The sequence below is a fragment of the Pseudomonas sp. G.S.17 genome, from assembly GCF_038096165.1.
GTDB lineage: Bacteria > Pseudomonadota > Gammaproteobacteria > Pseudomonadales > Pseudomonadaceae > Aquipseudomonas.
The window spans coordinates 1-56,245 of the sequence record NZ_CP151076.1 but is presented as its reverse complement, the minus strand read 5'-3'; the positions used below and the strand labels follow the sequence as shown (position 1 = coordinate 56,245).

The following is a 56,245-nucleotide window of genomic DNA, read 5'->3' as shown; positions in this document are numbered from 1 at the left end:
CTGCAGCATCACCGCTTTTGGGTTGAAGAAGAGAAACGTTTTGTTCGTCTGCGCGTATCTGCTAAAGGCATGCGTATCATCGACAAGCGTGGCATCACTGTCGTGCTTGCTGAACTCCGTCGCGACGGCAAAATTTAAGGGAGAAAGTCATGCGTGAATTGATCCGTTTGGTGTCGAGCGCTGGTACAGGCCATTTCTACACCACCGATAAGAACAAGCGCACCACTCCGGACAAAATCGAAATCAAAAAATTCGATCCGCGGGTTCGCAAGCACGTGATCTACAAAGAAGCCAAAATCAAGTAATTGATTTTTCTTCTACAAAAAAGGCCTACATCTCACGATGCGGGCCTTTTTTGTGGGCGCTGCTAAAACTTCAACCGATGAGAAAGTCGATAATCATGCCGTGCTCATCCGTATCGATGGTGATGCGCTCGGGATCGTATTCAAAGCTCTCCGATGAGTAGTCGAAGGCGGGAACGAACAGGATACTGTCCGGACCGACAACGCTGGTCCTGCCGGTCAGACAACTGATATAGCCTTTGACGCAAGGGTGGTACGGGTTGCCGATCATGTGTTTGATTCGCTCGTAAGCGGCTTCGTTGGTCACGCAGATCTTCCTTGTATGCCGGGGGTTTCCTTGAGTGGAAACACTATTCTCAACCCCGACAAACGACGCCGCGCGGTACAAACCTATATTTTTTGCTCGAACACCACGTAGATCTTGCGGCACGGCTCCAACACTTCCCAGGTGCCTTTGAAACCTGCCGGGATCACGAAGCGGTCACCGGCGCGCAGGGTTTTCGAGCTGCCCGCTTCGTCGCGCAGCACTGACACGCCCTGGACGATTTCGCAGTATTCATGCTCGGTGTAATTCACCAGCCATTGCCCGACCTGGCCTTCCCAGACGCCCGCACTCATCTGTCCACACGGGCTGTTGTAGTGGTTGTAGAGCGTCTGTTCAGGATCGCCCTTGAAAATTCTTTCCGGGGCGGGGCGGTAGTGCTCGGCGGCTGTGCCGGCTTCGCTGAAATCCACAATGCTGTCGATGGTCATTTTTCATTCTCGCGGTAGAGGCATTTGCTGGTTTGACGAAGCGTCGGGGCAATAGTGCCCGGCCGCTCTGCGCCATGTTGAATAAAACGAACATCGGCGGGCCGTTCAGGCCATTTATGTCAAATATATTGGAAATCGCCCAGTCACTGGTTTAGGGTGGCGAATACCGTTATTTGATCTCATCGTATTCTCAAAGCGTGCGTTTCGGGCCTTGTTTGCCGATTCGAGCACGCTTCAACCTATCAAGCGGAGGACATTCGTATGACCACCCTGACTCATGCTGACTGGGAAAAACGTGCCCAGGATCTGAAGATCGAAGGCCGTGCCTTCATCAATGGCGAATACACCCACGCCGCGTCCGGCGATACGTTCGAATGCCTCAGCCCGGTTGATGGCCGCCTGCTCGCCAAAGTCGCCAGCTGTGACGTTGCCGATGCCCAGCGTGCCGTGGAAAGCGCCCGCTCCACGTTCAATTCCGGGGCCTGGTCGCGCCTGGCACCGGTCAAGCGCAAGGCTGCGATGATTCGCTTTGCCGCGCTGCTCAACAAAAACGTCGAAGAACTCGCCCTGCTGGAAACGCTGGACATGGGCAAGCCGATCAGCGACTCGTTCGGTATTGATATTCCTGGCGCCGCCCAAGCCTTGAGCTGGAGCGGCGAGGCTATCGACAAGCTGTATGACGAAGTCGCCGCCACTGCGCACGACCAGCTTGGCCTGGTGACACGTGAGCCGATTGGCGTAGTCGCGGCTATCGTGCCGTGGAACTTCCCGCTGCTGATGGCCTGCTGGAAGCTCGGTCCGGCGCTGTCCACGGGTAACTCGGTGGTACTCAAGCCGTCGGAAAAATCGCCACTGACCGCCATTCGCGTTGCCCAACTGGCAATCGAGGCGGGCATTCCGGCTGGCGTGCTCAACGTGGTGCCAGGTTACGGCCACACCGTGGGCAAGGCGCTGGCCTTGCACATGGACGTCGACACCGTGGTGTTCACCGGCTCGACCAAAATCGCCAAGCAGTTGCTGGTGTATTCGGGCGAATCGAACATGAAGCGCGTCTGGCTCGAAGCTGGCGGCAAAAGCCCGAACATCGTGTTTGCCGATGCGCCGGACCTGCAAGCCGCAGCCGAGTCCGCCGCCAGCGCCATCGCCTTCAACCAGGGCGAAGTCTGCACCGCCGGCTCGCGCCTGTTGGTGGAGCGCTCCATCAAGGACACCTTCCTGCCGCTGGTTATCGAAGCGCTGAAAGCCTGGAAGCCGGGCAATCCGCTGGATCCGGCGACTACGGTCGGCGCGCTGGTGGATACCCAGCAGATGAACACCGTGCTGTCGTACATCGAGTCCGGTCACAGCGACGGCGCCAAACTGGTCGCGGGCGGCAAGCGCATCCTGCAGGAAACCGGCGGCACCTACGTTGAGCCAACGATTTTCGACGGCGTGACCAATGCCATGAAGATCGCCCAGGAAGAGATCTTCGGCCCGGTTCTTTCGGTATTGACCTTTGATACCGCCGAAGAAGCGATCCAGATCGCCAACGACACGCCGTACGGCCTCGCTGCTGCGGTGTGGACGGCCAACCTGTCCAAGGCGCACCTGACCGCCAAAGCGTTGCGTGCCGGCAGCGTGTGGGTCAATCAGTACGACGGCGGCGACATGACCGCGCCGTTCGGTGGCTTCAAGCAATCGGGCAACGGCCGCGACAAGTCGCTGCATGCGTTCGACAAATACACCGAGCTGAAGGCGACGTGGATTAAGTTGTAACAGTACGGCAAATCCTGCCGATCAATCCTTGACCGGTGGGAGCAAGCTTGCTTGCGAAGACAATGTGTAAGGCTCCAGACAATCTGCTGGATGTACCCGCTTTTTCGCGAGCAAGCTCGCTCCCACAGTAATCGCTACGGCCGGGCTCCTTCGCAGGAATCCGGCTGTGTTGTTTCAGCCCTTTGACCCACAGGAGCGTGGCAATGCGTTGGGGGACTTATTTTGCGGTGCTGGCTTCGGTACTGAGCGTCGGGCTCGCACTGGGCGTCAGCATGCCGCTGGTGTCACTGCGTCTGGAAAGCTGGGGCTACGGCTCGTTCGCGATCGGCGTGATGGCGGCGATGCCCGCCATTGGCGTATTGCTGGGCGCGAGTCTGGCCAGTCAGCTTGCCGCACGTTTCGGCACGGCGGCGCTGATGCGCCTGTGTCTGTGGGCGGGCGCGCTGTCAGTGGGTTTGCTCGCGCTGCTGCCGTATTACTCGGTCTGGCTGGTGCTGCGCCTGATGCTCGGCGTGATCCTGACCATCGTGTTCATTCTTGGCGAAAGCTGGATCAACCAACTCGTGGTCGAGCGTTTGCGCGGCCGCCTGGTTGCGCTATACGGCAGCACCTACGCGCTCTGCCAACTGGCCGGGCCGTTGCTGCTCGGCGCGCTGGGTACCGAAGACGATTACGGCTTCTGGGTCGGCGTGGCCTTGCTGGTCAGCTCGCCACTGCTGTTGCTCGGCCGTAGCGGGGCGCCCAGCGCTGATTCCTGCAGCGTGACCTTTATCGACTTGTTCGGCTTCTGCCGCTCCATGCCCGCCATTGCCTGGGCCGTGGCGCTGTTCGCGGCCTTCGAAGCCTTGATCCTGACGTTGCTGCCGATCTATTGCCTGCGCCAGGGTTTCACTGCGGAAATCGCCCTGGCGATGGTCAGCACCGTGGTGGTCGGCGATGCGTTGCTGCAACTGCCGATTGGCGCGCTGGCCGACCGCATCTCCCGACGTACGCTGTTTTCCGCTTGCGCGCTGGCGCTGATGATTTCCAGCCTGCTGGTGCCGTTGATGGTCGATACAGTATTGATCTGGCCGCTGTGGGTGCTGTTCGGCGCCAGCGCAGGTGGCTTGTTCACCTTATCGCTGATCCTGATCGGCGAGCGTTTCCGCGACGACTCGCTGGTCCGCGCCAACGCCCATGTTGCGCAACTTTGGGGGGTGGGTTGTCTGATCGGACCATTGGCGGCCGGAGCGGGCAGCCAATGGGTCAGCGGGCAGGCACTGCCGCTGTTGATGGCAGCGGGCGCATTCGGGTTAGTGCTGTTGTCGCAGCGGCGCGGCGCTTTTGGCGTGCAGCCGGTGGCGGCCTAGAGCATTTTCTCCAGGCCGACGGCGCTGCTTAACCACGCATTGAAGCGGCGCCATGCGTCACCCGGTTCCTTGTGCAAGGTGTGGATCTTGCCGTCGTCCTCGGTTTCCCACACCACTTTGCCGTCTTCCAGCTTCGCCTGATAACTCAAGGCCGGCGCCATGCCTTGCAGGGTCAGTTCGCGCAAGTATTCAGTGAGCTGCGGGCTGTCGACCAACACGCCGACTTCGGTATTCCACAGCACCGAACGCGGATCGAAATTGAACGAACCGACAAAGATTTTCTGCCGATCGAAAATCATCGCCTTGCTGTGCAGGCTAGAGTCCGAACCGCTGTTGAGGAACGCGGCTTTCTTGAACAGATGCGGGCCGCTGCCGCCGCTGGTTCCGGTATCGCCCGGTTGGCGACGCATTTCGAACAGCTTCACGCCATGCTCAAGCAACGCCTTGCGATAGGGCGCGTAACCGCCGTGTACAGCCGGAACATCGGTGGCTTCCAGAGAGTTGGTCAGCAAACTCACCGCGACCCCCGCATCGGCGCGCCCAGTGAGGTAAGTGAGGCCTTCTCTGCCGGGTACGAAGTAAGCGGAAATCAGCACCAACTCGTCCTTAACGTTGAGCAGTTCCGGCGCCAACTGCGTGGCGAGCAGTAGATGCGGGTCCGGTTCGCCGCGGGCCAGCACCTTGGTGGGCGCATCCCACAGCGCCTGGTTATGCGCCCAGATCAACTCGTTGAGCCAGGTTTTCATGCGCGGCTGGGTTTTGTAGGCCATCAAGCGGTCGTACAACGCACGATGTTGCTGATGCGACTTCTCCAGCGAGTCTTCGAGCTGCACCCGCGCCTTGGCGAGATCGCGCACGGTCGGCAGGAAATACATGAATTCGGCAATGGGTTTGCTGAGCGCGCTGTTCCAGTATTGGTCGAAGCTGTACTCCAATTGCTGCGCCACCGGCCCGACGCTGAGCATATCGATATCGGTGAAGTTGAGGTTTTCCTTGGCATCGAAATACTCGTCGCCCAGATTGCGCCCACCGACAATCGCCACGCTGCTGTCGGCCAACCACAGCTTGTTGTGCATGCGTCGATGTTGGCGGGACAGGTTAAACAGCCGTCCCATGTTGCGCGTCACGCCGGTTTCACGGCCCAGCTCTTGTGGGTTGAACAGCCGGATCTGAATGTTCGGATGCGCGGCGAGGGTGGCGATGGCCTGATCAAGGCCGTCGCTGGTGGTGTCGTCCAGCAGGATTCGCACCCGCACCCCGCGATCTGCAGCCTTGAGCAGTTCGTCGATGAGGGCGCGCGTGCTCAGGCCGTCGTGAACGATGTAGTACTGCAAGTCCAGGCTGGTGCGCGCATTGCGGATCAACTCGGCCCGGGCCATGAAGGCTTCGGTGCTGTTGGGCAGCAGGCGAAATCCCGAACGGCCTTCATGGGGCATGGCCATGGACTGAATAGAGCGGCCGAACGCCGAGTCGGTCGGCGGCAACGCCTGACTCGGCTCTTTGGGAATGCTGACATGGGCGCAGCCACTGACGCACAACGCAAATAGCAGACAAAGGGACGACGCCCACGCTTTCTTCAAACTCACCACCCGCACACTTCAATATGGCGATATGACCCTCGAAACCCGATAAAAGTTACGGCAGGCGTGTTACTGCTGGGCGATCAGTTGCGAAATGGTCTCACCCACCTTGCGCACGGCAGCCTCGACATCGGCTGTAGGCTTGGCGGCGTAGTTCATTCGCAGGCAGTTGCGGTATTTGCCGGATGCGGAAAAAATGCTGCCCACCGCGATCTGTACGCCTTGCGGCAATAGCGCACGATTCAGGCGTTGGGTATCGAAATCCTCGGCGAGCTCGACCCACAACATGAAGCTGCCCTGCGGCCGACTGACCCGCGTGCCCGCCGGGAAGTAACGCGCCACCCAGTCGATCATCAAGTCACGGCTGCGCTGATACTGGCTGCGCATTCGCCGCAGATGCGGTTCGTAATGCCCGCCCTGCAGAAATTCGGCAATCGCCAGTTGCGGTTGCGGCGCAGTGGAACCGGTGCTGATGTATTTCATGTGCAGCACCCGCTCAAGGTAGCGCCCCGGTGCAACCCAACCAATACGCAGCCCTGGCGCCAGCGTCTTGGAAAACGAACTGCAGAGCAGCACCCGGCCATCTTCGTCGAAGGACTTGATGGTCCGTGGTCGCGGGTAGGTGTAGGACAGATCGCCATACACATCGTCTTCGATGATCGCCACGTCAAAGCGCTGGGCCAGGGTCAACAACGCCCGCTTGCGTGCTTCGGGCATGACGTAGCCCAACGGGTTGTTGCAGCTGGGCGTCAACTGTATGGCCTTGATCGGCCACTGCTCCAATGCCAGCTCCAACGCGTCAAGGCTGATGCCGGTCAGCGGATCGGTGGGGATTTCCAGGGCTTTCATGCCCAAGCCCTTGAGGGTTTGCATGGCGCCGAAAAAGCTCGGCGAGTCCACCGCCACGATATCGCCGGGATCACAGATGGCGCGGATGCTGGACGACAGCGCTTCATGGCAGCCGGTGGTAATCACCAGGTCATTGGCGGTGAGGTTGCAACCCGAATCCAGCAGCAGACGCGCGACTTGCTCGCGAAGTGTCTGGGTGCCGTAGATATTGTCGTAATACAGACCGGGCATGTCCTGCTTCCGGCTGATTCTCGCCATGGCGCGCAGCAGTGGCCGCAGCGTCGGACTGGTCACGTCCGGCATGCCGCGTCCAAGCTGCTGGAGTTTGGGATCGGTCTTGGCGCGAATCAGCTCCAGCACCTGATCCCACTGGGAAATATCCACCGGACGCTGCGCCGGACGACCGATCACCGGCAGCGCCGGAACCGTACGGCTGGCGGGCACGAAATACCCGGACTTGGGCTTCGGCGCCGCGAGGCCGTTGTCTTCCAGCAGCCGATACGCCTGCTGCACCGTGCTCAGGCTGACGCCATGTTCGACACTCAAGGCGCGAACTGAAGGCAGCCGGTCGCCAGGACGATAAAAACCGTTTTCAATCCGCGAGCCGAGTAACTCGGCGAGGTTGACGTAGAGGGTCATGGCGTATTCCCGGCTGCTATAGAGATAAAAACCATACAGATGCGTGAAAAATACAGCATTCAGGGCAAGTTTCAAATCATCTGTATGCAAATTAATAGATTTGTTTGGATCTGTAACGGTTTCCCCGGCGCCGCCATCATGTAGCCACAGACAACGTGATGAGGGTTTGAACAATGAACGGGTTCAGTGATGTGCGGTTGGCGCTTTACAGCCAGGAACTGAGTGAAGGGCAAGCCGTTGTCGTCAAGACAGCCTGCGCACCCAAGCTGAGTCGCTGGGCACTGTATGGCCATCGCTGGACGTCACGCAAAGTGCTGCTGAACCTGACCCGGGATGAATTGCAGGATATTGGCATCACGCCGGGGCAGGCCAGGACGGAAGGGTTGAAGCCGTTCTGGAGAGAGTGACAGCTGGCCCTACAACCACAGAAACATGAAAACCCGTAGGACTGGCTTTAGCCGGGAGGGCATTCTCCCGGCTGAAGCCGGTCCTACGGGATGAATTCCAATTCATGGAATTTCAGCGCAACTCCATCAACCGATGCCACAACATTCCCAGCGCCAGCAGCGGCGAGCGCAGGTGTTTGCCGCCGGGGAAGGTCATGTGCGGGACTTTGGCGAACAAATCGAAGCCATCGCTGTGCTGTCCGGCGATGGCCTCGGCCAGTAACCTGCCGGCCAGATGCGTGGCGTTCAGGCCATGTCCGGCGTACGCCTGGGCGTAATACACGTTGGGCTGGTCCGCCAGCTTGCCAATTTGCGGCAGGCGGTTGGCGCCGATGCCGATCATGCCGCCCCATTGGTAATCGATTTTCACCCCGGCCAACTGCGGGAACACCTGGAGCATCTTGGGCTGCATATAAGCCGCGATGTCCTGAGGATCACGCCCGGAATAATGACAGGCACCGCCGAACAGCAAACGGCGATCCGCCGAGAGCCGGAAATAATCCACCGTGACGCGCTGGTCGCAAACCGCCATGTTTTGCGGCAATAGCTCATGAGCCTGAGCTTCGCTCAAGGGTTCGGTGGCGATGATGTAGCTACCGGCGGGCAGGATCTTGCCGCTCAATTGCGGATTGAGGTCGTTCAGGTAAGCATTGCAGGCCAGCACCAGGGTTTTGGCCGCGACCGAACCTTGGACGGTATGCACTTTGAGCTGCGGGCCGTACTCAATACGGGTGACCGCTGAGTGTTCGAACAGCCGAACGCCCAATGCCTGCGCTGCAGCCGCTTCACCCAGCGCCAGGTTCAACGGATGCAAATGCCCGGAGCCCATGTCGATCATGCCCCCGACGTACCGGTCAGAACCCACCACGCTGTGCATTTCGCTGGCTTGCAGCAATTGCAGATGATGGCGATAACCTAGGCTGCGCAGTTCTTCGGCGTCTTCGGCCAGACTGACCAGATCGCGCGGTTTGTTGGCAAGATCGCAGTAACCCCAGGTCAAATCGCAGTCGATGGCGTAACGCTCTACGCGCTGGCGCACGATCTCCACGGCTTCCAGCCCCAACAGTTTCAACTGGCGCACGCCGTCGTTGCCGATCACATTGGCGAACTGCTCAAGGCCATGGCCGACGCCACGAATCAGCTGACCACCATTACGTCCGCTTGCACCCCAGCCGATCTTGCGCGCTTCGAGCAGCACGACGCTCAGGCCGCGCTCGGCCAGTTCGATGGCGGTGTTGAGCCCGGAAAACCCGCCGCCCACCACGCACACATCCGCCTGCAGCTCGCCCTGCAACGGCGGATGATCCGCTTGCGGATGGCTGCTGGCGGCGTAATAAGAAGCGGCGTGTTCGCGGGTCGCAGCAGAGGTTTGGGCGCGGGCGTCCATGGCGTGGGTTCCGTTGGCGGTGTTTGAAAAACTTCACGGAGGATAAGCCGCAGGTTCCGACGCGGGCAAGGATCGGTCCGACGGCGCTGTCCTGAGTTGGGCAACTGAGGCAGAATCGCGCCCATTCACACGGGGTAATCGATCCAATGAGCTGCAACAGTCAGAAAATTCGCTCGCTGCGCCAGCAGATTCCGTCTTTCGAGTGCGTTCCTGGCTGCCACGACTGCTGCGGGCCGGTGACGACGTCGCCGGAAGAAATGTCCCGCTTGCCGCGCAAGACGGCAGCCGAGCAGGAAGCGGCCATGGATGAACTCGACTGCGTGCATCTAGGCCCCAACGGCTGCACTGTGTACGAGGAACGCCCGTTGATCTGTCGCCTGTTCGGCACCACCCCGACGCTGCCATGCCCCAACGGCCGCGGCCCCGTGGAGCTGATCCATCCACGGGTCGAGAAGCAGATTCACGCGTATATGGCGTCGACGCGGCAGGTGTTGGTGTAATCGAACACCGTAGGAATGCATTCCAAGTCTGCTGTTCTCACTCCGCAATCGGCAAATTCAAACTCTCCTTCACCTCTTCCATCACGATGTAGCTCTTGGATTCGCGCACATGCGGGAGTTTGAGGAGGATGTCGCCGAGCAGTTTGCGATAGGACGCCATCTCCGAAATGCGCGCCTTGACCAGATAATCGAAGTCGCCTGACACCAGATGGCATTCCAGCACATGGGGAAGTTTCAGCACGGCGCGGCGGAATTCTTCGAAGGTGTCGCCGGATTTGTAATCCAGGCTGATCTCGACGAAAACCAGCAGGCTGGCTTTGAGCGCCTGCGGGTTGAGCCGGGCGTTGTAGCCCATGATGATGCCTTCACGTTCCAGCCTGCGGACCCGCTCCGTGCACGGCGTGGTGGACAACCCGACGCGCTCGCCCAGCTCGGTGAACGAAATTCGGCCGTCGGCTTGAAGGATGCGCAGAATGTTGCGATCGATCTTGTCCAGCTCACGTTTTGACTGATGTTCTGTACGCAAGGGAAACCCCCTCTATCAAAGCGTTCTTTACCGAGAATTTCCGCCGAATATAGGCGTTTATATGGTGAAAAGCACTGCCAGATGCTGCATATACTGCACACATCCTTGCTTAAAACTTCAAAACGTCAGCGGATATCCGCGATGAGGTCATCGACATGCGCGTTCTGGTCCTTGGTAGTGGTGTGATCGGTACGACAAGTGCCTATTATCTGGCGCGTGCAGGTTTCGAGGTTACGGTTGTCGACCGTCAGCCTGCTGCAGCCATGGAAACCAGTTTCGCCAACGCCGGCCAGGTTTCGCCGGGGTATGCGTCGCCATGGGCAGCGCCTGGCGTGCCGCTCAAGGCCATCAAATGGCTGCTGGAACGCCACGCGCCTTTGGCGATCAAGGCCACGGCCAACATCGATCAGTACCTGTGGATGGCGCAAATGCTGCGCAATTGCACAGCCAGTCGTTATGCGATCAATAAAGAGCGCATGGTTCGCCTGTCCGAATACAGCCGCGATTGCCTTGATGAGCTGCGCGCCGAAACCGGCATCGCCTACGAAGGCCGCACGCTGGGCACCACCCAGTTGTTCCGCACCCAGGCGCAACTGGATAACGCCGCCAAGGACATTGCCGTACTCGAACAGTCCGGCGTGCCGTACGAGCTGCTCGACCGAGCCGGCATCGCCCGGGTTGAACCGGCATTGGCCAGCGTCACCGATATTCTCGCCGGCGCGTTGCGTCTGCCTAACGACCAGACCGGCGACTGCCAGCTGTTCACCACGCGTCTCGCCGAGATGGCGGTGAACCTGGGCGTCGAATTCCGCTTCAATCAATCCATCGAACGCATCGATTTTGCCGGTAGCCGCGTCAATGGCGTGTGGATCGACGGCAAACTGGAAACCGCTGATCGCTACGTGCTGGCGCTGGGCAGTTACTCGCCGCAGTTGCTCAAGCCGTTGGGCATCAAGGCGCCGGTTTACCCGCTCAAGGGTTACTCGCTGACCGTGCCGATCACCAATCCGGCCATGGCCCCGACTTCGACGATTCTCGACGAGACCTACAAGGTCGCGATCACCCGCTTCGACAACCGCATCCGCGTCGGCGGCATGGCGGAAATCGCCGGTTTCGATCTGTCGCTCAATCCTCGTCGGCGCGAAACGCTGGAGATGATCGTTGGCGACCTCTATCCTCAGGGCGGTGATCTGACCCAGGCCAGTTTCTGGACGGGCTTGCGTCCAACCACGCCAGACGGCACGCCGATTGTCGGCGCCACGCCGTTCAGCAACCTGTTTCTCAATACCGGCCACGGCACGCTGGGCTGGACGATGGCCTGCGGTTCGGGCCGTTTGCTGGCCGATCTGATTTCGCGCAAAACGCCGCAGATCAGCGCCGAAGGCCTGAATATCTATCGCTATGGCAGTACCAAGGAGATCGCCCAACATGTCAATCCAGCGCCAGCTCACTAACGAGCGCATGAGCCAGGTCGTGGTCAACAACGGCACCGTGTATCTGTCCGGTCAAGTGGGCGACGACCTGACTGCCGGGATCGAGCAGCAGACCCGCGAGACGCTCAACAGCATCGAACGCTTGCTGGATCTGGCCGGCACCGACAAAAGCCGCATCCTGTCGGTGACGATTTACCTGAAAGACATCGACGCCCACTTCGCAGGCATGAACAGCGTCTGGGACACCTGGCTGCCAAAAGGCGTCGCGCCAGCACGTGCCACGGTTGAAGCCAAACTCTGCGAGCCGGAAATTCTCGTGGAGTTGTCCGTGATTGCCGCGTTGCCGTAACCGTAAGCAACAAATCCCGTTGGAGCGAGGCTTGCCCGCGAAGGCATAGGGTCAGCGACACGTTCATTGCCTGACCTGACGCGTTCGCGGGCAAGCCTCGCTCCAACAGTCTTAACCTACTATCAGATCCCCATCATGCGTCCAGCTCGCGCCTTAATTGATCTTCAAGCCCTGCGTCACAACTACAAGCTCGCCCGCCAGGCCACGGGAGCCAAGGCGCTCGCGGTGATCAAGGCCGATGCTTATGGTCATGGCGCCGTACAAGTCGCCCTGGCCCTGGAAGCCGAAGCCAACGGTTTCGCCGTGGCCTGTATCGAAGAAGCGCTGGAATTGCGTGAAGCGGGGATTCGTGCGCCGATCCTGCTGCTGGAAGGCTTTTTCGAAGCCGATGAACTGGCGCTGATCGTCGAGCATGATTTCTGGTGTGTGGTGCATTCGTTGTGGCAGCTGGAAGCCATCGAACAGGCCAACTTGCGCAAGCCGATCATCGTCTGGCTCAAGCTGGATTCGGGCATGCACCGCGTTGGCCTGCACCCCAAGGACTTCCGGGCCGGTTATCAGCGCCTGCTGGCCAGCGGCAAAGTGGCAAAGATCGTCCTGATGAGTCACTTCGCCCGCGCCGACGAACTGGACAATCCGTGCAGTCAGGACCAGTTGGCGGTGTTCGACGCCGCACGCCAGGGTTTGGCAGCCGAGATCAGCCTGCGCAATTCACCGGCCGTGCTTGGCTGGCCGAATATGCCCAGCGACTGGATTCGCCCCGGCATCATGCTCTACGGCGCGACGCCCTTCGATCAGCCGCAGGTGCTGGCCGATCAGTTGCAGCCGGTCATGACCCTGGAATCGAAAGTGATCTGCGTGCGTGAGTTGCCTGCCGGTGAACCGGTCGGTTACGGCGCGGCGTTTGTTACCGAGCGCGCCAGTCGGGTCGGCGTGGTCGCCATGGGTTATGCCGACGGCTATCCACGCGAGGCACCCACCGGTACGCCGGTCTGGATTGACGGCCAGCCGAGCCAGCTGTTGGGTCGGGTGTCCATGGACATGTTGTGCGTCGATCTGACCCATTTGCCGCAAGCCGGGCTGGGCAGTCGCGTCGAGCTGTGGGGCAAGAACGTTTTGGCCAGTGATGTCGCGGCCCGCGCCGGAACCATCCCCTATCGAATTTTCTGCAACTTGCGCAGGGTGCCACGGCTCTATTCCGGGGCCTGACAGCCTTTCGCCAGCATTCACCTGCCCCTTCAAGCGCGGCCCTTGCTGGCCGCTAGTCTCCTCAGTCAGTCCCTTGCCGGTCGAAGTGTTGTAAATACTGAACGCTGTTGCCATCATGGCGTTCATCTCGACCTAACCAGACTGAATCAGGAGGACTGCCGCATTGGACGTCGGTGAACGACTGCAATCCATTCGTAAACTCAAGGGCCTGTCCCAGCGCGAACTCGCCAAGCGAGCCGGCGTGACCAACAGCACTATTTCCATGATCGAAAAAAACAGCGTAAGCCCATCGATCAGCTCCCTGCGAAAAGTGCTCGGCGGTATTCCGATGTCCATGGTGGAGTTCTTCTCTGAAGAGCTTGAGCAAGAAAATCCGACGCAAGTGGTTTACAAGGCCAGCGAGCTGATCGATATCTCGGACGGCGCAGTCACCATGAAACTGGTGGGCAAGGCGCATCCGAGCCGCTCAATCGCGTTTCTGAACGAGATTTATCCGCCGGGTGCAGATACCGGCATCGAGATGCTGGTTCATGAAGGTGAAGAAACCGGCATCCTCGTCGAAGGACGACTGGAACTGGTGGTCGGCCTGGATACGTATATTCTCGAAGCAGGCGACAGCTATTATTTCGAGAGCACCAAGCCGCATCGTTTCCGCAACCCGTTTGATGTTCCGGCGCGACTAATCAGCGCAGCTACACCGGCCAATTTCTAATATGAGCGCGCGGACAGCCCCGTAGTTACGGGACAGCGACAAATGCGCCGGAAACGCTAGACTGTCAGGGAATAACCCTTCTTGTTATAAGGGTGTTTCGGACTGACAGGCTAAACGCTATACTTGCGCCCGCCTGCTAAACCGTGGCTGCGGGCGTGAATAGTCACCATGAGGGTGTAAGCGTGAACCTAACTAATAAGATTCTGGCAGTTGCTGCTACGTTGACTTTTTGGGCGTTCACCGCTCAGGCAGCAACCAATGACGAAATCGCTAAACGGCTGGAGCCGGTGGGCCAGGTTTGCGTTCAGGGCAAGGAATGCGCAGGGATGGAAGTCGTTGCGGCGGCGGGTGGCGCCGGTGGTGCCAAGTCGCCGGATGACGTTATCGCCAAGCACTGCAATGCATGTCACGGCACCGGCCTGCTGAACTCTCCGAAAATCGGTGATGCTGACGCCTGGGGAACCCGTGCAAAAGAGCAAGGCGGTTTGGACGGCCTGCTGGCCAAGGCCATCACCGGCATCGGTGCCATGCCGCCGAAAGGCACCTGTGCCGACTGCTCGGACGCCGAACTAAAAGGCGCCATCCAGAAGATGTCCGGGCTGAAATAAGCTGGCACGTGGGAGCAAGCTTGCTTGCGAAGGCAGTATTTCAGCCAACGAAAATGTTGGCAGAATGGGCTTCGCGAGCAAGCTCGCTCCCACAATAATTCGCTCCCACAAGCCGTCAGTCAGTCCGGGATAGCCCGCGAAGTGCTGTCTTGCGCTCCGCCATCGGCAATCCCCCCAACCGCTCCACCGCTGCGTAAAACGCCGCCCAATCCCCATCGACCTGTTTGAACAGCGCTGCAAACGCCGGCACCCATTGGTCGTAGAGTCCGAAGGGCAGCAGTTTGGCGTTGTTCAGCGGTGCGTTGATCCACGCGTCATAGCGCTTGTCGCCAGCCCACTGGGTATCGCGCGATGCGCGGTAGTTGTTGCGCAGCGTCTCGAATTCCGCCGCTTTGCCTTCGCGCATCCGCTCAGCATTCAAGGGTTGGCTGTAGAGCCGCTTGAGGCGTTCCCGCGTGTCGAGCACCAACCGCGTGAATTGATCGCGCTGCTTGGATTGCGACAGACGCTCGGCGGGCAAGCCTCGTGCGGCGCGCCATTGGCGAGTGCCTTCCTGCTCGACAAAGCTGGCGAAAGACTCATTGAACTCGCTGTCGTCCTTCACGTAGAACTGCTGGTGCGCCAGCTCGTGGAAGATCAAGGTCGCCAGACGCTCATCGCCCCAGCCCAGCATTGAGCTGAGGATCGGATCGTCAAACCAGCCCAGGGTCGAGTAAGCCTCGACACCGCTGACATACACATCCTGCCCGGCCTGGCGCTGCAACGCCGCCGCGCCTCGGGCGCCGCCGACGCTGTAATAGCCGCGATACGCCACACATCCGGCAATCGGGAAACAGTGGGTGATCGGTTCCAGCGAGAACTCACCCGTGGCGAACACATTCCAGACCACATACGGGCGGCCCAGATCGGCATAGAGGCGATAGCTGCGATTATCCGGCAGGTGCAACTGACGGCTGGCGAAGGTCCGGGCTTCCTGCGAATGCTCCAGCATCTGGCGCAGGCGCGGGCTGCGCGTCGGGTCGGCGATGACTTCGGTCACCGGCTGCCTGGCGCGCAAGAGCTGCAACTGACCGCTCACCAGCTGGTCGTAATAGTTGACGCTGGAACAGCCGCCGAGCAACACAAGCGCCACTAATGGCAAGCTGCGCCCCAGGCGGGGAAGGGTAATACTTGGCATGGACCGCCTCAACATTCGAAACATCACGCGTTATGCCGGACAGCACTGCCGTGCGCAACTACCATCGCTGTCCGTCCATACGGAGCCAACCATGCGCAACCTTTCGCTCATCCTCGCCCTGACCGCCTTGACCGGCTGCGCCGGACCATTGCCAGCGGTAAACCCGCAACAAGCCTGGGTCGATATGCGCACCATCACCGGCAAGATGGTGATGGCCGATAAAGTCGACGGCGTGACCACTTACGACGGTCGCTACTTTCAGGTCCCGCCCGGCAGCCACGAGCTTCAGGTGCGCTACGACTACGAAATCAACTACGGCGGTTTCAGCGCGATGAGCGACGATTTCACCGAGCTGACCTGCTACATCGACCTGAAATACGACCATTTCGCGGCGGGGCAGCGCTACATGATCGAGGTGCGCTCGATCCACAACTCCATTACTGCCTGGCTCTATGACGCGCAACGCAATGAGCTGGTCGAGCAAGAGGAATCAAACTGCATCTAGCGATCATTTTTCTGATAAATGATCTTTTTCGTGCCGTTGTCGCACGTACCGACGACCATATTCTGATCGTGGACTTCGTCATTGCTGACGATTTCCAGGGTGTAGGAATTGACGTTGTTGGCCTGGATCTTGGCTTCGATCTCGGCCTTGAGCTCTTCGCAGGATTTAGGTGCAGCCAGGACACTGGTGGCCATTACTGTCCCTATCACGGCTAATGCAAAACGTTTCATGCTCGACTCCTTCGATACGGTCCGCAGCGGGACATCAGGCAGATTACCGCGCCAGCGCTGCAGTGCTTCATAGACCTCAACGCGCCCGTGCAAGTTCGTTCTACGTTGGTCGCACGGGTCGAACTTCTGCCCGGACGGTCTATCAGAGCGGGACGACCAATCGACAGCGAGTAGTAATGAATTCCTCTTTTATCCAGTGGGTTATCCAATATAAAGACGCTCTGACGGTCATGATCAGCATCGGTACGCTGATCGTCTGGGTCATGTACGCACAGTTGCTTCTGAACAATTACCGCCGCCAGCGCAGGCCGCGCATCATCATCAATCGCGGCGCAGGCAAGGGCATCGGCTCGTTGTGTCTGATCAGCAACATGAGCGCCGAACCGATCTTCATCAATCAGATCGTGCTGTTGCTCGACACCAATCAGGGTCGGCTGTGCTGCGACGTCACCGACATCCGCGAAGAGAGCAAAGGCGAAATCGATCAGGATCTGGTCCTTCATAACGCAACGCGCCAAGGCCCGCTGGGGACCGGGGATTTCACCCATATCGGTACGTTCGGCGCCTTGATTCAACGCCTGGCCACGCTTCATGCAATCCCGATGCAGGGCCACAAGCCGGGCGAAGGCTGGACGTTTTCCGGGTTGGAAGTCCGGGTCATTGCTTTCTATGGCTCGGATAAAGAGGCCATTGGCGCGGCGCGATCCTTCCACCTGGGTCAAGCCGAGGAGGGCGGTTGCCAGCTGGTCGCGCACACTCGCGAGAGTCGCCAATACAACTCGCACTGGCAGCGTCGGCAAGTACGTCGGCACTGGATGATGGACGTCGAGGGCTAAAAAAATGACCCGGTCGGTTTAACCGAACGGGTCATTGGATGCTGCGGGGTCAATTAGCTGACCAGCGTAGCGTCCAGGGTGATCTTGGCGTTCAGGACCTTGGAAACCGGGCAGCCTTCTTTGGCCATGGCGGTCAGTTTGTCGAACTGCTCCTGAGTCGCGCCCGGCACTTTGGCCTTCAGGGTCAGGTGTACCGCAGTGATCGCGAAGCCACCTTCGACCTGGTCGAGGGTCACGTCAGCGGTGGTGTCGATGCTTTCTGCGGTCAGGTTTTCACCGCCCAGGATCATCGACAATGCCATGGAGAAACAGCCCGCGTGGGCTGCGCCGATCAATTCTTCAGGGTTGGTGCCTTTGCCGCCTTCGAAACGGGCTTTGAAGCCATATGGGGCTTCGCGCAGAACGCCGGTTTCAGTCGAGATGCTGCCGATACCGGATTTCAGGTCACCTTCCCAATGGGCGGATGCTTTCTTGACGATGCTCATGATGTCTCCTCATGGATGCGTGCGAGGTTTCGCACATGGACGAAGGTTCTGAGGATAGCTGGCTTTATAAAGTTCAACGTAGAGGAGAAACCTAGTTAATTAGTAGGATATTTCCTGATTGGGCATTGAATCTGGAGCATATGCCCTCATTTTCATTCACAGCTGTGGGCTTTTGGTCATCTGCGTCTTCATGGGCCAGGCCTGCAAAACCACTGATGAGGAGATGTAGCGGCCTATGAAACGTCTTGCCGATGTAAAAATCTCGACCCTCGATCTGGTGCCCGTGCGCCACGACAAAGGCCCCGCGGAATCCTTGCGCAATTCGTTGGATCTGGCGCAACACGTCGAAAAACTCGGTTACAACCGCTTCTGGGTGGCCGAGCACCACAACATGGACGGCATCGCCAGTTCTGCCACGGCTGTGCTGCTGGGCTATCTGGCGGGCGGCACTTCGACGATTCGTGTCGGTGCTGGCGGCATCATGCTGCCCAACCATGCGCCGTTGGTGATTGCCGAACAGTTCGGCACCTTGGCGAGCCTGTATCCGGGTCGTATCGATCTGGGCCTGGGCCGCGCTCCCGGTTCCGATCAGATGACCGCACGAGCCCTGCGCCGCGAACGGTCCGGCAGCGCCGATGACTTCCCGGAAGACGTCAGCGAATTGATGGCATTCCTCGGTCCGCGCACCCCGGATCAGCGCGTAATCGCGGTACCGGGTTCGGGTACCAATGTGCCGGTCTGGTTGCTGGGTTCGAGTCTGTTCAGCGCGCAACTCGCCGGGCAACGCGGCTTGCCATACGCCTTCGCCTCGCACTTCGCGCCGCGCTACATGCACGAAGCGATTCGCGTCTATCGCAATCACTTCCAGCCTTCGGCGGTGCTCGACAAGCCGTACGTGATGCTCGGGATTCCCTTGGCTGCCGCTGACACCGATGAACACGCCGAATACCTGGCGACTTCGGTGTACCAGCGCATCCTGGCGCTGATGCGCGGCCAGTCGCTGATGCAGCGTCCACCGGTCAAGAGCATGGAAGGCCTGTGGTTGCCCCATGAGCGCGAAGCAGTGGGTGATTTCCTCGGTCTGGCGATGGTCGGCGGCCCGGAAAAAATCCGCGCCAAGCTCGATGTGCTACTGGAACAGACCGACGCGGATGAGCTGATCTTCACCTGCGACATGTACGATCACGCTGATCGGTTGCGCTCGTATGAAATCCTTGCCGAGACCGCGCGGGGATAACCCGTAGGACCGGCTTCAGCCGGGAGAGCGCCCTCCCGGCTGAAGCCGGTCCTACCGGATGTCGCTTATCCAGCCAAAAAAAAACCGACTTCAACGAGTCGGTTTTTTGTGTTCCGCGATCCGATCAGCCGCGCTGATACACGATTTCCTTGGTGCCGCCATCACAGCTGCCGACAACTTTCTTGTCGGTCACGCTGCCTTTTTCGACGACTTCAAGCGTGTAGGACGTAGCGCCTTTGGCTTTGATCTTTGCGTCGATTTCCGCTTTCAGGTCATCGCATGGCTTACCGGCAGCCATTGTGGTGCCAGCAATGCTCAACAGACCTACCGCCAACAGTAACTTCTTCATTGGTCTCACTCCTTCGTCAGCCAAAACAGGTCGCTTCAGCACAATGCACCTGGAAGGACCTGAATACATTAGCCACGCCAACGATTTCGCGACAGCGGGCGGAGTTTATGGCATTGCGCCAGCCTAAAAGTTCAGGCCGGATCAGCTATTGACGATGCGAAAGCCGACTTTGATGGTGACCTGATAGTGAGCGACCTTGCCGCCTTCGATGTGACCACGGGTTTCCAGAACTTCAAACCACTCCAGGTGCTGAAGGCTTTTGCTTGCCTCGGCCAGAGCGTTGTTGATCGCGTCTTCGATAGTCGTGGTCGACGAGCCAACCAGCTCGATCTTCTTGTACGTGTGATGATCAGTCATGGCAGTTCTCCTAAGGGGTCATTACGAGCGTAGCAGTGATCACGCTCCATACCTCTGTGGGGAATTTCTGCGGAAAAGTTCAGCGATTTCCGAAAACTGCACCGCACTTTCTGAAAGCGCCGTAGTCGGAAACAACACACGCCACTCACCTTGCAGGAGAAACATCATGGCTAGTAATTCACTCAGTAAAGCCTCGTTGAAAAGCATGGAAGCGGAAATCGAAAGTCTGCTCAAGTCCCTGGAAAGCCTGAAATCCGACGCTTCTGACGAGTCGCGCAGAACGCTGAAAAGCCTGAAAGCCAACGCAGAAAGTGCCCTGAGCCACTCGCGCAGCCTGCTCAGCGACGTGTACGAAGACGTCAAGGTCAAGACTCGCGAAACCAGCGTTGCTACCCGTGACTACGCTCAAGAACACCCATGGACTACCGCTGGTGTAGCCGTTGGTGCAGTTGGCCTGCTGGCCGCTTACCTGCTGTGCAAACGCGGTAATTGATTGGTCGCTATTGCGGGTTCCCCGAACGCCTCAGCTCATTTTTTAGCCACTTCGCTAGCGATTGAGCGCGCCCGTCAACGGCACGTTTGGGAACCCACAACGCCAGTTGCGCCGGGGTTTCACTGAAACCCCACGGTGCCACCAGGCGTCCCGCCTTAAGGTCATCTGCAACCAAAGGTTCAGGTGCAATCGCAATACCCAAGCCCGCAACAGCCGCTTCCAGCAAATAATACAAATGCTCGAACCCTTGCCCGTATCGCAGCGTCTGCGGATCGATGCCGTTTTGCTGCGCCCAGCTGGGCCAGGCTTGCGGGCGCGACGTGGTCTGCAGCAAGGTTTCGTCGAGCAACACCTTGGCTGGCGCGTCTTGCAGGCGGGTGAAATGTGCGAAACGCGGGCTGAGCACCGGCCCGATACGCTCACTGGCCAGTTCGAAGACCTGCATGTCCGCCGGCCATGGCGGTTCGGCAAAAATCAGCAGCGCGTCGAGTCCGGGACGGCGTGGATCGAGATCGCCTTCCCCGGCCGACAAATGCAAACGCAGGTCCGGCAGCTCGGCGTTCAGTCGCCCAAGCCGTGGGATGAACCAGCGCGCCAGCAGGCTTCCCGAACAACCCAGCACAAACGGCGCATCTGCGCCGCCCTGACTCAATTCAGCGCAGACGCTGCGCAGGCGATCGAAAGCATCGCTGCTGGCGTCTCGTAGCCGCACCCCGGCATCTGTGAGTTTCAGGCCACGTCCGTCCTTGATAAACAGCACCACGCCCAAGTGTTCTTCAAGGACTTTCAGCTGACGGCTGACAGCACCGTGCGTGACGTGCAGCTGTTCAGCCGCCTGGCTGACGCTGTTCAGGCGGGCTGTCGCTTCAAAAGCGCGCAAGGCGTTGAGGGGAGGAAGATCGCGGCTCATGATATCTGTGAGTTTTCCTGACAGGTTGTGTCGATCTTATCGGTTTTCATCCGGGCTGGCGCTGGTTAAAGTGTGTTCATTGCCGTTTCGGCTCCCTCATTCGTTCACCGACCTGGAGGTCCCATGACCCAGTCCAAATTCAGCGCTGGCCCCGATGCAAACGGCCTGTTCGGCTCCTTTGGTGGCCGCTACGTTGCAGAAACCCTGATGCCGCTGGTTCTCGATCTGAACCGCGAATACGAAGCCGCCAAGGCCGACCCTGAATTCCTTGAGCAACTGGCCTACTTCCAGCGCGATTACATCGGTCGCCCGAACCCGCTGTATTTCGCTGAACGCCTGACCGAGTTCTGCGGCGGCGCGAAAATCTACTTCAAGCGCGAAGAGCTCAATCACACCGGCGCGCACAAGATCAACAACTGCATCGGCCAGGTATTGCTGGCCATGCGCATGGGCAAAAAGCGCCTGATCGCGGAAACCGGCGCGGGCATGCACGGCGTGGCCACGGCCACCGTTGCGGCGCGTTTCGGTCTGCCGTGCGTGATCTACATGGGCGCCACCGACATTGAGCGTCAACAGGCCAACGTATTTCGCATGAAGCTGCTGGGCGCTGAGATCGTGCCGGTGACTTCCGGTACCGGTACCCTGAAAGACGCCATGAACGAAGCGCTGCGCGACTGGGTAACCAACGTCGATGACACCTTCTACCTGATCGGCACCGTTGCCGGTCCGCACCCGTATCCGGCCATGGTCCGCGACTTCCAGTCGATCATCGGCAAGGAAACCAAAGTGCAGATGCAGGAGAAGGAAGGCCGTCTGCCGGACAGCCTCATCGCCTGCGTCGGTGGCGGTTCCAACGCCATGGGCCTGTTCCATCCGTTCCTGGATGACGCCAGCGTGGAAATCATCGGCGTCGAAGCCGGTGGTCATGGCGTGGACACCGACAAGCACGCCGCCAGCCTGAACGGCGGTGTTCCCGGTGTTCTACACGGCAACCGCACCTATCTGCTGCAAGACACCGACGGCCAGATCACCGACGCGCACTCCATTTCCGCCGGTCTGGACTACCCAGGCATCGGCCCGGAACACGCCTTCCTGCACGAAGTGAAGCGTGTCGAATACGTCAGCATCACCGATGAAGAAGCCCTTGAAGCCTTCCATCATTGCTGCCTGCTCGAAGGCATCATCCCGGCGCTGGAAACCGCCCACGCTCTGGCTGAAGCCATGAAGCGCGCCACCAATCTGCGCGACGATCACCTGATGGTGGTGTGCCTGTCCGGCCGTGGCGACAAAGACATGCAAACCGTCATGAATCACATGGCCGCCGCTGAAAAGAATCAGGAGATCCTGGCATGAGCCGCCTCGAACAACGCTTTGCCCAGCTGAAAACCGAAGGCCGCGCCGCCTTGGTGACGTTCATCACCGCTGGCGATCCTGGCTACGACACTTCGCTGAAAGTCCTCAAGGGCTTGCCAGCGGCAGGCGCTGACGTGATCGAGCTGGGCATGCCCTTCACCGATCCGATGGCGGACGGCGTTGCCATTCAGCTCGCCACGCTGCGCGCGCTGGACGCCGGGCAGACACTGCCGAAAACCCTGAAGATGGTTGAAGAGTTTCGGGTCGACGACCAGACCACGCCAATCGTGCTGATGGGTTATTACAACCCGATCCACCGTTTTGGCGTCGAGGCCTTTGTCGCCGCAGCCAAGCAAGCGGGTGTTGATGGCCTGATCATCGTTGACCTGCCACCTGAACATGACGCCGAGCTGGCAACTCCAGCTCAGGCATCCGGTATCGACTTCATTCGTCTGACCACGCCAACCACCGACGACGTGCGCCTGCCGCGTGTGCTGGAGCGCAGCTCGGGTTTCGTCTACTACGTTTCGGTTGCCGGCGTGACGGGCGCAGGTTCGGCCACCACGCAACACGTCGAAGGTGCCATCGAACGCCTGCATCGCCATACCAGCCTGCCGATTTGCGTCGGTTTCGGTATCCGCACGCCCGAGCAGGCGGCCGCAATCGCGCGCCTGGCTGACGGTGTTGTGGTCGGTTCGGCACTGGTTGATCAGATCGCCAACGCCGCTTCGCCAGAGCAGGCGGTGGACGGCGTATTAAGCTTGTGCGCCGCGCTCTCGCAAGGCGTGCGCAACGCTCGCATCAGCTAAAGGTAAAGTTCCTGATACAAAGGAATCAACGCCTTGGTGCAGGTTCCAAGTAGTTAGGCAAAAGGGGTTCAAGGCTGATGTCTTGAACCCCTTTTTGCTGACTTGAATTATCCAGGAGCAACACATGAAACTGCCGAATCGTTTGATTGCTGGGCTGGGCATCTTGATGATCAGCGCCAGTCCGCTGTTGCAAGCAGCGCCGCAAGATCAGCGCGGTGACCATGACGATAACCGCCCAGGCCAGCAACAAGGCCAGGGTCCGCAGAACAATGGCGGACACGATCAGGGCAACGGCAAAAACAATGGGCGCGGTAACGAAAACCGTCCGCAGCAGCAGGCTCATCAGGACAACCGTGGCGGCAATCGCCCGCCCGAGAATTTCGATGACGTGCGCCACACCATTCAGCAACACCGTGACGTGATCGGCCGTGGCAAGCCGCTGCCGCCGAACATCCATGTGGTCAAAGGCCATCGCCTGCCACAAGGCTACGGCAAACGCCTCGACGCCCGCTCGCTGCAACACTTGCCACATTACGAAGGCTACGAATGGCGCCGTACCGGCACCGACATCGTGCTGATCGCCGTAGGCACCGGGATTGTGTATGCGATTCTGGATGGTGTTCTTAACTGATTATCTGAGGCCTCTTCGGGGACAAGTCCCCTCCTACCGGGTTGTATCTGGCTCGGTAGGACCGGACTTGTCCGGGAAGACGCCATGTCTGTCGGCACAGAGGTTGGATCTGCTCGCCTTTCTCGGGGACAAGTCCCCTCCTACCGGGTTGTGAAGCATTCATCTCATCAGCGCTTGAACATCCCCACATCCAAAGGCCGCACGGCACCCATCCACATTGCGTGCTCGGTATGGTCCGCCAGGTCATCGCCGGTCAGCGGATGGATCAACACCACCAACCCCTGACGGTTGAGCGACAGCCACAGCATCAGGTCCGCGAACTGCCCGTGATCGAAAGCCAGCTGGCAGCTCCAGTCCACATGCGGGCCGACCAGCCGCTCGTGAATCCGCCCCATCTTCACACCGAAGCGCTCAGCCGCCGCCTCACATAAGGTGCGTGCCTGTTCGATGGTCTGTGCGTCGAAATAGACATGGGCGTGATAGCCCTGAATCTCTGGCATTTGCCTGGTCTCCCCTGGAAATTGGCTGAACGCTGCATACCGTTGCGAGTCTGAATCTTTACGAGAGTTATCCACAGACCTGGATCAATTCCTATGAAGAATGCAGAAACGCCTGTCGTGAAAATCGTCCTGTTCGGCGCGATCAGCAGCCTGGGCAGCGCATTGATGGCTGAAATGCTCCGCCGCCAGCATGAAGTCATCGCCATTCTCGACGACCTTAACGCCCTGGCGCCACGACCGGGTTTGCGCACCAAAGTCGGCAGCCTCTTCGATGCCGAGCGCGTCAGCGAGAGCATAGCGGGCAGCTCGGCGGTGATTTGTCTGCTGGATGCCAAGGTTTTGCCGGTCGGCGCAGAACATGATCGGCCCGCCAGCGATCTGGATCTTCAGGAGCAGACGCGCGCCACGCAAACCTTGCTCGCCTGCATGCAGCGCATGGACATCAAGCGCTTGATCCTGGTCGGTGATTTTGCCGACGTGGACGACTCATTACCAATGTTCCAATCCCTGCGCGCCAGCGCCGTGCACTGGACACTGGTCAATGCCCCGCAAGGCGTCGCGGGCTTGAGCATCGAGCATTTCAGCCAGGTCAGCAGCACCCTCGAACCCGGACTGGCCGAACCATTGGAGCGACTGGCGCGGGCAGCGGCGGGGATCGCCGATGAATTGCGGCTGAATCTGCACGTGCGCGAGTTGGTGAAGTTTGTGGTGTGACATTTACACATCGCTTGAGCGATCCAAATCCGACGCGAGTCCTCAGAAAATTCACCGTATCGCCTGGATCCCGTAGGACCGGCTTCAGCCGGGAGGGCAGAGGGTCTGCCGACGCAACTGCCGCGAATGTACCGGCTACCTCCCGGCTAAAGCCGGTCCTACGGAATGTATTCAAACTCAAGGCGCTATTTATCCGGCATCACACCGCAATCGAAGGCAATGGCCGTCCCGCCACCCCATAACCACTGCGTGTCTGTTCACTGGCCAGCCAGTCAACAAACTGCGCCACCACTTGCACGCGACGTTTGCGTTGCGGCAAGACGACGTAATAGCCGAAACCGGAAATCGCCGACGCTGCGATAGGGCGACACAGCAGCGCCTGATCAATCAGCGCGTCGACCAGATGCCGCCAGCCGATGGCCACGCCTTGCCCGGCAATCGCGGCCTGGATCAGCAGCGTGTAGTTGTCAAAGCGCAACTGGCCGGGTGCTGGGGCCTGCGGGATGTTGAGGGCGCGAAATACGCCCGCCCAGTCGAACCAGTTGCTGCTGCCTTCGCCGCGCAGGTGCAGCAGCGGAAACTCGCGCAACACGTTGGTCGGCAGCGGCGGCTCGCGTCCCGCCAGTAATTGCGGGCTACACACCGGGAACACTTCTTCGCTGAACAACCAGCGACTTTCGCCTTGTTTGAAGCGCCCATCGCCAAACAGGATCGCCACGTCGATATCGGCGCGCAACATGCTGTGCGTGCGTTCGCTGGTAACCAGACTGACGTCCACATCCGGATTAGCTTTATGAAAGCGGTGCAGGCGCGGCATCAGCCAATAGGCGGCGAAGGCGAAGTCGGTGGCGACCTGCAACACCTCGTGCTGGCTCTGATGGGTAATCGCGACCAGCCCGCTGTCCATGGACTGCAAACCGGTCTGCACATGGCTGAACAACACTTCGCCCGCTTCGGTCAGTTCGATGCCGCGATAGATGCGGTCGAACAGCCGCGTCGCCAGTTGTTCTTCGAGGCGTTTGATCTGCTGGCTGACAGCGGGCTGAGTAGTGCCCAGCTCGATTGCCGCAGCGGTAAAGCTGCGTAAACGCGCGGCAGCTTCGAACGCGCGAAGCAGATCCAGCGACATATCACCAAGGGCTTCAAACATAAGCTGTGCTTATCCTAGGTATTGTTTTGCATGGGCTTTACCATAACTGCCATGGGTCCCATCCTCAAGCGCAGCACTTTCGCATAAATATTCACTATGGGATGCCGCGAAATACATGAAGCGCAAAAACATACTTTTTATTATGGCCGATCAAATGGCCGCGCCGATGTTGCCGTTCTACGCCTCATCTCCTGTCAAAATGCCCAACTTGAGTCGCCTCGCCGCTGAAGGCGTGGTGTTTGATGCTGCTTACTGCAACAGCCCGCTGTGCGCGCCATCGCGTTTCACTCTGGTGAGCGGCCAGCTCCCGAGCAAGATCGGCGCCTATGACAACGCTGCGGATTTCCCGGCGGATGTCCCGACTTACGCGCATTACCTGCGCCGCCTGGGCTACAAGACCGCGTTGTCCGGCAAGATGCACTTCTGTGGCCCGGATCAACTGCACGGCTACGAAGAACGCCTGACCAGCGACATTTATCCGGCCGACTATGGCTGGTCGGTGAACTGGGATGCGCCGGACGTGCGCCCGACCTGGTATCACAACATGGCGTCGGTGCTGCAAGCCGGGCCGTGCGTGCGTACCAATCAGCTGGATTTCGACGAAGAAGTGGTCTTCAAGGCCCAACAGTATCTGTTCGATCACGTGCGCAACGATGGCGATCAGCCGTTTTGCCTGACCGTTTCCATGACCCATCCTCACGATCCGTACACCATCCCGAAACCGTTCTGGGATCTGTACAGCGACGAGGAAATCCCGCTGCCGGAATTCCAGCCGGATCAAGCCGATCAGGACCCGCATTCCCAGCGCCTGATGAAAGTCTATGATCTGTGGGACAAGCCGCTGCCGGATGACAAGATTCGCGATGCGCGTCGGGCTTATTTCGGTGCGTGCAGCTACATCGACAGCAACGTCGGCAAACTGGTGCAGACCCTTGAAGAATGCGGTCTTGCCGAAGACACCATCATCGTGTTCTCCGGCGACCACGGCGACATGCTCGGCGAGCGTGGCCTCTGGTACAAAATGCATTGGTTCGAGATGTCGGCGCGGGTACCGATGCTGGTTTATTCGCCCGGTCAATTCCAACCCGGTCGCGTGACTGCGGCCGTGTCCACCGCCGACTTGTTACCGACCTTCGTGGCCATGGCTGAAGGTGAACTGAACGAAGGCTTGCCGCTGGATGGCCGCTCGCTGCTGCCGCATTTGCTCGGTGAAGGCGGGCATGATGAAGTGTTCGGCGAATACATGGCCGAAGGCACCAACAGCCCGTTGATGATGATCCGGCGCGGCGCGTACAAATTCATTTATTCGGAGCAGGACCCGTGCCTGCTGTTCGATATTCATAACGATCCAAAAGAGCGCGAAGAGCTGAGCCAATCGGCCGCTCACCAGCAACTGTTCAACGATTTCCTGGCCGAAGCACGAGCCAAGTGGGATATACCGGCGATACACCATCAGGTGCTCGCCAGCCAACGCCGGCGGCGCTTTGTCGCTGAGTCGCTGGCACTCGGCAAGCTGAAGAGTTGGGATCACCAGCCGCTGGTAGACGCCAGTCAGCAGTACATGCGCAACCATATCGATCTAGACGATCTGGAGCGCAAGGCGCGTTATCCACAACCTTGACCCTGCCCAAAAAAACGAGAACCTAGGGGAAGTTAATGAAGACGTTATCCACAACACTTGCAATGGGTGTCCTGGCGTTGAGCAGCTGGTCGGCCTTTGCGGCCGATGAGAGTTGCAGCACGGTGAAGATGGCGGATCCGGGCTGGAGCGATATTGCTGCCACCAACGCCATCGCCGGTATTCTGCTCGAAGGCATGGGCTACAAGGCCAAGGTCGATACGCTGGCGGTGCCGATTGCCTACGGCGGCCTGAAGGATGGCAAGATTGATGTCTTTCTCGGCAACTGGATGCCTGCGCAGCAGGGTTTCTACGACAAGTTCGTCGCCACCGGCGATGTAACGCAATTGTCGAAAAACCTCGATGGCACCGAATTCACCCTGGCCGTGCCGGACTACGTCTGGGATGCCGGTGTGCATAACTTTGCCGACCTGAACAAATTCGCCGACAAGTTTGGCAAGAAGATCTACGGCATCGGCTCCGGCGCTCCGGCGAACCTGTCGTTGCAGGAAATAATCAAGAAGAACGAATTCGATCTCGGCGGCTGGAAGCTGGTTGAGTCCAGCGAGCAGGCGATGCTCGCCGAAGTGAATCGCAACGTGAAGAAGCAAGCGTTCGTGACCTTCCTTGGCTGGACGCCGCACCCGATGAACGTGCAGATCAAGGGCATGCATTACCTCAAGGGCGGCGAAAAATACTTCGGCGACACCGGCACGGTTCACACGCTGACCCGCAAAGGTTACGCTGCCGCCTGCCCGAACGTGGGCAAGTTGCTGACCAACCTGACGTTCACTCAAGACATGGAAAACAGCATCATGGCTGACGTGACCAACAACAAGGTCAGCAATGCCGCTGCTGCAAAGGCCTGGATCAAAGCCAACCCGGCGGTGCTGGGCAAGTGGCTGGATGGCGTGAAAACCATTGATGACAAAGATGCGTTGCCGGCGGTGAAGGCGACGTTGTAAAAAAGCCGCTGACGTTGGCTTTTGTGGAAGCGACCGGGGTGGTCGCTCCCACAATTGCGCCCCTCGCAATCCTTCAATGAGAGTTTCATGGGTTGGCTCAATCGCCACACATTCCTGCCTTTTCTCGCCTGGCTCCCTCGGCAGACCCGCGCCAGTGTGGGCCGCGATGCCGTGGTGGGGCTGAGCGGCGCGGTTCTGGCCCTGCCGCAATCCATCGCCTACGCGTTGATCGCCGGGCTGCCGCCTGAATACGGTTTGTACGCCGCTATCGTTCCGGTCTTGATCGCGTGTTTATGGGGTTCGTCCTGGCATCTGATCTGCGGGCCGACCGCTGCGATTTCCATCGTGCTCTACGCCAGCATCAGCCCGTTGGCGGTTCCGGCCAGTCAGGACTACATCGGCCTGATCCTGTTGCTGACGTTCATTGCCGGGGTTTTCCAGCTGTTGCTCGGCATGCTGCGCTTCGGCGCACTGGTCAATTTTGTCTCGCATTCCGTGGTGCTGGGTTTCACCCTCGGCGCGGCGGTGGTCATTGCCCTGGGGCAGATGCCGAACCTGATGGGCATCGAATTGCCCAGCCAGACCACGGCGCTGAGAAGCCTGATGGCCGTGCTGGATCATCGCGGCGAACTCGATAAGCCATCGCTGATTCTTGGACTGCTGACCCTGACCCTCGGCGTCGGCTTGAAGATTCTGGTGCCGCGCTGGCCAACGCTGCTGATCACGCTGGTGTCGGCCAGCCTATTGGTCTGGCTGTGGCCAGCGATGTTCGGCCATGTGAAAACCGTCAGCGCGTTCGTTGGCCACTTGCCGCCTTTCAGCCCGCTGCCCCTCGATCTGGAGCTGATCCTCAAATTGTTGCCGACCGCAGTGGCCGTGGGCATGCTCGGCCTGGTCAACAGCCTGTCAATTGCCCGTTCACTGTCGGCGCGCTCCCAACAGTTGCTCGATGCCAATCAGGAGGTCCGCGCGCAAGGCCTGTCGAACATGGTCGGCGCGCTGTTCTCCGGCTATCTGTCGGCCGGGTCTTTCACCCGCGCCGCGCTGAGTTTCGAAGCCGGGGCCAAATCGCCTTTGGCTGGGGTGTTTTCCGCGTTATGGGTCGCCTTGTTCGCGGTTGCGGGCGCCTCGTTGATCTCGCACATTCCGATCTCGAGCATGGCGGCGTCGATTCTGCTGATTTGCTGGGGTTTGATTGATCGACGCGGCATCCGCGCGTTGTTCCGGGTCAGCCGCGCAGAGTTTCTGGTGATGGCGTTGACCTGTCTGGCGACGCTGTTGCTGGAACTGCAAACGGCGATTTATGCGGGTGTGCTGGCGTCGCTGTTCTTCTACCTCAAGCGCACCTCACAACCCCGCGTGCAGCAGTGGCGCGACGGCGACGAAGACATCATGCGCGTCGGCGGTTCGATTTTTTTCGGCGCCAGCCACTACCTGCAAACGCGGCTGCAACGCACCGAAGGCAAACATGTGGTGATCGACGCACAGCAGATCAACTTCATCGACTATTCAGGCGTCGAGATGCTGCATCAGGAAGCACGCCGCCTGCGCCTTCACGACCGCACCCTGACCCTGCGTCGCGCGCGGCCGCAAGTTATCGAAGAGCTGCAAAAGCTGGAAGGGGCGGACAAGTGCCCCATTCAATTCGAGGATTAATGTACGACCGGCGTCAGCCCGCCAACTGACGCCGCAGCTCAGCCAGCACCGGCGCTGAATCCGGTCGCACCCCGCGCCACAGCAGGAAGGCTTCGGCGGCCTGTTCGACCAGCATGCCCAAACCATCCACCGACTGCGCCGCGCCATGCTCGGTCGCCCAATGGCAGAACGCCGTGGGTTCCTTGCTGTACATCATGTCGTAGCAGAACGTATGACCAGCCTGAATCAGGCTCGGCGAAATCGGCGGCAGCTCACCGCTGAGGCTCGCGGAAGTGGCGTTGATAATCACGTCCACCGACTCTTCCAGCCAATCGAAACCACTGGCGAACACCGGGCCGAGATCAGCGAACTGTTGCGCCAGTTGCTCGGCTTTCTCCACCGTGCGGTTGGCGATGACCAGCACCGCCGGGCGTTCGGCCAGCAAGGGTTCCAACGCACCACGCACCGCGCCGCCCGCACCCAGCAGCAACACGCGCTTGCCGCGCAGGCTGATGCCGCAGTTGACGGTCAAATCACGAACCAGTCCCGCGCCATCGGTGTTGTCGCCGAGCAAGGTGCCGTCAGCCAGCTTGCTCAAGGTGTTGACCGCGCCGGCACGCTGGGCGCGCTCGGTCAGGCGGTCGGCCATGCGGAACGCCTGTTCCTTGAATGGCACCGTTACGTTGGCGCCGCGTCCTTCATTGAAAAACGCCTGGGCGAATGCGGTGAAGTCATCCAGCGGTGCCAGCGCAGTCCGGTAATCCAGCGCCTGGCCGGTTTGCTCGGCGAACAGGCTGTGAATCAGCGGGGATTTGCTGTGGCCAATCGGGTTGCCGAAGACGACGTAGTGATCCATGGGTATTCCTGTCTTATTCCAGATCCGGAGCGAACTTGTGTGGGAGCGAGCTTGCTCGCGAATGGGCCGTAGGAGCGACTTTAGTCGCGAAGGCGTCAATTGCCCTCCCGGCTAAAGCCGGTCCTACAAAACCTCCAACAGAGTTGAATCAACCCAACGCCAACCAATCCCGATCCTGCAGGAAATACTCGGTCAGGCGCGCTTCTTCGCTGCCGGGCACGGCTTTCCAGTCGTAACCCCAGCGTACTTGCGGCGGCAGCGACATCAGGATCGATTCGGTGCGCCCACCCGATTGCAGGCCGAACAGCGTGCCCCGGTCGTAAACCAGGTTGAATTCCACATAGCGGCCCCGGCGGAATTCCTGGAATTCACGCTGCTGCACGGTATACGCGGCGGCCTTGCGGCGGCGCACGATGGGCAGGTACGCATCGATGAAAGCGTCACCGATGGCGCGAATGAACGCGAAGCTGGTGTCGAAATCCCACTGATTCAGGTCATCGAAGAACAAGCCGCCAATGCCACGCGGTTCGTTGCGATGCTTGATGTGGAAGTAGGTGTCGCACCAGGCTTTGTAGCGCGGGTAAACATCAGCCCCGAACGGCGCGCAGGCCTGTTCGGCGACGCGGTGCCAATGCACGCAATCCGCTTCGACGCCGTAATAAGGCGTCAGGTCAAAACCACCGCCGAACCACCAGACTGGCTCTTCGCCGTCTTTTTCAGCGATGAAAAAACGTACGTTGGCGTGGGAAGTCGGCACGTGCGGGTTGTGCGGATGGATCACCAGCGACACGCCCAACGCCTCGAAGCCACGCCCGGCAAGCTCGGGCCGGTGCGCGCTGGCCGACGGCGGCAGGCCGCTGCCGAATACATGGGAGAAGTTCACCCCGCCTTTTTCGATCACCGCGCCGCCCTCGATCACTCGGGTCCGACCGCCGCCACCCGCCGGCCGCGTCCAGGCGTCTTCGACAAAATGCGCGCCGCCGTCTTCGTGCTGCAAAGCGGCGCAGATTCGATCCTGCAAGTCGAGCAGGTAGGCTTTGACGGCGTCGGTGCGAGTAGATGACATGTCGATCCCTTTAAAAGCTGCAAACGACCGAGCCCCCGTTCTGAAAGGGCCACAGCGAAATTGGGACGTAGCATACCACCGGCCCGCCGCGCGCCGCAGTTGACGAAGACCAAGTGATGGAGTCCGATAGATCCTTTCACATAGCCCCTTTCAGATTCTTGTTTCGATTCATTACGGAGAGAGCAAATGGCAAAGCGTATCCAGTTCAGCACTATCGGCGGCCCGGAAGTTCTCGAGTATGTGGACTTCGAACCTGCCGAGCCAGGCCCGCAACAGGTACGTGTGCGCAACAAGGCCATCGGCCTGAATTTCATCGACACCTATTACCGCAGCGGCCTGTACCCAGCGCCGTCGATGCCATCGGGCCTGGGTAATGAAGGCGCGGGCATCGTCGATGCGGTGGGCAGCGAAGTGACCCGCTTCAAGGTCGGCGACCGCGTGGCTTACGGCACCGGCCCGCTGGGCAGCTACAGCGATCTGCACACATTGCCTCAGGATCATCTCGTGCATCTGCCGGAAGCGATCAGCTTCGAGCAAGCCGCTGCCGTGATGCTCAAGGGCCTGACCGTGCAGTACCTGCTGCGTCAGACCTATGACGTGAAGTCGGGCGACACCATTTTGTTCCACGCTGCCGCCGGTGGCGTCGGTTCGCTGGCCTGCCAGTGGGCGAAGTCGTTGGGCGCAAAAGTGATCGGCACCGTCAGCTCGGCTGAGAAAGCCGCTCATGCCAAAGCCCTGGGCGCATGGGAAACCATCGATTACAGCCATGAAGATGTTGCCAAGCGCGTGCTGGAACTGACTGATGGCAAGAAATGCCCGGTGGTCTACGACGGCGTGGGTCAGGACACCTGGCTGACCTCGCTCGACTGCGTTGCGCCGCGTGGCCTGCTGGTCAGTTTCGGCAATGCGTCCGGGCCGGTAGCGGGCGTCAATCTGGGGATTCTCGCGCAGAAAGGCTCGCTGTACGTAACGCGCCCGACGCTGGGCTCTTACGCCAATAACGCCGAGAACCTGCAACGCATGGCTGACGAGCTGTTCGAGATGGTCGCCAGCGGCAAACTGCAGGTCGACAACATCCAGCAATACGCCCTGAAGGATGCCGCCAAGGCACAGATCGAATTGTCGGGCCGACGCACGACTGGTTCGACAATTCTGGTGCCTTGACTAGCTGCTGATCTGTTGGAGCGAACTTGGTGGGAGCAAGCTTGCTTGCGAAGGGGCCAAGACATCCAATGCGTTTTTCCGCGTTCAGAGGATTGCCTTCGCGAGCAAGCTCGCTCCCACAATAGCTCTGCTATCCCGCGCGAACTACCTGCCCTGTGGCGATATCGCGTATCACGCTGGGGTTTCGACGGCCGCCCAGGTTGCCGCCGAGCACACCATCGATCTGCCCCCGGAAATACTGCTCGACGCGAATCCGCGTGCGGGCCGCCGGGCGACCGGCAGGGTTGGCCGAGGTCGAAATCAGCGGGCCGACCAAGGCGCACAGTTCACGCACCGTCGGGTGATCGCTGACGCGCAAGGCCACGGTTTCATGAACCCCGGTGATCCACTCGGGCAACAGGTTTTGATGCGGCACCAGCCAGGTATTCGGCCCCGGCCAGGTGCTGGCCATGCGGTCGAGCCACAGCTCGGGGAAATCCTCGAACAGAAAATCGAACTGGCGGATATTGTCGGCAACCATGATCAGGCCCTTGTCCACAGGCCGTGACTTGATCGCCAACAAGCGATACACCGCCTCTTCGTCCCATGGATCACACCCCAAACCCCATACCGCCTCGGTTGGGTAGGCAATTACCGCACCGGCGCGAATCTCGCGAGCGGCTTGTTGCACACGCCAACTGCTGACCATTGGTTACATCTCCGATAAACACTGCGAGCAGTTTAACCTTAGCGCGCGCGGCCGAACCATCGTCCCGCTTCACTGGCGATATGGCCGTCCAGCTCAAGCTCGGTCAACGCCGCGAGGACTTTGGGCAACGGCCAGCCGCTGGACACCGCCAGCGCTTCACTGGTATGCGGCGCAGCGTAAAGCAGCGCGAGCAACGGATGGCGCGGCGCGGCCTGGGGTTCGGGCGCAGCGCAGGAAGGCGCCTGAACCTGCCAGCCGCGCAAGGCTTCGAGAATGTGCTCGACGGTTTCCACCAGCACTGCGCCATCTCGGATCAGCTGATGGCAGCCGCGCGCGCCGGGGTGATGAATCGAACCAGGAATGGCGTACACCTCGCGCCCTTGCTCAGCCGCCAGCCGCGCAGTAATCAACGAGCCGCTGGCGACGCTGGCCTCGACCACCAGCACGCCGAGGGACAAACCGCTGATGATCCGGTTGCGGCGCGGGAAGTTACTGGCGACCGGTCCGGCGTCCAGCGGGAACTCGGAAATGACTGCGCTGCCCTCGGCCGCCATCCTCGCCGCCAACTGACGATTGCGCTGTGGATAAAGTTTTTCGAGGCCGGTGCCAAGTACGCCGATTGTCGCGCCGCCGACATCCAGCGCGCCTTGGTGCGCGGCGGCGTCGATGCCCAGCGCCAGGCCGCTGGTAATCACAAATCCGCCGCTGGCCAGGCTACGCGCGAAAGCGGCTGCGGTATCCAGCCCGGGCCGTGAGGCGCGGCGGCTGCCGACCATGCCCAGCTGCGGACGTTCAAGAATATGGGGGTCGCCTGCGACGAACAGCAGTGGCGGTGGATCGGGGATTTCCGCGAGCAAGGCGGGGTACTCAGGATCGTCCCACATCAGCAAATGCTGGCCCGGACGCTCCAGCCAGGCTAATGCAGCGCTGGCGCCGTCGCGAACACTCGGCTCGCGTCGCGCCTCGGCGCAGGCCGATGGCAAGCCCAGTGCTCGCCATGCACTGGCTGGTGCGGACAGCGCGGACGAGCCGCAACCAAACGCGTCAATGAGCTTGCGAAAACGCTTGGGGCCGACCTCCGGCAAGCGATGCAGGCGCAGGCGCGCTTCCAGTTCAGCAGGCGAAGCAGCAGCTTTTTCGAACAGCGGCATAAGATCTTCCTTGATCTGTAGCCCACCTCAGGCGGTGGGCAAACCTGTGGATAACTCTGTTGACAACTATTTGATAACTGAACGTTAGCAACGAGAATCTGTATCAATTCTGCAAACATACGGCTATGGATTACGAACCTTGTCCATGATCGCCAAAGATCGGCTCGCGTGCAAAACCAGACCGTAGCTGAGTTTGTCGTAGGCGCGGAAAATCATCAGCAACCCGGAACGCTCATCAGGAACTTTGACTTGTTCACCGGTGATACGATCGCGAACCATCTCGCCGGTTTTGAAGATTGCCAGGACGTTGCCTTCTTCCAGGCCATCACGCTTGCCCTTGTCGAGGGTGACCACGTCGAACACACCAATCTGCGTCACGCCACGCGGCACGTCGAGGATCAGGCCGTCGATATGGGTCTTGGGCGCACTCGGCAAGAAGCTGGAGTTGATCGCGCGTTCTTCACTGCTGAACAAGCGGTCGCCCAAGCGGACTTCCTGGTTCGACCGGCGCAGCATCAGGGTCGATACGTCACCTTCTGTCGCAATTATTTCGCCGCCGCCGATGTCATCAGCGTTGATGCCGAGCACTTCGTCGGTCACCGGATCGGTGTACGTCTTGCCCTTACGGAAGATGCCATACACCGGATGCGCAGGGTCGACCGTGCCTCGGGCGTAGATTCGATCGCCCACGCCGCTGAGCACGCGCTCGGCGTTGCCGGCGACAATGTACGGTGCTTCGTTGAACTGCGCGAGGTCGTCGACGATACGGTTGCTGAGCAGGAACGCATTGATCGCGCCCAGCGGAATGCTCGGGATGGCCTCGACCATCGGCGTGCTGCGTATGCTCGGCGAGAGCTTGATCGTGCCACGGGATTCGCCCCGATTGAGCACGATGCGCGGCTGGCCGTCGATGTAGACCAGCGCCAGCGAGTCGCCGGGATAGATCAGATCGGGGTCGTGAATCTGCGGGTTGGCTCTCCAGATCTCGCGCCATTTCCACGGCTCGCTGAGAAATTTGCCGGAAATGTCCCAAAGCGTGTCACCAGCGACAACGGTGTAACGCTCCGGATGGCCTTCCCTGAGTTGCACTTGCGCCTGCACAAGACCGGTCGAGGCCAACAGCAGCAGGGCGAGTAGTGATTTCCTCATGCAGTGAATCCCTTTATCATGTTGCTTTGCGTGAACATAGAGCCCCATCAGGCTCGGTTTCAAAAAACTGGTTGCTCTGCTTCGACGTCTAAAGCCCGGCAGCCGATTTTGACTTTACCCTACAAGTGCAGCTCTTACGTATATGGCTATTTTAAACATCCTCGAATTTCCCGATTCGCGCCTTCGCACCATCGCCAAACCTGTGGCTGAGGTGGACGACGGCATTCGCCAGTTGGTCGACGACATGTTTGAAACCATGTACGAAGCGCCAGGCATCGGTCTTGCTGCAACGCAAGTCAATGTGCATAAGCGCGTCGTGGTCATGGACCTCAGCGAAGACCGCAGCGAGCCAAGGGTTTTCATCAACCCGCAAATCGAAACCCTGACCGACGAAGTCGACCAGTACCAGGAAGGCTGTCTTTCGGTGCCAGGCTTCTATGAGAATGTCGACCGCCCACAGAAAATCCGTATCAAGGCCCTGGATCGTGACGGCAAGCCGTACGAGGAAGTCGCCGAAGGTCTGCTGGCGGTGTGCATTCAGCATGAATGCGATCACCTGAACGGCAAACTGTTCGTCGATTACCTGTCCAACCTCAAGCGCGACCGGATCAAGAAGAAGCTGGAAAAACTGCACAAGCAGAACGCTTGATTTGACTTGGTGGGAGCGAGCTTGCTCGCGAATAACCGGAACATCCGCTGCATCGTCTGGGGCTGATGCACCGTCTTCGCGAGCAAGCTCGGCTCCCACAGACCACCCCCTTTCCCTACGAGAAGCCCATGACTGAGCCACTGCGCATCGTCTTCGCCGGCACCCCCGAATTTGCCGCCGAACACCTCAAGGCCTTGCTCGACAGCCCTTACCAGATCATCGCCGTCTACACCCAGCCTGATCGCCCGGCAGGTCGTGGACAAAAGCTGATGCCCAGCCCGGTCAAGCAGCTCGCCTTGCAACATGACATCCCCGTGCTGCAACCGCCGACCCTGCGCGACGCAGCGGCGCAGGCCGAACTCGCGGCACTCAAGCCTGATCTGCTGGTGGTGGTCGCTTATGGCCTGATCCTGCCACAAGTGGTGCTGGATATTCCGCGTCTGGGCTGCATCAACAGTCATGCCTCGCTGCTGCCGCGCTGGCGCGGGGCGGCGCCGATTCAGCGTGCCGTGGAAGCCGGCGATGCAGAAAGCGGCGTGACCGTGATGCGCATGGAACTGGGTCTGGACACCGGCCCGATGCTGCTCAAGGCTGTGACGCCAATTACCGGCGAAGACACCGGCGGCACGCTGCATGATCGCCTTGCTGAACTTGGCCCACCGGCGGTTCTGCAAGCCATTGCCGGTTTGGCCGACGGTTCGCTGGTCGGCGAAGTGCAGGACGACAGCCTCGCCACTTACGCCCACAAACTGAACAAAGACGAAGCACGCATCGACTGGAATCGTCCGGCCGTTGAGCTGGAGCGATTGGTACGTGCCTTCAATCCGTGGCCAATCTGCCACAGCACCCTCAATGGCGAAGCCCTGAAGGTGTTGGCCGCCAGCATTGCCGAAGGGCAGGGCGCGCCGGGCGAAATTCTCGCCGCCAGCAAGGACGGTCTGATTGTCGGCTGTGGCGAAGGCGCCTTGCGTCTGACCCGCCTGCAACTGCCCGGCGGCAAACCGCTGAACTTTACTGATCTGTTCAACAGCCGCCGCGAGAAATTCGCCGTCGGCACCGTGCTGGGCCAACCGGTAACGGGTCAATGAACCCGCGCCTGGCCGCCGCCAAGGCATTGGCCGCGGTACTCAGCGGCAAAGCGTCGCTGAACAGTTCGCTGCCAACCCAGATGGATAAAGTCGAGATTCGTGATCGAGGCCTGACCCAGGATCTGGCATTCGGCACCGCCCGCTGGCAGCCACGGCTGTCGGCGCTGGCGGAGAAACTGCTGCAAAAACCCTTCAAGGTCGCTGATGCCGACGTCGAAGCATTGCTGCTGGTGGGCTTGTATCAGCTGCTCTACACGCGAATCCCGGCGCATGCCGCCATCGGTGAAACCGTCGGTTGCGCCGACAAGCTGAAAAAGCCCTGGGCCAAAGCTCTGCTCAACGCCGTGTTGCGCCGCGCCCAGCGGGAAAGCGAAGCGCTGTTGGCCGAGCTGGAACATGATCCGGTAGTTCGTACTTCCCACCCGCGCTGGCTGCAAAAGGCGTTGAAAGCCGCCTGGCCGGAACAATGGGAAGCGATCTGCGCCGCCAACAACGCACATCCGCCGATGATCCTGCGGGTCAATCGTCGGCATAACAACCGTGACCAATACTTGCAGTTGTTAGGCGCCGCTGACATTGAAGCCAGCGCCTGCACCTTCAGCCAGGACGGCATTTTGCTGACTGAACCTTGCGATGTCCGCAACCTGCCGGGCTTTGCCGAAGGCTGGATCAGCGTGCAGGACGAAGCCGCGCAACTGGCCGCCGATCTGCTCGAACTGGCGCCCGGCCAACGCGTGCTCGACGCCTGCTGCGCACCCGGTGGCAAAACCTGCCATTTGCTGGAAGTCCAACCGGCGCTGGCCGGTGTGGTCGCCGTGGATCTGGAAGCCAAGCGTCTGGTTCGCGTTCGGGAAAACCTCGCACGTCTGGGCCTGTGCGCCGAGTTGATCGCTGCCGACGCCCGGGAAACCGCGCAATGGTGGGACTGCAAGCAGTTTGATCGCATCCTGCTCGACGCACCTTGTTCGGCAACAGGCGTGATTCGTCGCCATCCGGACATCAAGCTGACCCGTCAGGCCGATGACATTCCGGCCCTGACGACGTTGCAAGGCGAACTGCTCGACGCGCTGTGGCCGACGTTGCAGGTTGGCGGCGTACTTTTATATGCCACCTGCTCGACGCTGCCGATGGAAAATACCGAAGTCATCGCCGCGTTCCTCGCCCGGACTTCAGGCGCGCGGGAACTGGATATCGCCGGGCAACTCGGCCAACAACCTCCCGGCCTGAAACAGCCTCACGGCCGCCAGCTATTGGCGCAGGAAGGCGGGCATGACGGGTTTTATTACGCCAAACTGATCAAGATAGCGGCGTGATACAGCTACGCTGGATGACCTGCGTGGGAGCGAGCTTGCTCGCGAAGAGGCCGGTATATCCAGAAAATTATCTAGACCAGACAGACCGTCTTCGCGAGCAAGCTCGGCTCCCACAGGGTGCGTATTGGCTTTGCGATCACGTCGCGCTTCAAGGAGCAACTGATTGAAAATCATCATCCTCGGCGCCGGACAGGTGGGCGGGACGCTGGCGGAACATCTGGCCGGTGAAGCCAACGACATCACGGTGGTCGACACCGACGGCGATCGGCTGCGTGATCTGGGCGACCGCCTGGATATCCGCACCGTGCAGGGCCGAGGCTCGTTCCCGACCGTATTGCGTCAGGCCGGTGCCGAGGATGCCGACATGCTGGTCGCCGTGACCAGCAGCGACGAAACCAACATGGTCGCCTGCCAGGTTGCGTACACGCTGTTTCATACCCCGACGAAAATCGCCCGGGTGCGCGAAGCGGCTTACCTGACGCGCGCCGGACTGTTCGACAACGACGCGATTCCCGTGGACGTGCTGATCAGCCCCGAGCAAGTGGTCACCAATTACATCAAGCGCCTGATCGAATACCCCGGCTCTTTGCAGGTAATCGACTTCGCCGGTGGCAAGGCGCAACTGGTGGCGGTGAAAGCGTATTACGGCGGGCCACTGGTAGGTCAGCAATTGCGCCAACTGCGCGAACACATGCCCAACGTCGACATGCGCGTGGCGGCGATCTTCCGTCGCGACCGGCCGATTCTGCCTCAGGGTGATACCGTCATCGAAGCCGACGACGAGGTGTTCTTCATTGCTGCCAAGGCTGATATTCGTGCGGTGATGGGCGAGATGCGCCGGCTGGACGAGAACTACAAACGTATCGTCATTGCCGGCGGCGGACATATCGGCGAGCGCTTGGCGGAGGCTATCGAAAGCCGCTATCAGGTCAAGATCATCGAGATGAACCCGGCGCGCTGCCGCTACCTTTCGGAAACCCTCAATAGCACCGTGGTCCTGCAAGGCAGCGCCTCGGACCGCGATCTGTTGATGGAAGAGAACATCGCCAACACCGACCTGTTCCTGGCGCTGACCAACGACGACGAAGCCAACATCATGTCGTCGCTGCTGGCCAAGCGCATGGGTGCGCGCAAGGTGATGACCATCATCAACAACCCGGCTTACGTCGATCTGGTGCAGGGCGGGGAAATCGATATCGCAGTGAGCCCGCAACTGGCGACCATCGGCACCTTGCTGACCCACGTGCGTCGCGGCGACATCGTCAGCGTCCACTCGCTACGCCGGGGCGCAGCAGAAGCCATCGAGGCCGTGGCCCATGGCGACGCGAAATCCAGCAAGGTGATCGGCAAAGCCATCAAGGACATCGCGCTGCCGTCGGGCACCACCATTGGCGCCATCATCCGCGCCGACGAAGTGATCATCGCCCACGACGCCACGGTGATCGCCTCGGGCGACCACGTGATCCTGTTCCTTGTGGATAAAAAATACATCCGCGATGTGGAGCGGCTGTTCCAGGTGGGGTTGAGTTTCTTTTAACGCCCCTGACTTCCGTACGGTTGCCGGGTCGCGTTGAACCGGGCGGCGGCTTTCAATACCAGCGGGCTTCCCCGGCCGGGCGCTTCTTGAAGCGTTTCATCGTCCACATGTATTGGCTCGGATACGCCCGCACGTATTTCTCGACGACCTTGCTCATGGCCGCAGCCGAGGTTGCGGCGTCGGTGCTGTACATCGCTTCCGGCGCGGCTTCGAGCACGACTTTGTAACCCGAACCGTCCGGCAGGCGCATGGCATGCAGGAATACGCCGACCGCTTTGCCGCCCGCCAGCATGTTGGGCACGAACTTGCTGGTCAGGGCCTGGGTGGCGAAGAACGGCACGAAGATACCCGCCGATTCCGCAGGCTCCGGATCAGCCGGAATGCCCACCGAGCCACCTTTGCGCACTTCCTTGATGACACTGAGAATGCCTTCCTTGGTGGACGCGGCGACGCGGTTGCCCAATTGCACTCGCTGTTTGCGCAGCAGGTCGTCCACCGCCTTGAGCTTTGGTGGCCGGTAGAAAATGATCGGTTTGCACTGGCTGCAATAGAAGTGATTGAGCACTTCCCAGTTGCCCAGGTGACTGGTGATGCCGACCACGCCCTTGCCGGACGCCAGCGCTTCCTTGAGCACATCGAGGCCTTCGACTTCACGCACCAGATCGATGGATTTCTGGGCAGGCCAGATCCAGGCGCAGGCGCTTTCGGTCAAGGTCTTGCCGATGTCCATCAAGCTTTGCCCGACCAGACGCTCGCGTTCGGCGGCGTCCATTTCCGGGAAGCACTTGGCTAGATTGATCCGCGCCACTTCACGGGAGCGGTTCGGCAACTTCCACATCAGCCAGCCGATGCCGGTGCCAACCCACTGCACAACGCGCCACGGCAGCAGGGCGAACAGGCGCAATGCGCCAACCATCAGGGCGCCTTTAAACTTTTCCACAGATCACTCCCTAAATCTCAAGGCGGCCATTGTAACCATCAGCGAGTCAAAACCGCGTAGCGATCACAGTCGATGGTGTGATCCATGACCATGCCGCTGGACTGCATATAGGCGTAACAAATCGTCGGTCCGACGAACGTGAAGCCGGCCTTCTTCAAGGCTTTGCTCATGGCTTCGGCCTCTGGCGTGATGGCCGGAACCTGGCTGCGATCCTTGAAGTGATTGACCTTCTGCTGCCCGCCGACGAAGGACCAGAGAAACTCCACCGGATTGTCCAAAGCCAACCAGGCTCTGGCGTTGCGGCGTGCGGCGTTCAGTTTGAGGCGGTTGCGAATGATGCCCGGTTCAAGCATCAGCGCTTCGATATCGGCGTCAGTCATGTCGGCGACACGCTGCACGTCGAAACCGAACATGACCTCACGATAACGCGGGCGTTTCTTCAGAACCGTGATCCATGAAAGGCCCGCCTGGAACCCTTCGAGCAAAAGCAACTCGAAGAGCTTCTGCGCATCGCGCAGCGGTACGCCCCACTCCAGATCGTGATAATCGATGTAAACAGGGTCATCGTTGCACCAAAAGCAGCGTGCCATAGGGCTCCCAAGGGTGGAGGCGCGGCCGAATCGGGTATACTCCCGCTCTTTAAATCGCAGCCCCAGTACAGGTGAATTTCGTGAGCCAGCCTACGCCAGCCGTGCGTACCTTCCAAGACTTGATCCTCGCCCTCCAGCAATACTGGGCCGAGCAAGGTTGCGTGGTACTTCAGCCCTACGATATGGAAGTAGGCGCCGGCACTTTCCACACTGCCACGTTTCTGCGCGCCGTCGGCCCGGAAACCTGGAACGCAGCCTACGTACAGCCAAGCCGCCGTCCTACAGATGGCCGTTATGGCGAAAACCCTAACCGCTTGCAGCATTACTACCAGTTCCAGGTAGTGCTCAAGCCGAACCCGGACAACTTTCAGGAGTTGTACCTGGGCTCGCTGAAGCATGTCGGCCTGGACCCGTTGGTCCACGACGTGCGTTTCGTCGAAGACAACTGGGAATCGCCGACTTTGGGCGCCTGGGGTCTGGGCTGGGAAATCTGGCTCAACGGCATGGAAGTCTCGCAGTTCACCTACTTCCAGCAAGCGGGCGGCATCGAATGCTACCCGGTGACCGGCGAAATCACTTACGGCCTGGAACGCCTGGCCATGTACCTGCAGAACGTCGACTCGGTCTATGACCTGGTCTGGGCTGACGGTCCATTCGGCCGAGTGACTTACGGCGATGTGTTCCACCAGAACGAAGTGGAGCAATCGACCTACAACTTCGAGCACGCCAACGTCGACAAGCTGTTCGAACTGTTCGATTTCTATGAAAGCGAAGCCAAGCGCCTGATCGAACTGGATCAGCCGTTGCCGCTGCCAAGCTATGAAATGGTCCTGAAGGCGTCGCACACCTTCAACCTGCTGGATGCGCGTCGGGCGATTTCCGTCACCGCACGTCAGCAATACATCCTGCGTGTGCGCACCCTGGCCCGTTCGGTTGCGCAAGCTTATCTGATGGCCCGCGCCAAGCTGGGCTTCCCGATGGCACCGCCCGATTTACGTGATGAAGTGTTGGCTAAGCTGGAGGCGCAACAATGAGTGCTCAAGATTTCCTGGTTGAACTGGGCACCGAAGAGCTGCCGCCAAAAGCGCTCAACACCTTGGCCGATGCTTTTCTGGCCGGTATCGAGAAAGGCTTGCTCGCGGCAGGCCTGACGTTCAGCGCCAAGCAGGTGTATGGCGCGCCGCGTCGTCTGGCTGTGCTGATCACCGATCTGTCGACCCAACAACCGGATCGCAGCGTCAATCTCGACGGGCCGCCGCGTCAGGCCGCCTTCGATACTGAAGGTAATCCGACCCAGGCGGCATTGGGTTTCGCCAAGAAATGCGGCGTCGATCTGAGTGAAATTGATCAGAGCGGCCCGAAGTTGCGCTACAGCCAGAGCATCGCCGGCAAGGCGACGGCGAGCCTGTTGCCGACCATCGTTGAAGATTCGCTGAACGACCTGCCGATTCCCAAGCGCATGCGCTGGGGTGCTCGCAAGGAAGAGTTCGTGCGTCCGACCCAATGGCTGGTCATGTTGTTCGGCGATCAAGTGATCGACTGCACGATCCTGGCCCAGACTTCCGGTCGCGAATCCCGTGGTCACCGCTTCCATCACCCGGAAAGCGTGCGCATCACTTCGCCCGCCAGCTACCTGAGCGACCTGCGCGCCGCCTATGTGTTGGCCGACTTCAATGAACGTCGCCTGATCATCACCAAGCGCGTCGAAGAACTGGCGACTCAGCACGAAGGTACCGCCATCGTGCCGCCAGCCCTGTTGGACGAAGTGACATCGCTGGTCGAATGGCCAGTGCCGCTGGTGTGTTCGTTTGAAGAGCGCTTCCTTGAAGTACCGCAGGAAGCCTTGATCACCACCATGCAGGACAACCAGAAGTATTTCTGCCTGCTGGATGCCGACGGTAAATTGCTGCCGCGCTTCATTACGGTCGCGAACATCGAAAGCAAGGACCCGCAGCAGATCGTCCTGGGTAACGAGAAAGTCGTTCGCCCACGCCTGACCGACGCCGAATTCTTCTTCAAGCAGGACAAGAAGCAGAAGCTGGAAACTTTCAACCAGCGCCTGCAGAACGTCGTGTTCCAGGCGCAGTTGGGCAGTGTTTTCGACAAGGCCGAGCGTGTTGCCAAACTGGCGGCATTCATCGCCCCACGCATTGGCGGCGACGCACAACGCGCCGCACGCGCCGGGCTGCTGTCCAAGTGCGACCTGGCGACCGAAATGGTCGGCGAATTCCCTGAAATGCAGGGCGTTGCCGGTTATTACTACGCCAAGGCCGACGGCGAAGCGGAAGATGTCGCACTGGCATTGAACGAGCAGTACATGCCGCGTGGCGCCGGTGCAGAACTGCCGACCACGTTGACGGGCGCTGCGGTTGCTATCGCAGACAAGCTCGACACCCTGGTCGGGATCTTCGGGATCGGCATGTTGCCGACCGGCAGCAAAGACCCGTATGCACTGCGTCGCGCGGCGCTGGGCATCCTGCGCATCCTGATCGAGAAACAACTGGATCTGGACCTGATCGAAACCGTGAAATTCGCGGTCAATCAGTTCGGCGCCAAGATCAAACCTGCCGGTCTGGCCGAGCAAGTCCTGGAGTTCATCTTCGACCGTCTGCGTGCCCGTTACGAAGACGAAGGTGTCGAGGTTGCGGTTTACCTGTCGGTGCGTGCCCTGCAACCGGGTTCGGCACTCGACTTCGATCAGCGAGTGCAAGCCGTTCAGGCGTTCCGCAAGTTGCCTGAAGCGGCAGCGTTGGCCTCGGTCAATAAGCGTGTGTCGAATCTGCTGAGCAAGGCCGAAGGCAAGATTGCCCAGACCGTTGAGCCCAAGTATTTCGACAACGCCCACGAGTTCTCCTTGTACTCGGCGATCCAGCAAGCGGACCAGGCAGTTGCGCCAATGGCCGCTGCGCGTCAATACAGCGAAACCCTGGCACGTCTGGCTGCCTTGCGAGAGCCGGTCGACGCGTTCTTCGAAGCAGTGGTGGTCAACGCCGAAGATGCCAGCGTGAGGGCCAACCGCTATGCGTTGCTGGCACGTCTGCGCGGGCTGTTCCTGGGCGTTGCGGACATTTCGCTGCTGGGTTGATCGCTAAGGGGCCAATCGTGAAGCTGTTGATCCTTGATCGGGACGGAGTCATCAATCATGACTCCGACAGTTACATAAAGTCGGTGCAGGAGTGGATTCCGATCCCCGGATCGATCGAAGCGATTGCACAACTGAGCAAGGCCGGCTGGACGGTGGCAGTCGCCACTAACCAGTCCGGCATCGCCCGGGGCTATTACGACATTGCCACGCTTGAAGCCATGCATGAGCGCTTGCGCGAACTGGTGGCCGGGCAGGGCGGTGAAGTCGGTTTGATCGTTTATTGCCCACATGGCCCGGACGAAGGCTGCGCTTGTCGCAAGCCCAAGCCGGGCATGTTGCAGACCATCGCAAATCACTACGCTGTGGATCTGGCGGGTATATGGTTTGTAGGTGACAGCAGCGGTGACCTGCAGGCCGCGCTGGCCGTCGGCTCTCAACCGGTTCTGGTAAAGACCGGCAAGGGCAGCAAGACGCTGGCTGGAACGCTGCCCACGGGTACTTTGGTTTTTGACGATCTGGCGGCAGTTGCCGCAGAACTTATCCACAAGAGCGCTCCGCAGAACCAATAGCGGTACGCTTCATTGAGCGGGCATAAGTCCCGTACGGTAAAAGTAGCTATGTCGATCATGCAGGCAATCAGAACCTTTGTCTTTTACCTGCTGCTGGGCACCAGTTCGCTGCTGTGGTGCACCTTGAGTTTCTTTATCGCGCCGTTCCTGCCGTTTCGCGCACGCTATCGTTTCATCAATGTGTACTGGTGCCGCTGCGCATTGTGGCTCACGCGGGTATTTCTCAACATTCGCGTCGAAGTGATCGGCCAGGAAAACGTCCCGGCGACGCCCTGCGTGATCATTTCCAACCACCAGAGCACGTGGGAAACGTTCTTCCTTTCCGCACATTTCGAGCCTCTGAGCCAGGTGCTCAAGCGCGAATTGCTCTACGTACCGTTCTTTGGCTGGGCCATGGCCATGCTGCGACCTATCGCCATTGATCGTGAAAACCCCAAGGCGGCGCTGAAGGAAATCGCGAAGAAGGGTCATGAGCTGCTCAAGGATGGCGTCTGGGTGCTGATCTTCCCTGAAGGCACGCGCGTGCCGTTTGGTCAGGTCGGCAAGTTTTCCCGGGGCGGCACTGCCTTGGCGGTCAACGCCGATCTGCCGGTGCTGCCGATTGCGCATAACGCCGGCCGGTATTGGCCGAAGGAAGGCTGGGCGAAAAAGCCCGGCACAATCCAGGTTGTGATCGGCGCGCCAATGTATGCCGAGGGTGCAGGACCACGCGCCATTGCAGCATTGAATGATCGCGTCCAGGCCTGGAACGAGGCCACTCAAGTGGCGATGGGCTCAGTGCCTGCACCGACGACGAGCACCGAAAAAGCGTCGGTCTGATTTTGTGGATAACCTGTGCACCGTTTTCGCAAAAACTGCAAAAAACGCTGCCAACCCCTTAATTTTGCTGCTTATTTCGAATGCTCATTAATGAGCCAAAAACGTGCATAAGTTTTTCTGAGCCGAAAAAACCGACTTCCTTGAAGTCGGTTTTTTTATGGCTGTAGAGTCGGTTTCAGATCGCTCATTTGCCACTATTTTTTCGGCTGAAAAAGCAGCGCAACCAACGCGCTCCAACCCGTCTGATGCGACGCGCCCAAGCCGCGTCCGGTTTCGCCATGGAAGTACTCGTGGAACAACAGCAGATCGCGGCTTTGCGGATCGGCTTGAAGCTGTGGATAACCCACCATCGAAGGCCGACTGCCATTGCCATCCTTGAGAAACAGGCGCGTCAGGCGCGCGCTGAGTTCGTCGGCCACTTCATCAAGCGAGGCCAGATAGCCCGAATGGGTAGGAAACTCGATAGAGAAGTTCTCGTCGTAATAGCGATGAAATTCCCGCAGCGACTCGATCAGCATGTAGTTGACCGGCATCCACAGCGGCCCACGCCAGTTGGAGTTACCGCCGAACAGCCGCGAAGGCGATTCAGCAGGCTGGTAATCGGCACACAACGAATCGCCATTCATACGCATCTTGAACGGGCTGGCGGCATAGGCCCTGGAAACGGAACGCACGCCAAACTCGGACAGGAACTCTGACTCGTCGAGCATGCGCTTGAGCAGGTCCTTCGTGCGCTGACCCCTGAGCAACGCCAGCAGCAGGCGATTGCCCTTGCCCGGCTCTGTCCAGCGCGAAACCAATCGGGCGAGGTCAGGACGGTGTTTCAGGAACGCCAGCAACCGGTCGCGCAGGCCTGGCAAACCTTCATGCTCGCGTTGCTCCAGAACCTGCACCGCAAACAACGGCATCAAGCCAACGATGGAGCGAAAGCGCACTGGCTCGCGTTCACCGTTCGGGCTGCGCAACATGTCGTAAAAGAATCCGTCCTGCTCGTCCCAAAGACCTTCGGCATCGTCGTCAACCGAGTTGATCGCGCCCGCGATATACAGGAAGTGTTCGAAAAACTTCACCGAGATATCCACATACGCGGCGTTGCGCTTGGCCAACTCCAACGCAATACGCATCAGGTCCAGCGCATACGCGGCGATCCACGCGGTGCCATCGGCCTGGTCCAGCTGATAGCCCGGTGGCAGATCAGCCGAGCGGTCGAACAAGGCGATGTTATCCAGCCCAAGGAATCCGCCCTGGAAAAGATTACGGCCTTCTGCGTCTTTACGATTTACCCACCAGGAGAAATTCAACAACAGCTTGTGGAAAATTCGCTCAAGGAAATCCGCATCGCCTTCGCCCTTGAGCGCCTGTTCCATCTTGTAAACCCGCCAGGTCGCCCAAGCATGCACCGGCGGATTCGCATCATCGAAGCGCCATTCATACGCGGGCAGCTGACCGTTGGGGTGCATGAAGCGATCCTGGACCAGCATCAACAATTGCTGCTTGGCGAATTCGGTATCGATCAGCGCGACAGCAACGGCTTGAAACGCCTGATCCCAAGAGGCATACCACGGGTATTCCCACTTGTCCGGCATGCACACGATGTCGAAATTCGACAGGTGTCGCCAATGCTTGTTGCGCACATTGACGCGTTCGGGGGAGGGCGGTGGTTGCGTGGGATCGCCATTGAGCCAGCAATTCACATCGAAGTAATACAGTTGCTTCGACCAGAGCAATCCCGCCAAGGCCTGACGCTGCACATTGCGCGCGTCGCTATCAGCCAGTTCATGTTGCAGCGCTGCGTAGAAACTATCGGCCTCGGCTTTGCGCTGGGTGAATAACGCTTCTGCATCAACCGCCGTTGCATCAGCCGGACAGAAACGCAGGTAGATGACCTGACTGGCGCGGCCTTCCAGGTCGAGTAAAAAGTGCGCAGCGGCGCGGGTGCCGGTAACCCGGTCGATGGCCTGCTCATCGCCGGCCAGCAGATAGTCGTTGATCCCATCCTTGAATGGCCCGGGAGTTGGTTCTCTTCCCAGCTTCGCCGTATTGGTGTCGTTGTTGCAAAACAGCCATTCGCACGCGGCTTCGGCACTCCACGCGCTGGCCACTTTGCCATCCTGTTCGGGATGCTCCGCCACCAGCTTTTGATCCTGGAGACGCAATGAAGGCATCGCCGCGTTCTCAGTCCAGCTCCAGATATTGCGCGCCCAAAGCTGCGGTAACACATGCAGGCATGCGCGTTGATCACTGCGGTTATGCACAGTGATGCGCATGAAGATGTCGTCGGGCTGGTGCTTGGCGTATTCGACGGCTACATCGAAATAACGGTCATCGTCGAACACGCCGGTATCAAGAATTTCGTATTCCGTATCGGCCAACCCTCGCCGCGCATTCTCGCTGACGAGCTGATCATAGGGGAAAGCAGCCTGTGGATATTTATAGAGCATGCGCATATACGCATGGCTCGGCACACCATCGACGTAGAAATACAGCTCCTTGACGTCCTCGCCGTGATTGCCTTCAGCGTTGTTCAGCCCGAACAAGCGCTCCTTCAGAATGGGGTCGCGCTCATTCCACAATCCAAGCCCCAGACACCAGTGCTGGGACTTGTCCGAGAATCCGGCAATCCCGTCTTCACCCCAGCGATAAGCCCGGCTGCGTGCGTGGTCGTGGGGGAAATAATTCCACGCATCACCGTCGGCGCTGTAGTCCTCACGAACCGTGCCCCACTGACGTTCGCTGAGATAAGGCCCCCACTCGCGCCATCGCTCAGCATCAACCTCAGTCAACCGCTGACCTTCGACGGTGTTCAGAATGCTGGGCGCAGGCTTTGCAGGCATCAGGACTTCCAAAGGTGGAAACAGATGGCCAAGTGTACGGCGCTCGTAACTGAACGGCACACAGGCTTGGTGATTATTCAGGCGCTGTTCAGGCTTTTACACCGCCCATAAAAAAGGCCAACGCTGGATCAACGTTGGCCTGAGTTGTCTAGCGGTGCGACCTCTTAGAAATCGAGGTTGGACACTGCCAGTGCATTGCTTTCGATGAAGTCACGACGAGGCTCGACCGCATCACCCATCAGGGTGTTGAAGATCTGGTCGGCGCCGATTGCGTCTTCGATGGTGACCTTGAGCATGCGGCGTACAGATGGGTCCATCGTGGTTTCCCACAGCTGATCCGGGTTCATTTCGCCCAGACCTTTGTAGCGCTGGATGGTGTGGCGCTTGGTGCTTTCGGCCATCAACCAGGCAAGGGCTTCCTTGAACTCGGAGACCGGCTTCTTGCGTTCGCCACGTTGTACGTAGGCGCCTTCTTCCAGCAACGTACTGATCTGCAGACCCAGAGCGGTCACAGTCTTGTAATCGTTGCTGCCGAAGAAGTCACGGTTGAAGGTCACGTAGTTGGACAGGCCGTGGGAGATCAGTTCGACCTCTGGTAGCCAGACGTTACGTTCGCGATCTTCACGCAGGCTGGCTTTGTAAACCAGACCGGACTTCTCGCCGACGCGCAGACGCGTGTCGAGCAGGGCGAGCCAGGCTTGCATGCCTTCGTGATCGGAAAGCTGTTCCAGGCTTACCGGTGGCAGGTAAACGAAATGCTCGGTCAGTTCCTGAGGATACAAACGCGACAGGCGCTTGAGGGTCTTCATGACCATGCGGAAATCGTTAACCAGGCGCTCCAGCTGCGGACCGGAAATACCCGGAGCCGACTCGTTCAAGTGCAGGCTGGCATCTTCAAGAGCCGATTGGGTCATGTATTCTTCCATGGCCTCGTCGTCCTTGATGTACTGCTCTTGCTTGCCTTTCTTGACCTTGTACAGCGGCGGTTGAGCGATGTAGATGTAGCCACGCTCGATCAGCTCAGGCAACTGACGGAAGAAGAAGGTCAGCAGCAAGGTGCGGATGTGCGAACCGTCGACGTCAGCATCGGTCATGATGATGATGTTGTGATAACGCAGCTTGGCGATGTTGTATTCGTCGCGACCAATGCCGCAGCCGAGCGCGGTGATCAAGGTGCCTACTTCTTGCGAAGAGATCATCTTGTCGAAACGTGCTTTCTCGACGTTAAGGATCTTGCCTTTGAGTGGCAGGATCGCCTGGGTTTTACGGTTACGCCCCTGCTTGGCTGAACCGCCAGCAGAATCCCCTTCCACCAGGTACAGTTCGGAGAGGGCAGGATCTTTCTCTTGGCAGTCAGCGAGTTTGCCCGGCAAGCCAGCGATGTCCAACGCGCCTTTACGGCGAGTCATCTCACGGGCCTTGCGCGCAGCTTCACGAGCGCGCGCAGCGTCGATCATCTTGCCGACAACGGCTTTGGCTTCGTTCGGGTTTTCCAGCAGGAAGTCGGAGAAGTGTTTACCCATCTCCTGCTCGACTGCAGTTTTCACTTCGGAAGAAACCAGCTTGTCTTTGGTCTGCGAACTGAATTTAGGGTCCGGTACTTTCACCGAGATGATTGCCGTCAAACCTTCACGCGCATCATCACCGGTGGTCGCGACCTTGTGCTTCTTGGCCAGACCTTCCTGCTCGATGTAGGTGTTGAGGTTACGCGTCAGTGCAGAACGGAAACCCACCAGGTGAGTACCGCCGTCGCGCTGAGGAATATTGTTGGTGAAGCACAACAGGTTCTCGTTGAAGCTGTCGTTCCACTGCAACGCGATCTCGACGCCAATACCATCTTCACGCTGAATGTTGAAGTGGAACACCTGGTTGACCGGAGTCTTGTTGGTGTTCAGGTATTCAACGAATGCACGCAAACCGCCTTCGTACTTGAACAGTTCTTCCTTGCCGCTGCGTTCGTCTTTAAGGACGATGCCGACACCGGAGTTGAGGAAGGACAGTTCACGAATCCGCTTGGCCAGGATGTCCCAGCTGAAGTGGATGTTCTTGAAGGTGTCAGCCGATGGCTTGAAGTGAATCTCGGTGCCAGTGGAATCGCTCTCGCCAACAATGCGCATAGGTTCCTGTGGAACACCATGGATGTAGGTCTGTTCCCAGATCTTGCCGCTACGACGTACAGTCAGCAGCAACAATTCGGAAAGGGCGTTCACAACCGAAACACCTACACCGTGCAAGCCACCGGATACTTTGTAGGAGTTGTCATCGAACTTACCGCCAGCGTGAAGCACGGTCATGATGACCTCTGCTGCCGATACGCCTTCTTCTTTATGCACGTCTACCGGAATGCCGCGACCGTTGTCACGGACGGTAATCGATTCGTCTGGGTGGATGATGATGCTGATGTCGTCGCAGTGGCCAGCCAAAGCTTCGTCGATCGAGTTATCAACCACCTCGAACACCATGTGGTGTAGACCGCTGCCATCGTCAGTGTCACCGATGTACATACCGGGACGCTTGCGTACGGCATCTAGCCCTTTCAGCACTTTGATGCTGGAGGAGTCGTACGTTTGGTTTTCGCTCATGCAATCACTCCCGATGGTCGTGGGTCTGGGTGATACGGCCTTGTTCCACGTGGAACAAAGCAACTGGCGTTTCCGTCTGCCAGCCTTCCCTCAATAATTCATGGTCTACACAGGTGATAAAAACCTGGCAGCGTAATTCTTCCAGCAAACGGCAAAGTGCCTGACGGTGACGCTCATCGAGTTCCGACGGCAAGTCATCCACCAGGTAAATACATTGGCCGCGTCGAGCCTGGCTAACGAGATGTCCTTGGGCAATGCGCAGCGCGCAGACCACTAACTTCTGCTGACCCCGGGACAAAATATCCGCGGCGTTGTGTGCGCCTAATCTAAGGCGCAAATCGGCGCGTTGTGGTCCGGCCTGTGTATGGCCCATTTGCTGATCCCGATGGAGAGAAGAAGCGAGCACCGTGCTCAGCTCTTTTTCTTTATCCCATCCTCGGTAGTAGCTCAGGGTCAAACCTTCGAGCTCAACCAGCTCGCTCAAGGTTTGTTCAAAGACTGGCTTCAAAGCCTTGATGTATGCTCGGCGAAACTCATCTATTTCATCGCTGGCCAGGCACAGCTCGCGATCCCATGCCGCTTGCGAAGCGGCGTCAAGTGTACCATGCCGCAGCCATGAGTTTCGCTGCCTCAAGGCCTTCTGCAGGCGCTGCCACGTCGACATGAAACGAGGTTCCACGTGGAACACTCCCCAGTCGAGGAACTGCCTGCGTATTTTTGGCGCACCTTCGAGCAAGCGAAAACTGTCCGGATTGATCAGTTGCAGCGGCAAGGTCTCGGCAAGTTGCGCCGCGCTGCGTGCGTTCTGTCCATCAATGCGAATCTGGAAGTCGCCTTGGCGATCCCGTGAAACACCCAGGCTGCTATGTCCGCCTTCGGCGAGTTCGACCTGGCCAAAAACTGTGCACGACGGTTGCTCGTACTGAATGACGGGAAGCAGACGGGAGCTGCGAAAGGATCGGGCAAGGCCAAGCAAATGGATGGCTTCCAGCACGCTGGTTTTGCCACTGCCATTTTCACCGTGGAGGATGTTGATACGCGGGGAAGGGGAGAAAGTCACCGGGTGCAAATTGCGCACCCCGGTGACCGAGACGCGGCTGAGAGACATCTAGATTCCGCTGAACATGAGCATGCTGATTACAGGCGCATCGGCATGACGACATAGGCGGAATCGTCGTTGTCCGACTCTTGCACCAAGGCGCTGCTGTTGGAGTCGGACAGAATCAGGCGAACCTGTTCAGTGGTCATCACACCCAGGACGTCCAGCAAGTAGCTGACGTTAAAGCCGATTTCCAGCGAGCCGCCGTTGTAGTCAACGCTGATCTCTTCTTCTGCTTCTTCCTGCTCCGGGTTGTTCGCCTGAATCTTCAACTGGCCAGCGGCCAACTGCAGGCGAATACCGCGATATTTCTCGTTGGAAAGAATCGCCGTACGGCTGAACGCTTCACGCAACGCCTGACGATCGCCCAATACCAGTTTGTCGCCGCCTTTCGGCAGAACGCGCTCGTAATCAGGGAATTTGCCGTCGACCAGTTTCGAAGTGAAGGTGAACTCACCGGTGGTCGCGCGAATGTGATGCTGACCCAGCACGATGCTGACAATACCGTCTTGCTCAGTCAGCAGGCGGGCCAGTTCCAGAATACCTTTGCGCGGCACGATCACTTGATGACGATCAGCCTGTTCGATATCCGCCGTCATGGAGCACATGGCCAGACGGTGACCGTCGGTGGCAACGGCGCGCAGAATGCCAGCACTGACTTCCAGCAACATACCGTTGAGGTAGTAGCGCACATCCTGTTGAGCCATGGCGAAACTGGTGCGTTCGATCAAGCGACGCAGTTTGCTCTGCACCAGGTTGAACGTCAGGGAGCCAGGACCCTCTTCCACGGTAGGGAAATCATTGGCCGGCAGCGTCGACAACGTGAAGCGACTGCGACCCGCCTTGACGACCAGCTTGGCATCATCAAGTTTGATATCGATCAGAGCGTCGTTGGGCAAGCTTTTGCAGATATCCATCAGCTTGCGCGCGGGTACGGTGATTTCGCCCGGCTCAGCAGGTTCTTCCAACTGGACGCGGCCGACGAGTTCGACCTCAAGGTCGGTACCGGTCAGCGAAAGCTGTTGGCCTTGAACAACCAGCAGCACGTTGGAGAGCACCGGCAAGGTCTGGCGGCGTTCAACCACGCCGGCGACCAATTGCAGGGGTTTCAACAGGGCTTCGCGTTGAATGGTGAAATGCATGGTCTAGTCCCTTGCCTTAATAAGCTGCGCTGGTGTCATCAGGTAGTCAGAGTACGCAGCAGGTTCTTGTAGTCCTCGCGGATGTCCGCGTCGGATTCCTTAAGCTCGTTGATCTTGCGGCATGCGTGCAAGACCGTCGTATGGTCACGGCCGCCGAACACATCGCCAATCTCGGGCAAGCTGTGGTTGGTCAGTTCCTTGGACAACGCCATCGCCACCTGGCGCGGGCGAGCCACAGATCGGGAGCGACGCTTGGACAACAGGTCGGAGATCTTGATCTTGTAGTACTCAGCGACGGTGCGCTGAATGTTATCCACACTCACCAGCTTGTCTTGCAGCGCCAGCAAGTCTTTCAGCGATTCGCGAATCAGCTCGATGGTGATGTCGCGACCCATGAAGTGCGAGTGCGCAATGACACGCTTGAGCGCACCTTCGAGTTCACGAACGTTGGAGCGGATGCGCTGGGCAATAAAGAACGCGGCGTCGTGTGGCAGATCCACTTTCGCCTGATCCGCTTTCTTCATCAGAATCGCAACCCGGGTTTCCAGCTCGGGCGGCTCGACCGCAACGGTCAGGCCCCAACCGAAACGCGACTTCAGACGTTCTTCAAGGCCTTCGATCTCTTTCGGATAGCGGTCACTGGTCAGGATGACTTGCTGTCCACCTTCCAGTAACGCATTGAAAGTATGAAAGAATTCTTCCTGGGAGCGCTCTTTGCGGGCGAAGAACTGAATGTCATCGATCAGCAGCGCGTCCACCGAACGGTAGAAACGCTTGAACTCGTTGATGGCATTCAATTGCAGCGCCTTGACCATGTCGGCCACGAAGCGCTCCGAATGCAGGTACACAACCTTGGCATTCGGGTTCTTCTTTAATAGATGGTTACCCACCGCGTGCATCAAGTGGGTTTTACCCAGGCCAACACCGCCATAAAGGAACAGCGGGTTGTAACCGTGCTTGGGGTTGTCTGCGACTTGCCAGGCAGCCGCGCGTGCGAGCTGGTTGGACTTACCTTCGACGAAGTTCTCGAAGGTAAAAGTCCGGTTCAGGTAACTGGTGTGCTTGAGCGCACCTTCTACCTGGACCGTGCGCTGTTCGGCACGCGCCGGCGCTTGCTGCGAACTGGCTCCCGCCATCGGATCAAAACTGGCTCGGGACGGCTCGTCATGGACAGGCATCGGATGCACAGGAGCCGGCGTTACGACGTGGGCCGGCGCGGAAGCTGCGACCTGGTTTGAGGCCATCGCCTGAGAAGCTGCGGCGGCCAATGGCGCATTGGGTGCGGCGCGGGGAGCGGAACTGCGCTTGCTGCCTATTAATAAGGAAAGCGCAGGCGCCAGACCCTGGCCATGTTCACCAAGCAGCTCAAGCAGGCGACTCAGGTATTTTTCATTGACCCAATCGAGAACAAAGCGGTTCGGCGCATAGACGCGCAACTCGTCGCCTTCGGCTTCGACCTGTAGCGGACGGATCCAGGTGTTGAATTGCTGGGCAGGCAGCTCATCGCGCAAAAGCTCTACGCAGCGCTGCCAAAGTTCCACTGACACGAATATCCCCTAAGTCGAAAGCCGGT

The 56,245-nt window shown here is 59.3% G+C and carries 57 protein-coding genes (1 of these 57 cut by a window edge); 31 read left to right on the top strand and 26 right to left on the bottom strand.

What is annotated here, in order from left to right; genetic code table 11:
- Positions 1-138: the 3' portion of a 50S ribosomal protein L28 gene (gene rpmB / locus AABC73_RS00285; protein WP_007920377.1), read on the top strand. It extends 96 nt beyond the left edge of the window; 138 of the gene's 234 nt are visible here — the last part of the coding sequence; its start codon lies off the left edge, out of view; it ends in the stop codon at positions 136-138.
- An 11-nt stretch (positions 139-149) separates the two neighbouring features.
- On the top strand, positions 150-305 hold the full coding sequence (gene rpmG, locus AABC73_RS00280; protein WP_003437824.1) for a 50S ribosomal protein L33: 156 nt from the start codon (positions 150-152) through the stop codon (positions 303-305).
- A 70-nt stretch (positions 306-375) separates the two neighbouring features.
- On the opposite strand, the gene AABC73_RS00275 is transcribed toward rpmG, so the two are convergent.
- Complete coding sequence (locus AABC73_RS00275; protein ID WP_341521971.1) at positions 376-609, bottom strand: hypothetical protein; 234 nt, start codon at positions 607-609, stop codon at positions 376-378.
- 83 nt (positions 610-692) lie between these two features.
- The gene (locus AABC73_RS00270) at positions 693-1,055 is read right to left on the bottom strand and encodes a cupin domain-containing protein (RefSeq protein WP_341521970.1); all 363 of its coding nucleotides are present in this window, start codon (positions 1,053-1,055) and stop codon (positions 693-695) included.
- A 261-nt stretch (positions 1,056-1,316) separates the two neighbouring features.
- Here AABC73_RS00270 and AABC73_RS00265 point away from each other — a divergent pair, with 261 nt between their 5' ends.
- Entirely contained in the window at positions 1,317-2,810 is a 1,494-nt protein-coding gene (locus AABC73_RS00265) for an aldehyde dehydrogenase (RefSeq protein WP_341521969.1), read from the top strand.
- A gap of 203 nt (positions 2,811-3,013) precedes the next feature.
- Entirely contained in the window at positions 3,014-4,159 is a 1,146-nt protein-coding gene (locus AABC73_RS00260) for an MFS transporter (protein ID WP_341521968.1), read from the top strand.
- On the opposite strand, the gene AABC73_RS00255 is transcribed toward AABC73_RS00260, so the two are convergent.
- Together AABC73_RS00255 and AABC73_RS00250 are read right to left on the bottom strand one after the other, a co-directional pair.
- Positions 4,156-5,739 (bottom strand): phospholipase D family protein, encoded by a 1,584-nt coding sequence (locus AABC73_RS00255; protein WP_341524359.1) that lies wholly within the window; start codon positions 5,737-5,739, stop codon positions 4,156-4,158. The two genes, AABC73_RS00260 and AABC73_RS00255, sit on opposite strands and share 4 nt — an antisense overlap.
- A gap of 69 nt (positions 5,740-5,808) precedes the next feature.
- On the bottom strand, positions 5,809-7,227 hold the full coding sequence (locus tag AABC73_RS00250; RefSeq protein WP_341521967.1) for a PLP-dependent aminotransferase family protein: 1,419 nt from the start codon (positions 7,225-7,227) through the stop codon (positions 5,809-5,811).
- A 173-nt stretch (positions 7,228-7,400) separates the two neighbouring features.
- On the opposite strand from AABC73_RS00250, the gene AABC73_RS00245 reads away from it, so the two are divergent.
- Positions 7,401-7,634 carry a DUF1127 domain-containing protein gene (locus tag AABC73_RS00245; protein ID WP_341521966.1) on the top strand — a complete coding sequence of 78 codons (234 nt, stop codon included), beginning with the start codon at positions 7,401-7,403 and terminating at the stop codon, positions 7,632-7,634.
- Positions 7,635-7,746: 112 nt separating this feature from the next.
- Here AABC73_RS00245 and AABC73_RS00240 read toward each other — a convergent pair whose 3' ends face one another.
- A complete protein-coding gene (locus AABC73_RS00240) occupies positions 7,747-9,060 on the bottom strand; it encodes an FAD-binding oxidoreductase (protein WP_341521965.1) in 1,314 nt (437 codons plus the stop codon).
- 146 nt (positions 9,061-9,206) lie between these two features.
- Here AABC73_RS00240 and AABC73_RS00235 point away from each other — a divergent pair, with 146 nt between their 5' ends.
- Entirely contained in the window at positions 9,207-9,560 is a 354-nt protein-coding gene (locus AABC73_RS00235) for a YkgJ family cysteine cluster protein (protein WP_341521964.1), read from the top strand.
- A gap of 37 nt (positions 9,561-9,597) precedes the next feature.
- Here AABC73_RS00235 and AABC73_RS00230 read toward each other — a convergent pair whose 3' ends face one another.
- Positions 9,598-10,086, bottom strand: a complete 489-nt coding sequence (locus AABC73_RS00230) for an Lrp/AsnC ligand binding domain-containing protein (RefSeq protein ID WP_020291984.1) — start codon at positions 10,084-10,086, stop codon at positions 9,598-9,600.
- Between the two features lie 155 nt (positions 10,087-10,241).
- Between AABC73_RS00230 and dadA the strand changes: the two genes are divergently transcribed.
- The 5 genes from dadA (at position 10,242) to AABC73_RS00205 (ending at position 14,397) form a co-directional block, all read left to right on the top strand.
- Positions 10,242-11,540: a D-amino acid dehydrogenase gene (gene dadA / locus AABC73_RS00225; RefSeq protein ID WP_065832808.1), complete on the top strand. Its 1,299-nt coding sequence runs from the start codon at positions 10,242-10,244 to the stop codon at positions 11,538-11,540.
- Positions 11,515-11,868 carry a RidA family protein gene (locus AABC73_RS00220; RefSeq protein WP_341521963.1) on the top strand — a complete coding sequence of 118 codons (354 nt, stop codon included), beginning with the start codon at positions 11,515-11,517 and terminating at the stop codon, positions 11,866-11,868. The genes dadA and AABC73_RS00220 overlap by 26 nt, the downstream gene beginning before the upstream one ends.
- Positions 11,869-12,003: 135 nt before the next feature.
- On the top strand, positions 12,004-13,077 hold the full coding sequence (alr, locus tag AABC73_RS00215; protein WP_341521962.1) for an alanine racemase: 1,074 nt from the start codon (positions 12,004-12,006) through the stop codon (positions 13,075-13,077).
- Positions 13,078-13,240: 163 nt separating this feature from the next.
- The gene (locus tag AABC73_RS00210) at positions 13,241-13,789 is read left to right on the top strand and encodes a cupin domain-containing protein (protein ID WP_065832805.1); all 549 of its coding nucleotides are present in this window, start codon (positions 13,241-13,243) and stop codon (positions 13,787-13,789) included.
- Between the two features lie 182 nt (positions 13,790-13,971).
- Complete coding sequence (locus AABC73_RS00205) at positions 13,972-14,397, top strand: c-type cytochrome (RefSeq protein ID WP_341521961.1); 426 nt, start codon at positions 13,972-13,974, stop codon at positions 14,395-14,397.
- 115 nt (positions 14,398-14,512) lie between these two features.
- Here AABC73_RS00205 and AABC73_RS00200 read toward each other — a convergent pair whose 3' ends face one another.
- Positions 14,513-15,574 carry an aminopeptidase gene (locus AABC73_RS00200; RefSeq protein ID WP_341521960.1) on the bottom strand — a complete coding sequence of 354 codons (1,062 nt, stop codon included), beginning with the start codon at positions 15,572-15,574 and terminating at the stop codon, positions 14,513-14,515.
- 91 nt (positions 15,575-15,665) lie between these two features.
- Here AABC73_RS00200 and AABC73_RS00195 point away from each other — a divergent pair, with 91 nt between their 5' ends.
- Positions 15,666-16,079, top strand: coding sequence for a hypothetical protein (locus AABC73_RS00195; RefSeq protein WP_341521959.1), 414 nt, complete (start codon positions 15,666-15,668; stop codon positions 16,077-16,079).
- On the opposite strand, the gene AABC73_RS00190 is transcribed toward AABC73_RS00195, so the two are convergent.
- On the bottom strand, positions 16,076-16,309 hold the full coding sequence (locus AABC73_RS00190; protein ID WP_065832802.1) for a DUF1161 domain-containing protein: 234 nt from the start codon (positions 16,307-16,309) through the stop codon (positions 16,076-16,078). The genes AABC73_RS00195 and AABC73_RS00190 overlap by 4 nt on opposite strands.
- A 176-nt stretch (positions 16,310-16,485) precedes the next feature.
- Between AABC73_RS00190 and AABC73_RS00185 the strand changes: the two genes are divergently transcribed.
- Positions 16,486-17,145 carry a hypothetical protein gene (locus AABC73_RS00185; RefSeq protein WP_341521958.1) on the top strand — a complete coding sequence of 220 codons (660 nt, stop codon included), beginning with the start codon at positions 16,486-16,488 and terminating at the stop codon, positions 17,143-17,145.
- Positions 17,146-17,198: 53 nt separating this feature from the next.
- Here AABC73_RS00185 and AABC73_RS00180 read toward each other — a convergent pair whose 3' ends face one another.
- Positions 17,199-17,630 (bottom strand): OsmC family protein, encoded by a 432-nt coding sequence (locus tag AABC73_RS00180; RefSeq protein ID WP_341521957.1) that lies wholly within the window; start codon positions 17,628-17,630, stop codon positions 17,199-17,201.
- Positions 17,631-17,865: 235 nt separating this feature from the next.
- Here AABC73_RS00180 and AABC73_RS00175 point away from each other — a divergent pair, with 235 nt between their 5' ends.
- Positions 17,866-18,867: an LLM class flavin-dependent oxidoreductase gene (locus AABC73_RS00175; RefSeq protein ID WP_341521956.1), complete on the top strand. Its 1,002-nt coding sequence runs from the start codon at positions 17,866-17,868 to the stop codon at positions 18,865-18,867.
- Positions 18,868-18,991: 124 nt separating this feature from the next.
- Here the strand turns inward: AABC73_RS00175 and AABC73_RS00170 are convergent, their stop codons facing one another.
- Positions 18,992-19,216 (bottom strand): DUF1161 domain-containing protein, encoded by a 225-nt coding sequence (locus tag AABC73_RS00170; RefSeq protein ID WP_341521955.1) that lies wholly within the window; start codon positions 19,214-19,216, stop codon positions 18,992-18,994.
- A 141-nt stretch (positions 19,217-19,357) separates the two neighbouring features.
- Complete coding sequence (locus AABC73_RS00165; protein ID WP_065832798.1) at positions 19,358-19,573, bottom strand: dodecin; 216 nt, start codon at positions 19,571-19,573, stop codon at positions 19,358-19,360.
- A 166-nt stretch (positions 19,574-19,739) separates the two neighbouring features.
- Between AABC73_RS00165 and AABC73_RS00160 the strand changes: the two genes are divergently transcribed.
- Positions 19,740-20,066, top strand: a complete 327-nt coding sequence (locus AABC73_RS00160; RefSeq protein ID WP_020291998.1) for a DUF883 family protein — start codon at positions 19,740-19,742, stop codon at positions 20,064-20,066.
- Between the two features lie 7 nt (positions 20,067-20,073).
- Here AABC73_RS00160 and AABC73_RS00155 read toward each other — a convergent pair whose 3' ends face one another.
- Positions 20,074-20,976, bottom strand: a complete 903-nt coding sequence (locus tag AABC73_RS00155; protein WP_341521954.1) for a LysR family transcriptional regulator — start codon at positions 20,974-20,976, stop codon at positions 20,074-20,076.
- Between the two features lie 123 nt (positions 20,977-21,099).
- On the opposite strand from AABC73_RS00155, the gene trpB reads away from it, so the two are divergent.
- The 3 genes from trpB (at position 21,100) to AABC73_RS00140 (ending at position 23,769) form a co-directional block, all read left to right on the top strand.
- Entirely contained in the window at positions 21,100-22,329 is a 1,230-nt protein-coding gene (gene trpB / locus AABC73_RS00150) for a tryptophan synthase subunit beta (protein ID WP_020292000.1), read from the top strand.
- A complete protein-coding gene (trpA, locus tag AABC73_RS00145; RefSeq protein WP_065832795.1) occupies positions 22,326-23,138 on the top strand; it encodes a tryptophan synthase subunit alpha in 813 nt (270 codons plus the stop codon). The genes trpB and trpA overlap by 4 nt, the downstream gene beginning before the upstream one ends.
- Before the next feature lie 124 nt (positions 23,139-23,262).
- Positions 23,263-23,769, top strand: coding sequence for an anti-virulence regulator CigR family protein (locus tag AABC73_RS00140; RefSeq protein ID WP_341521953.1), 507 nt, complete (start codon positions 23,263-23,265; stop codon positions 23,767-23,769).
- Positions 23,770-23,936: 167 nt separating this feature from the next.
- Here AABC73_RS00140 and AABC73_RS00135 read toward each other — a convergent pair whose 3' ends face one another.
- Positions 23,937-24,269: a DOPA 4,5-dioxygenase family protein gene (locus tag AABC73_RS00135; protein WP_341521952.1), complete on the bottom strand. Its 333-nt coding sequence runs from the start codon at positions 24,267-24,269 to the stop codon at positions 23,937-23,939.
- A gap of 93 nt (positions 24,270-24,362) precedes the next feature.
- Between AABC73_RS00135 and AABC73_RS00130 the strand changes: the two genes are divergently transcribed.
- Positions 24,363-24,983, top strand: a complete 621-nt coding sequence (locus AABC73_RS00130; RefSeq protein ID WP_341521951.1) for an NAD(P)H-binding protein — start codon at positions 24,363-24,365, stop codon at positions 24,981-24,983.
- Between the two features lie 199 nt (positions 24,984-25,182).
- Here AABC73_RS00130 and AABC73_RS00125 read toward each other — a convergent pair whose 3' ends face one another.
- Positions 25,183-26,133, bottom strand: coding sequence for a LysR family transcriptional regulator (locus tag AABC73_RS00125; RefSeq protein WP_341521950.1), 951 nt, complete (start codon positions 26,131-26,133; stop codon positions 25,183-25,185).
- A gap of 115 nt (positions 26,134-26,248) precedes the next feature.
- Between AABC73_RS00125 and betC the strand changes: the two genes are divergently transcribed.
- The 3 genes from betC to AABC73_RS00110 all read left to right on the top strand — a co-directional run bounded on the left by betC (position 26,249) and on the right by AABC73_RS00110 (position 30,372).
- A complete protein-coding gene (betC, locus tag AABC73_RS00120) occupies positions 26,249-27,754 on the top strand; it encodes a choline-sulfatase (RefSeq protein ID WP_065832790.1) in 1,506 nt (501 codons plus the stop codon).
- A gap of 35 nt (positions 27,755-27,789) precedes the next feature.
- Positions 27,790-28,716 (top strand): choline ABC transporter substrate-binding protein, encoded by a 927-nt coding sequence (gene choX, locus AABC73_RS00115; protein ID WP_341521949.1) that lies wholly within the window; start codon positions 27,790-27,792, stop codon positions 28,714-28,716.
- Between the two features lie 87 nt (positions 28,717-28,803).
- Positions 28,804-30,372: a SulP family inorganic anion transporter gene (locus AABC73_RS00110; RefSeq protein WP_341521948.1), complete on the top strand. Its 1,569-nt coding sequence runs from the start codon at positions 28,804-28,806 to the stop codon at positions 30,370-30,372.
- A gap of 13 nt (positions 30,373-30,385) precedes the next feature.
- Here AABC73_RS00110 and aroE read toward each other — a convergent pair whose 3' ends face one another.
- Positions 30,386-31,207, bottom strand: coding sequence for a shikimate dehydrogenase (aroE, locus tag AABC73_RS00105; RefSeq protein ID WP_341521947.1), 822 nt, complete (start codon positions 31,205-31,207; stop codon positions 30,386-30,388).
- 148 nt (positions 31,208-31,355) lie between these two features.
- Entirely contained in the window at positions 31,356-32,273 is a 918-nt protein-coding gene (gene hemF / locus AABC73_RS00100; RefSeq protein WP_341521946.1) for an oxygen-dependent coproporphyrinogen oxidase, read from the bottom strand.
- 186 nt (positions 32,274-32,459) lie between these two features.
- On the opposite strand from hemF, the gene AABC73_RS00095 reads away from it, so the two are divergent.
- Entirely contained in the window at positions 32,460-33,437 is a 978-nt protein-coding gene (locus AABC73_RS00095; RefSeq protein WP_341521945.1) for a quinone oxidoreductase, read from the top strand.
- Positions 33,438-33,567: 130 nt separating this feature from the next.
- On the opposite strand, the gene AABC73_RS00090 is transcribed toward AABC73_RS00095, so the two are convergent.
- The 3 genes from AABC73_RS00090 to AABC73_RS00080 form a co-directional block, all read right to left on the bottom strand.
- Positions 33,568-34,125, bottom strand: a complete 558-nt coding sequence (locus tag AABC73_RS00090) for an L-threonylcarbamoyladenylate synthase (protein ID WP_065832784.1) — start codon at positions 34,123-34,125, stop codon at positions 33,568-33,570.
- Positions 34,126-34,163: 38 nt separating this feature from the next.
- The gene (dprA, locus tag AABC73_RS00085; protein ID WP_341521944.1) at positions 34,164-35,276 is read right to left on the bottom strand and encodes a DNA-processing protein DprA; all 1,113 of its coding nucleotides are present in this window, start codon (positions 35,274-35,276) and stop codon (positions 34,164-34,166) included.
- A 123-nt stretch (positions 35,277-35,399) separates the two neighbouring features.
- Entirely contained in the window at positions 35,400-36,425 is a 1,026-nt protein-coding gene (locus tag AABC73_RS00080) for a LysM peptidoglycan-binding domain-containing protein (protein ID WP_341521943.1), read from the bottom strand.
- A gap of 142 nt (positions 36,426-36,567) precedes the next feature.
- Here AABC73_RS00080 and def point away from each other — a divergent pair, with 142 nt between their 5' ends.
- The 4 genes from def (at position 36,568) to trkA (ending at position 41,012) form a co-directional block, all read left to right on the top strand.
- Complete coding sequence (gene def, locus AABC73_RS00075) at positions 36,568-37,074, top strand: peptide deformylase (RefSeq protein ID WP_020292015.1); 507 nt, start codon at positions 36,568-36,570, stop codon at positions 37,072-37,074.
- A gap of 128 nt (positions 37,075-37,202) precedes the next feature.
- The gene (gene fmt, locus AABC73_RS00070; RefSeq protein ID WP_341521942.1) at positions 37,203-38,162 is read left to right on the top strand and encodes a methionyl-tRNA formyltransferase; all 960 of its coding nucleotides are present in this window, start codon (positions 37,203-37,205) and stop codon (positions 38,160-38,162) included.
- Complete coding sequence (rsmB, locus tag AABC73_RS00065; protein WP_341521941.1) at positions 38,159-39,475, top strand: 16S rRNA (cytosine(967)-C(5))-methyltransferase RsmB; 1,317 nt, start codon at positions 38,159-38,161, stop codon at positions 39,473-39,475. The genes fmt and rsmB overlap by 4 nt, the downstream gene beginning before the upstream one ends.
- Positions 39,476-39,638: 163 nt before the next feature.
- Positions 39,639-41,012 carry a Trk system potassium transporter TrkA gene (gene trkA, locus AABC73_RS00060; RefSeq protein WP_020292018.1) on the top strand — a complete coding sequence of 458 codons (1,374 nt, stop codon included), beginning with the start codon at positions 39,639-39,641 and terminating at the stop codon, positions 41,010-41,012.
- Positions 41,013-41,064: 52 nt separating this feature from the next.
- Here the strand turns inward: trkA and AABC73_RS00055 are convergent, their stop codons facing one another.
- Both AABC73_RS00055 and AABC73_RS00050 read right to left on the bottom strand, forming a co-directional pair.
- Positions 41,065-41,952 carry a lysophospholipid acyltransferase gene (locus AABC73_RS00055; protein ID WP_341521940.1) on the bottom strand — a complete coding sequence of 296 codons (888 nt, stop codon included), beginning with the start codon at positions 41,950-41,952 and terminating at the stop codon, positions 41,065-41,067.
- 38 nt (positions 41,953-41,990) lie between these two features.
- Positions 41,991-42,542, bottom strand: a complete 552-nt coding sequence (locus tag AABC73_RS00050; RefSeq protein WP_341521939.1) for a DNA-3-methyladenine glycosylase I — start codon at positions 42,540-42,542, stop codon at positions 41,991-41,993.
- Between the two features lie 80 nt (positions 42,543-42,622).
- Here AABC73_RS00050 and glyQ point away from each other — a divergent pair, with 80 nt between their 5' ends.
- The 4 genes from glyQ to AABC73_RS00030 are packed head-to-tail and all read left to right on the top strand — an operon-like array spanning position 42,623 to position 47,015.
- Positions 42,623-43,576: a glycine--tRNA ligase subunit alpha gene (glyQ, locus tag AABC73_RS00045; protein ID WP_020292021.1), complete on the top strand. Its 954-nt coding sequence runs from the start codon at positions 42,623-42,625 to the stop codon at positions 43,574-43,576.
- Positions 43,573-45,627 (top strand): glycine--tRNA ligase subunit beta, encoded by a 2,055-nt coding sequence (gene glyS / locus AABC73_RS00040; protein WP_341521938.1) that lies wholly within the window; start codon positions 43,573-43,575, stop codon positions 45,625-45,627. Before glyQ ends, glyS begins: the two co-directional genes overlap by 4 nt.
- A 17-nt stretch (positions 45,628-45,644) precedes the next feature.
- Positions 45,645-46,196 carry a D-glycero-beta-D-manno-heptose 1,7-bisphosphate 7-phosphatase gene (gene gmhB, locus AABC73_RS00035; protein ID WP_341521937.1) on the top strand — a complete coding sequence of 184 codons (552 nt, stop codon included), beginning with the start codon at positions 45,645-45,647 and terminating at the stop codon, positions 46,194-46,196.
- 48 nt (positions 46,197-46,244) lie between these two features.
- Positions 46,245-47,015 (top strand): lysophospholipid acyltransferase family protein, encoded by a 771-nt coding sequence (locus AABC73_RS00030; RefSeq protein WP_341521936.1) that lies wholly within the window; start codon positions 46,245-46,247, stop codon positions 47,013-47,015.
- A 194-nt stretch (positions 47,016-47,209) separates the two neighbouring features.
- Here the strand turns inward: AABC73_RS00030 and AABC73_RS00025 are convergent, their stop codons facing one another.
- The 5 genes from AABC73_RS00025 to dnaA all read right to left on the bottom strand — a co-directional run bounded on the left by AABC73_RS00025 (position 47,210) and on the right by dnaA (position 56,219).
- Positions 47,210-49,849: a glucosidase gene (locus tag AABC73_RS00025; RefSeq protein WP_341521935.1), complete on the bottom strand. Its 2,640-nt coding sequence runs from the start codon at positions 49,847-49,849 to the stop codon at positions 47,210-47,212.
- Positions 49,850-50,013: 164 nt separating this feature from the next.
- Positions 50,014-52,431 carry a DNA topoisomerase (ATP-hydrolyzing) subunit B gene (gene gyrB, locus AABC73_RS00020; RefSeq protein WP_020292026.1) on the bottom strand — a complete coding sequence of 806 codons (2,418 nt, stop codon included), beginning with the start codon at positions 52,429-52,431 and terminating at the stop codon, positions 50,014-50,016.
- A gap of 4 nt (positions 52,432-52,435) precedes the next feature.
- Positions 52,436-53,539, bottom strand: a complete 1,104-nt coding sequence (gene recF, locus AABC73_RS00015; RefSeq protein WP_341521934.1) for a DNA replication/repair protein RecF — start codon at positions 53,537-53,539, stop codon at positions 52,436-52,438.
- A gap of 29 nt (positions 53,540-53,568) precedes the next feature.
- Positions 53,569-54,672, bottom strand: a complete 1,104-nt coding sequence (dnaN, locus tag AABC73_RS00010) for a DNA polymerase III subunit beta (RefSeq protein ID WP_065832768.1) — start codon at positions 54,670-54,672, stop codon at positions 53,569-53,571.
- Between the two features lie 38 nt (positions 54,673-54,710).
- Positions 54,711-56,219 (bottom strand): chromosomal replication initiator protein DnaA, encoded by a 1,509-nt coding sequence (gene dnaA, locus AABC73_RS00005; RefSeq protein ID WP_341521933.1) that lies wholly within the window; start codon positions 56,217-56,219, stop codon positions 54,711-54,713.
- Positions 56,220-56,245 lie beyond the last annotated feature (26 nt).

Bases quoted from the DNA above. Each gene is read 5' to 3' on its own strand.
- AABC73_RS00195 (WP_341521959.1), top strand. From the start codon at position 15,666: ATGCGCAACCTTTCGCTCATCCTCGCCCTGACCGCCTTGACCGGCTGC.
- hemF (WP_341521946.1), bottom strand. From the start codon at position 32,273: ATGTCATCTACTCGCACCGACGCCGTCAAAGCCTACCTGCTCGACTTG.
- AABC73_RS00165 (WP_065832798.1), bottom strand. From the start codon at position 19,573: ATGACTGATCATCACACGTACAAGAAGATCGAGCTGGTTGGCTCGTCG.
- AABC73_RS00140 (WP_341521953.1), top strand. From the start codon at position 23,263: ATGAAACTGCCGAATCGTTTGATTGCTGGGCTGGGCATCTTGATGATC.
- AABC73_RS00130 (WP_341521951.1), top strand. From the start codon at position 24,363: ATGAAGAATGCAGAAACGCCTGTCGTGAAAATCGTCCTGTTCGGCGCG.
- AABC73_RS00175 (WP_341521956.1), top strand. From the start codon at position 17,866: ATGAAACGTCTTGCCGATGTAAAAATCTCGACCCTCGATCTGGTGCCC.
- trpA (WP_065832795.1), top strand. From the start codon at position 22,326: ATGAGCCGCCTCGAACAACGCTTTGCCCAGCTGAAAACCGAAGGCCGC.
- glyS (WP_341521938.1), top strand. From the start codon at position 43,573: ATGAGTGCTCAAGATTTCCTGGTTGAACTGGGCACCGAAGAGCTGCCG.
- AABC73_RS00190 (WP_065832802.1), bottom strand. From the start codon at position 16,309: ATGAAACGTTTTGCATTAGCCGTGATAGGGACAGTAATGGCCACCAGT.
- aroE (WP_341521947.1), bottom strand. From the start codon at position 31,207: ATGGATCACTACGTCGTCTTCGGCAACCCGATTGGCCACAGCAAATCC.
- dadA (WP_065832808.1), top strand. From the start codon at position 10,242: ATGCGCGTTCTGGTCCTTGGTAGTGGTGTGATCGGTACGACAAGTGCC.
- betC (WP_065832790.1), top strand. From the start codon at position 26,249: ATGAAGCGCAAAAACATACTTTTTATTATGGCCGATCAAATGGCCGCG.
- AABC73_RS00270 (WP_341521970.1), bottom strand. From the start codon at position 1,055: ATGACCATCGACAGCATTGTGGATTTCAGCGAAGCCGGCACAGCCGCC.
- AABC73_RS00125 (WP_341521950.1), bottom strand. From the start codon at position 26,133: ATGTTTGAAGCCCTTGGTGATATGTCGCTGGATCTGCTTCGCGCGTTC.
- AABC73_RS00235 (WP_341521964.1), top strand. From the start codon at position 9,207: ATGAGCTGCAACAGTCAGAAAATTCGCTCGCTGCGCCAGCAGATTCCG.
- AABC73_RS00135 (WP_341521952.1), bottom strand. From the start codon at position 24,269: ATGCCAGAGATTCAGGGCTATCACGCCCATGTCTATTTCGACGCACAG.
- AABC73_RS00180 (WP_341521957.1), bottom strand. From the start codon at position 17,630: ATGAGCATCGTCAAGAAAGCATCCGCCCATTGGGAAGGTGACCTGAAA.
- dnaN (WP_065832768.1), bottom strand. From the start codon at position 54,672: ATGCATTTCACCATTCAACGCGAAGCCCTGTTGAAACCCCTGCAATTG.
- dprA (WP_341521944.1), bottom strand. From the start codon at position 35,276: ATGCCGCTGTTCGAAAAAGCTGCTGCTTCGCCTGCTGAACTGGAAGCG.
- AABC73_RS00245 (WP_341521966.1), top strand. From the start codon at position 7,401: ATGAACGGGTTCAGTGATGTGCGGTTGGCGCTTTACAGCCAGGAACTG.
- def (WP_020292015.1), top strand. From the start codon at position 36,568: ATGGCTATTTTAAACATCCTCGAATTTCCCGATTCGCGCCTTCGCACC.
- rsmB (WP_341521941.1), top strand. From the start codon at position 38,159: ATGAACCCGCGCCTGGCCGCCGCCAAGGCATTGGCCGCGGTACTCAGC.
- AABC73_RS00240 (WP_341521965.1), bottom strand. From the start codon at position 9,060: ATGGACGCCCGCGCCCAAACCTCTGCTGCGACCCGCGAACACGCCGCT.
- fmt (WP_341521942.1), top strand. From the start codon at position 37,203: ATGACTGAGCCACTGCGCATCGTCTTCGCCGGCACCCCCGAATTTGCC.
- AABC73_RS00030 (WP_341521936.1), top strand. From the start codon at position 46,245: ATGTCGATCATGCAGGCAATCAGAACCTTTGTCTTTTACCTGCTGCTG.
- AABC73_RS00110 (WP_341521948.1), top strand. From the start codon at position 28,804: ATGGGTTGGCTCAATCGCCACACATTCCTGCCTTTTCTCGCCTGGCTC.
- choX (WP_341521949.1), top strand. From the start codon at position 27,790: ATGAAGACGTTATCCACAACACTTGCAATGGGTGTCCTGGCGTTGAGC.
- AABC73_RS00090 (WP_065832784.1), bottom strand. From the start codon at position 34,125: ATGGTCAGCAGTTGGCGTGTGCAACAAGCCGCTCGCGAGATTCGCGCC.
- AABC73_RS00080 (WP_341521943.1), bottom strand. From the start codon at position 36,425: ATGAGGAAATCACTACTCGCCCTGCTGCTGTTGGCCTCGACCGGTCTT.
- AABC73_RS00095 (WP_341521945.1), top strand. From the start codon at position 32,460: ATGGCAAAGCGTATCCAGTTCAGCACTATCGGCGGCCCGGAAGTTCTC.
- AABC73_RS00050 (WP_341521939.1), bottom strand. From the start codon at position 42,542: ATGGCACGCTGCTTTTGGTGCAACGATGACCCTGTTTACATCGATTAT.
- trpB (WP_020292000.1), top strand. From the start codon at position 21,100: ATGACCCAGTCCAAATTCAGCGCTGGCCCCGATGCAAACGGCCTGTTC.
- rpmG (WP_003437824.1), top strand. From the start codon at position 150: ATGCGTGAATTGATCCGTTTGGTGTCGAGCGCTGGTACAGGCCATTTC.
- AABC73_RS00170 (WP_341521955.1), bottom strand. From the start codon at position 19,216: ATGAAGAAGTTACTGTTGGCGGTAGGTCTGTTGAGCATTGCTGGCACC.
- AABC73_RS00260 (WP_341521968.1), top strand. From the start codon at position 3,014: ATGCGTTGGGGGACTTATTTTGCGGTGCTGGCTTCGGTACTGAGCGTC.
- AABC73_RS00220 (WP_341521963.1), top strand. From the start codon at position 11,515: ATGTCAATCCAGCGCCAGCTCACTAACGAGCGCATGAGCCAGGTCGTG.
- AABC73_RS00200 (WP_341521960.1), bottom strand. From the start codon at position 15,574: ATGCCAAGTATTACCCTTCCCCGCCTGGGGCGCAGCTTGCCATTAGTG.
- gyrB (WP_020292026.1), bottom strand. From the start codon at position 52,431: ATGAGCGAAAACCAAACGTACGACTCCTCCAGCATCAAAGTGCTGAAA.
- alr (WP_341521962.1), top strand. From the start codon at position 12,004: ATGCGTCCAGCTCGCGCCTTAATTGATCTTCAAGCCCTGCGTCACAAC.
- AABC73_RS00155 (WP_341521954.1), bottom strand. From the start codon at position 20,976: ATGAGCCGCGATCTTCCTCCCCTCAACGCCTTGCGCGCTTTTGAAGCG.
- recF (WP_341521934.1), bottom strand. From the start codon at position 53,539: ATGTCTCTCAGCCGCGTCTCGGTCACCGGGGTGCGCAATTTGCACCCG.
- AABC73_RS00160 (WP_020291998.1), top strand. From the start codon at position 19,740: ATGGCTAGTAATTCACTCAGTAAAGCCTCGTTGAAAAGCATGGAAGCG.
- AABC73_RS00265 (WP_341521969.1), top strand. From the start codon at position 1,317: ATGACCACCCTGACTCATGCTGACTGGGAAAAACGTGCCCAGGATCTG.
- AABC73_RS00025 (WP_341521935.1), bottom strand. From the start codon at position 49,849: ATGCCTGCAAAGCCTGCGCCCAGCATTCTGAACACCGTCGAAGGTCAG.
- AABC73_RS00250 (WP_341521967.1), bottom strand. From the start codon at position 7,227: ATGACCCTCTACGTCAACCTCGCCGAGTTACTCGGCTCGCGGATTGAA.
- AABC73_RS00185 (WP_341521958.1), top strand. From the start codon at position 16,486: ATGAATTCCTCTTTTATCCAGTGGGTTATCCAATATAAAGACGCTCTG.